The organism is Plantactinospora alkalitolerans (assembly GCF_015690345.1).
GTDB lineage: Bacteria > Actinomycetota > Actinomycetes > Mycobacteriales > Micromonosporaceae > Plantactinospora > Plantactinospora alkalitolerans.
The window spans coordinates 1-43,187 of record NZ_JADPUN010000111.1 but is presented as its reverse complement, the minus strand read 5'-3'; the positions used below and the strand labels follow the sequence as shown (position 1 = coordinate 43,187).

Genomic DNA, 43,187 nt, shown 5'->3' with positions numbered 1-43,187 from the left:
GCACCGGAGGGCGGCCGGCGGGACGCGGCGGGCTGGCCCAGCGCGGCGGGGTCTCGGCCGGTGGTGCCGGCGGCAGCCGAGGCGGTGGCACCTGCGGCGCGGACGTGGTCGAGGGCTGTGCGGCGGACCAGGGCGGCGCTGGTGCGGGCGGATACCGCAGCGGCGGCAGGTCCTCCAGGGGTGGCAGGTCGGCGTCCGGCGGATGCTCCGTCTCCAGTGGATACCCGCCCGACGGCCGCGCCGAGCCGGGCTGGTACGGCGACGCCGTGGATCCGTGCGGCGTTGCCGGGGGGCCGTACGGCGCCGCCGTGGGATCGTACGGCGACGATGACGGGGCGGGCGAGGTCGGCCGGTCCGGCTCGGTCGCGGAACTGGTCGGCGGATCGGTCTGCGGGGGTGCGCCGGTCCGGGCGGGTGGCACCTGCGGAACACTCCGGGTCCCCGGGGCGGCGTCGGCGCAGACGTGGTCGGGACTGGCCGCCGCCCGGGCGAGCGCCCCGACCTGGGCGGCCAGCGGATGGTCGGCCGGCAGGTGTTCGCGGCAGAGTTCGCGGGCCAGGGCCAGATGCTCGTGCGCCGAGGTGTGCAGTCCACAGTCGCGCTGCATCGAACCCAGCCGGGCGAGCATCCGGATGCCGGCGACGTGACCGTCACCGTAGACCTCGCGATGCAGTTCCCAGGCGTCTTCGAGCCGGTTCCGGGCGAGCGTGCACTCACCCTGGGCGTACTCGACCGTGGCCAGGTCGGCGTGGGCGGCGAGCACCCGCAGCGACTCCGGTCCGTCGGTCGCGGTGAGTTCGATGATGACGTCCCGGTACAGCCGGGCGGCCCGCGCGTGGCTGCCGACCCGGTGCAGCACGGCGGCGAGCGTGGCCGCGGTTCCCACGGTCCGCTGGTCGGCCGGGCCGTACAGCCGGGTGGCCGCCGAGTACGCGAACGCCGCCCAGCCCCGGGCCGAGTGTGCGTCGCCGAGGGCGACCAGGACCCGGGCTTGCAGGCCGGCGGCCTCGGCCAACTCGGGTGAGGCGTTGCCCGGGCTCGGGTCGGCCCCGCGCAGCGGCGGGCCCAGCAACTCGCGCGCCCCGGTCAGGTCGCCGGCCGCCACGAGTGCCTGCGCATGGGAGGTGAGTTCAGCGAAGCCGGAAGCCACGCCCCATCGTGCTCGCCCGGCGACGTTCAGTACAAGAGGGCCGGTGGGGACAGTTTGGTCATCCTGTCGGATGATCCGGTTCGAGATGAGCGACCAACGCCTCGCTGATCCGCCGCAACTGGTCGATCTGCGCGGGGCTGAGTGGGTCGAACAGATGCTGTCGTACCCCGTCGACATGTCCGGGCGCGGCGCCGGAGAGCACCTCGAAACCCTGATCGGTGAGCACGGCAACCTGACCGCGACGATCGGTGGGGCAGTCCTCCCGGCGGACCCAGCCGGACTCGGCCAGCCGGGCCACCGCGTGGGACAACCGGCTGCGGGAGCCGCCGGTCGCGTCGGCGAGGTCGGACATCCGCAACTGCCGGCCGGGCGCCTCGGAGAGCCGGACCAGGATCTCGTAGTACGCGTGCGGCATGCCGGCGTCGCGTTGCAACTCCCGGTCGAGCGTCGCCATCAGGGCTCGGGACGCGGTCAGGAACGCGCGCCAGGTCCGCTGCTCATCGGGATCGAGCCATCGGGTCATGACGACGATCATACCTCATATAGTTGAACGCTCAACTAAATGTCGCTATGGTGGAGGCATGACAATCCACCGGCTCAACCACGCGGTCCTCTACGTTCGCGAACTCGCCCGCAGCGTCGCCTTCTACCGTGACGTGCTCGGCTTCCGCCCGGTCGCGATGACCCCGGCCGGGTTCGACGGCGCCGCCTTCCTCCAGGCACCCGGATCCACCAACGACCACGACCTCGGGCTGTTCGAGGTCGGCGCGGCCGCGGGCCCGTCCGGCGCCGGACGGACGACGGTCGGCCTCTACCACCTCGCCTGGGAGGTGGACACCCTCGACGAACTCGACGCGACCGCCGCGCGGCTGTCCGAGGCGGGAGCGCTGGTCGGCACCTCCGACCACGGCAGCACCAAGAGTCTCTACGCCAAGGACCCGGACGGGCTGGAGTTCGAGGTGGTCTGGCTGGTCCCCGCCGACCGCCTCGACGCGCAGACCCTGGCGGCACGCAAGCAGATCACCCGGCTCGACCTCGCCAGGGAGAAGCAGCGGTACGGCGGACAGACCCGGGGCGGGGTCGGCATCTCCGTCCCGTCCTGATCGAACCGCTGTCGGTCGGCTACCGGTCGAACCCCACTACCCGGCCGGGCGGCGCAACGACGTGACACAACGGGACCGGGCGGGGTAGACACGCAGCATGCCCGCTGACCCGATCGGTGCCGTCAAACGCGAACTGCTGGTACGCCAGCTCGACTCCTGGACCCCGGCGGCGCTGCACCGGTCCCGGCGGGCGACCTTCGCACAGGCGTACGCCGGTCCCGACGGCGGTGCCGCCGACGCCGCGCTGCGCGTCTTCACCGAGTTCGCGGACCTGCTTCGGGGACGCCGGATGACCGTGCTGACGATCGCCGACCGGACCGAGGAACTGGCCGCACGCCACACGGCGACGCAGCCGGAGTTGCCGGCCGAGGTGACCGCGCACCTGATGCCGGGCGATCTGTCACGGCTGCCCGTGGCGTTAAAGGCCGCCGGTGCGGCCGGTGCTCCGGTACTTGCCTACCTGGACGCGACGGGCGGCCCGGAGCCGGACCGGGACACCCTCGCCGCGCTGACCGTGGGACGCCCGGCCGAACTGCTGCTGGCGCTCGATCCACCGAGCCCGTCCGGCCCGGACCTGCGGCGGACGCTCACCGAAGCCGGATTTCCCCTCGTGACCGAGGTCGAGCTGGTGGCCGACGCGCCCGCCGAACCCGAGAGGATCGTCTTCGCCACCGCTTCCGGCAAGCGGCTCGACGCCTTCAAGGACGCGCTGTGGGCGGTGGACGAGTACGCGGGCGTGCGGTACCGGGATCCCGGTGATCCCGAGGGACATCTGCTGGACATCTCGCTGACGCCGCATCCCGGACCACTGCGCCGTGAACTCCTGGCCCGACTGGCGACCGCCGGCCGGGCGTCGGTGACGGAACTGCGCCAGTTCACCGCCGAACGGACGGTCTACCGCGCGGCCGACACCAACCGGGTCCTCGGCGCGCTGCTGGCCGCCGGCCTGGTCGGTCGGGACCCGGCGGCGGGTCGCCTCGGCGGAGACGTGACCATCACCGCGACCTGACCGGTTCTCCGGAGACGTGACCATCACCGCGACCTGACCGGCCCGACCGCGCGAAAACACCGCTGAAAACGCGGCGGGGATGCCGACGGCTCCGTCGGCATCCCACCCCGCGCGCATGTCCCTACCGGCGTGACTTGTCCTGCTTCCAGGACAGCGGGCCGGGCAGGTCGACCCGGTGCGCCCGGGCCTTGGAGTTCCACGACCAGCGGCCGATCTTGATACTCCACGACGAGAAACCGTTCTCGGTGAAGTTGAGAATCAGCGGACCGAACTTCTTGCGCTTACGGAACATCAGACCCACGGCCATGCTCCCTTCAAGACAAAAGCTTGTTGCTTCCGGCGGGGTGGCCACGAAGTTCCCCGTACGCGTGTTCGGTAAACCTTCCGGGCTCCTCACCGGACAGTCCGCGCGGGACGTCCGGGTCATTCCGCCGCTGCGCCAGGAAAGCGTCGGTCAGCGTGGCGTGGCGGCGACGGCGTCCGTCAGCGCGGTTGCCAGGCGTCGGGCCGGGTCGTCAGCTTGCGAACGTGCGCCGGCATCCGACCGCTGACCAGCTCCGCGAGGCTCACCTCGTCGACGACATCGCGAACCGCCGCGCGAACGGCGACCCAGAGCCGGGGGAGGTTCTCGGCCGCGCCGTCGTACCGGGTCTCCTCGGGACGCAGCCCGCGTACCCCGGCGAGTGGACCGTCCACGGCCCGCAGGATCATCCCGACGGAAACCTCCCGGGGGGCGGTGGCCAGGGTGTAGCCACCCTCCGCGCCCCGCTGGGCCCGGACGATCCCGGCCCGCCGGAGGTCCGCCAGGACGGCTTCGAGGAACTTGCGGGGCAGGTCCTGCTCCGCGGCCAGCGCCTGGGCGGACATCAGCGACGGGTACGCCGCCGCCAGGCTCAGCCCGGCCCGTACCGCATAGTCACCTCGCGCGGAGATCTGCACGCCCCCATCATGCACGCCCCCGGCGGCCGGCCCGGAAGGCGCCCGGACTGCGCCCGACCTCCCGTTGGAAGAACCGGCCGAAGTTCGTCGGTTCGGGAAAGCCGAGTCGACGTCCGACCTCGGCGACCGGAAGGTCGGTCGCGGCGAGCAGCCGTCGGGCCTCCAACGCCACCCGGTCGTCGATGACCTGCTTGGCGCTGCGTCCGGTGGCGGCCAGACAGGCCCGGGTGAGGGTACGCACCGAGCACTCCAGCCGACCGGCATAGTCCTCGACCCGTCGGGTCTGCCCGTACGAGCGCTCGACCTCGGTCCGCAACCGCCAGAAGTTGCCGACGTCGTCCCGTGGTGCGGGGCGACCCGGCGTGCCGTCGATTGCCGCCGGGGCATCCGGAGCCGGGCTGGCCGGTAGCAGCGCCAGGCGGAGCAACAGGACGGCGAGCTGGTGTCGCAACAGGTCGGCGGCGAGAGTGTCGCCACGGTGCCGCTGACAGTCCACCACCAGTTGGCTGACCTCGTTGATCACCGCGTCCTCGTCCTCGCCGGCGAGCTGCCAGTAGCCGGCGTCGTACGGCGGTGCGACGGCTCCGACCCCGAGCCCGCCCATGGCCTCCGGTGCCCAGCAGACCATGATCGCGTCGAGCCCGGCCTGCCCGCCGTGCTGGAGGACCTGACCGGGCTGGACCCAGATCAGGGAGCCGGGCCGGCACGGATAGGCCCGGAAGTCGACCTCCTGCGCCCCGTGTCCGACCGTGACCAGAATGAGCAGATGCCGGTCGAGCAGCAGCGGACGCTGCGACGCGGGTTCGGCCGAGAAGTCGCGCAAGGTGAGGGTACGAATACCGGCCCATCCGGCCGGGGACGGCGACTCACCCGGGGCGCTGGGAAACTGACCGAATCGGACCATCCCCTGCGACGTTAGCCGTCGAGGACTTCCGGCGCACCCCTCCGCGCCGCCGACCCCGGGCTCAGCCGGTCGGGGCGGCCGTCGGACCCTGTCGGACATCGACGACCGGCGTTGACCGTAGCTGCCGAAGATCGGTAGCCTGACCTCGGTCCGGGCTGGCCACGACGCGCGGGAACGCAGGTAGACCACGCATGACCCCATCCCGTCATGCCCGTCCGATCCGCCTCGGACGCGCCGAGGAATCCAGGAGATTCGCTCATGCGCCGCAGACCCGTCCTGCCGCTGTTCGTCAGCGCATCGCTGTTCGTCAGCGCATCGCTCGTCGGCACCGGAGGAGCACTCGTCCTCGCGCCCACGCCGGCCCTCGCCGAGCCCGGGCCGACCCTCGAGGTCGACCTCGCCGCCGACCGGCACCCGATCAGCCCACACATCTACGGCATGAACTTCACCGACGAGGCGCTGGCCGAGGAACTGGCCCTGCCGGTACGGCGCTGGGGCGGCAACGCCACCACCCGCTACCACTACCGGTACGACACCACCAACCGCGCCTCGGACTGGTTCTTCGAGAACATCGCCGAGGCCAACGACAACCCCGAGGCGCTGCCGGACGGCTCGTCCACGGACCGCTTCGTCGAGCAGGACCGGCGTACCGGAACCGACACCGTGCTCACCGTTCCGCTGATCGGCTGGGCGCCGAAGGCCCGGGACGGCTCGTGCGGCTTCTCGGTGGCCAAGTACGGCCCGCAGCAGAGCACCGACGAGTGGCGCCCCGACTGCGGCAACGGGGTACGGCCGGACGGTACCCGGATCACCGGCAACGACCCGCTGGACACCAGCGTGCCGGTCGGCCCGGAGTACGTCCGGGAGTGGCTCGGCCATCTCACCGCCAAGTACGGGACAGCCGCCGAGGGCGGGGTCAAGTTCTACAACCTGGACAACGAGCCCGACATCTGGCACTCCACCCACCGGGACGTACATCCGACCGGGGCCAGTTCGGCGGAGCTGCGCGACCAGGCGTACGCGATCGGCGCGGCGATCAAGGCAGCCGACCCGACGGCGTCGACGCTCGGCCCGGTCGGTTGGGGCTGGACCTCCTGGGACCACTCCGGACTCGACCAGGAGGTCTGCTCGCGCACCGGATGCTGGGCGAACCCACCGGACCGGCCGGCCCGGGACGGGCTGCCGTTCACCACCTGGTACCTGCAACAGATGAAGAAGTACGACGACGAGCACGGGCAGCGGGTACTGGACTACTTCGACATGCACTTCTACCCGCAGGCGTCCGGAGTGGCGTTCGGCAACGGCAACGACCCGGCCACCAACGCGCTGCGGCTGCGCTCGACCCGGGCGCTGTGGGACCCGTCGTACACCGACGAGAGCTGGATCAACACCCAGGTGCGGCTGGTGCCCCGGATGAAGGAGCTGGTGGCCGCGAACTATCCCGGCACGAAGACGGCGATCACCGAATACAACTGGGGCGCGCTGGACCACATCAACGGCGCGCTGACCCAGGCCGACGTACTCGGGATCTTCGGTCGGGAGGGGTTGGACCTGGCGACGCTCTGGTCGCCGCCGAGCGCGACCCAGCCGGGCGCGTACGCCTTCCGGATGTACCGCAACTACGACGGCGCGGGCGGCCGGTTCGGCGATGTCGGCGTCCGGGCGACAAGTGCGGACCAGGAGAAGCTCTCCGTCTACGCGGGTGAGCGCACCGAGGACGGGGCGCTCACCGTCATGGTGGTGAACAAGAGCGGCACCGAGCAGACCAGCCAGTTGTCGCTGCGCGGTCGGGGTGCCTCGACTGCCAAGGTGTACCGGTACGGCGCCGCCGACCTCACCTCGATCGTCCGCGCACCCGATCAGCAGATCGTGGCGCCGTCGCCCGGCGCCGGAACGCCCAGCGGCTCCCTGACCCACACCTATCCGGCCGACTCGGTGACCCTGTTCGTGGTGGACCGGCCGGCCCCGCCGGCGCCGTCGATGACCGTCGGGTACCGGAACCTGGACCGGTCGCCGACGGACGCCGAGATCAGGCCGGCGATCCGGCTGCAGAACTCCGGCGCGGTGCCGGTCGACCTCTCCCGGGTCACCGTCCGCTACTGGTTCACCCGGGACTCCGGCCGGAGCCCGGTGCAGGCATGGTGCGACCGGGCCTCGCTCGGCTGTGCCAAGGTCACCCGCCGGGTGGTGGCGCTGCCGACACCCCGGCCGGGTGCGGACGGCTATCTGGAGGTCGGGTTCACCTCGGGGGCCGGGATGGTGCCGACAGCCGGGCAGGTCGGTCCGCTCGAACTACGGCTCCGCAAGGCGGACCGGTCCCGGTTCTCCGAGCTTGACGATCACAGCTGGCGGGCCGCGAGGCCTGACTTCGAGGCCAGCACCCGGATCACCGTCTACCTGGACGGGGTACGGATCGCCGGAGTGGAGCCGTAGCCCTGGCCCCAGCCTCGCCGGACTCGATCCGTAGCATCACGTGGTCCGCCCGCCGGGCTTGTCGCGGCGGGCGGCCACGATTGCGTTACCGGACGGTAAGTAAGGTGAACTCAGGTCGGCATCGTCGTCGGGAAGACGGCGGCCCATCGTCGGGAGGGTGCGCATGCCAGGTCTGTTCTCGGTCGAGGACAAGGCGGTGCTGGTCACCGGCGGCACCCGGGGGATCGGTCTGATGATCGCCCAGGGCTTCGTCGAGGCCGGAGCGAAGGTGATCATTTCGTCCCGCAAGGCGGAGGTCTGCGCCGCGGCCGCCGAACGGCTCTCCGCGTACGGCAACTGCGTCGCGATCCCGGCGGACATCTCGACGACGGCCGGGGCGAGCCGGCTCGCCGAGGAGGTGCTGGCACAGGTTCCGGCGCTCGACGTACTGGTCAACAACGCCGGCGCGACCTGGGGAGCGCCGCTGGAGGCGTACCCGGAGAGCGCCTTCGACAAGCTCTGGGCGGTCAACGTCAAGGCGGTCTTCCAGCTGACCACGGCGCTGCTGCCCGCGCTCCGGGCCTCGGCGAGCGCCGACGATCCGGCCAGGGTGATCAACATTGGCTCGATCGACGGGATCCGGGTGCCGTGGATGGAGGTGTACGCGTACTCGGCCACCAAGGCCGCCGTGCACATGCTGACCCGGAGCCTGGCCCACCAGCTCGCTCCCGAGCACATCACCGTGAACGCGATCGCCCCGGGGCCGTTCGAGAGCAAGATGATGGCGTTCGCGCTCGACGATCCGGCCACCCGCGCCACGATCGAACACCAGGTCCCGCTCGGCCGGATCGGCCGTCCCGACGACATGGCCGGAGCCGCGATCTACCTCGCCTCACGAGCCGGCGCATATCTCACCGGAGCCGTCATCCCGGTCGACGGCGGCATAACCACGCACGGCTGAGGTGTAAGGAAGGGCCCCTTCTTATCGCTTTTTGTAGAAGAGGGGACCCTTTTTAACACACAATCGGCGCCGCGCGGACTCGGCAGGTCCGCGCGGCGTGGTGATCTTTCCCGGCCGACGCTCGACGAGAGGCCGGCGGGTTGTCGGTCTAGCGACCGGCGAGGAGCCGGTTGACGGCCGTGTCGACGTCGAGGTGGTCGCCTTCCCGGCCTCGGGGCACTACCACGTACGTCCGGCGCAGGAATCTGACCAGAACGCTACGTGGCACCTCGAACAGTGCGTTGCCGTCCGGTGACGAGAGCGCGAGCGCGACAAAATCGCCGCGGGGCGTGGCCCACGGCCAGACCCGGACGTCGCCGATCCCGGCCGGCTCGTCGAGGCCGGTGACGAGCAGTTCCCGCGCGAAGGACCAGCTGACCGCTTCGCCTCCGGCGGATTCCGCATGAAACAGGACATGGACCGCATACGGGTCGGCTGGGTCGTAGCGCAGACTGGCGCGCACGGGCAGAGCCGTCGCGTCAGGTGCAACGAGCCTTAACGACGTCTCGACCTCGACCGTGGTCGGTCGGATGACACTCATGGACGTTCTCCCCCCGGCACCGCTGCGGGACGTACGTGTCCCGCTTTTCCCATCCTCAGGTGCTACTTCGTGGTTACGCTCCGCCATACGCTGATATCACCCAGTAGTGGGAAGAGGTTTCCTAGCTCCCGATCGAAATCGAATCTTTATGTAGGATGTCCAGTTCTGCCCAGGTACTCGAGTCCACCCGACGCCAGGTGGTTCAGCCTTCGACTCACTCCGGTAACGTCCAGTCGTCCTGTTGAGTGACGGGCCGGGCCACACTGGGGGTTGAAATGGCTACGAAACCATCCTCAATGGAGAAAGCGGCTTCAACGGGGGCGTCGAGGGTGAACGGGGCCGGCACAGGGGCTCGCTCCGGTGCCACGGGGGCGGTCGACGAGCGGAGGTACGACGTGCCGGAGGACGAGCGCGTCAGGCGGGAGGTGTCGCCGACGCCCGCGGCCAACTCAGACGTGGACGAGGGAGGTGCTCTCCGCACCGATCCAGGCGTACCGGAGGGTCGGCGGTACCGCTTCCGTACCACGCTGGAGATCATCCGAGCCAACCCCACCGGCCGGATTGCATTGAAGGTCTTCGTGGCGGTCGCGGGTGCGATCGTCGTCACCCTCGGCCTGGCGCTCATTCCGTTGCCGGGGCCGGGCTGGCTGATCGTCATCGGCGGCCTGGGTATCTGGGCGGTGGAGTTCCACTGGGCCAAACGGCTGCTCAATTTCACCCGTAGGCACGTACAGAGCTGGGCTCGTTGGGTACGCGATCAGTCACTGTTCGTGCGGATCGTTCTCGGCTCGGTCGGTCTGGTGTTCGTCGCCGCCGTGGTCTGGCTGTCGGTGCGGGCCAGTCTGGGGATCGATCTCATCGCCCAGGCGATGCACTACCTCGCGACGCACTGACCCCGAAGATGCGCGACGGCGCGCCGATCAGGTACAGTCGTCCGCGCTGAGGGCGATTAGCTCAGCGGGAGAGCGCTTCGTTCACACCGAAGAGGTCACTGGTTCGATCCCAGTATCGCCCACCAGGTCAGGGGGCATGTCCATCGATGGACATGCCCCCTTCTTGACGCCTGAGTCACTAACTGAGTGACTACGCCTCAGGGAGCGTCGGCTTCGTCGGTGCCGGATCGTCGGGAGTGGCGTTGAAGATCCGGTCCATGGCCGCAGCTCCGTTCAGCAGCACGGGCCGTAGCTGGTGGCGGTAGACCTTCTCTGTCACGGTCGTTCCGGCATGCCCGCACAGGTCGGCAATCGCCTCGATGCTCACGCCACTGTCGGAGAGCAGGGACACGAAGTTGTGCCGCAGTTCACGGGGCGTCCAGTCGCGCGGGTTGAGTCCGGCCTTCCTGGCGACTGCTCGGAATGCGCGGCGGACGTTGGCAGCGTCCAGCGCCGTACCGACCGAGGTAGCGAAGACGATCCCGGTGTTCTGCCACTTCGGCCCGGCCTGCTCCCGGTCGCGCTCCTGGAACTGGCGGTGGTGTCGAGTGGCACCGACACAGCGAACGGGTAGCGCCAGCGTCCGACGCGACTTCCTGGTCTTCGTGTCACCACCGACCCGCACTGAATGCCAGACCTGAATGGACGGGGGTACCGGTGGGTCATTATCCGGTCGGCCGTCCAAATCGACATGATCCCAGGTGGGTGCGCGAAGCTCCTCGGTACGGGCGCCGGTCAACAGCGATAGGACGATGTACGCGTGTAGGCGGCTTTCCTGAGCAGCGTCGAGTACTACCTTCGCCTGGTCGAGCGTGAGCGACTTCGACGGTCGTCCAGGCTGTCCCTTCGGTATGGAGCACAGGGCAACAACGTTCCGCTTGACCTTGTCCCTGGCCATCGCGCGATTGATCGAGCGATTCAGGCATGAGTACAGCTCTTGTAGCGTCCGCGTACTCAGTGTCTTCGCCTTCTCTGGTAACCACTTGTCGACGTTGTCGGCGGTGAGATCGCGAAGCTTGCGAGCGCCGAGCGCGGATATGAGTGGACAAATGAAAAATGATTCGTTTTTAGCGACGGTGGACGTACCCTGCCCGGTCAGTCCGTAGGTCAGCCAGTCGGTTACGGCGTCCGCGACCGTGACGCCGTGCGGCGCGATGGTGAGTCCGTCTTCGTGGTCGCGTAGGACTTCCTTGAGCTTGTTTGGCTTCGGTCTTGGTCTTGCCGCTGCCCCGCCGAACGATGCGCTTGCCGGCGGGGAGTGCAGCCGGCGGTGACAGAGGCAATCCAGCGTTGCCGAGCTTCCCTATCGACCGGGTGAGCGCCGAGCCATTCGGTCAGCCGCTCGGCGAGTTCGGCGATCTTCGCCTCGTCGCGCGGCACCGCCCGATGCGCCGGGACCTGTGTGGCCGTACCCGATGCGGTGCAGCAGATAGGACACCCAGCGCAGGGTATAGGACACGTGGAACTTCGTCGACACCCGCAATCGGGCTGCGACCAGTGTGGCCGGGCCATCGGCGGCGAACATCCGCGCGACCCGCATCCGTACCTGTTCACGCTTGGCCCGCCTGGCAGCGGACAGACCACCACTATCGGCGTACCTCATGCGTACGGCATAGACCGGCTGTCATCATTGTTCACGCCGACACGCCGTGTGTGATCAGTTAGACCCGAACCGACCAGAGACTCCAGCTATTCAACCGCTCTAGTAGAGGCGACGGGGATAGGCGAAGTCCTCGCCGGGGAAGTGATACCAGTCGCCCGGTCGTACGATCGCGACTCGTGTCCCGGCATGCCCGTGCGCTGCCGCCTCTCCAAGTGCATCGTCGTAGTTGCCGTGCGACGACCCCACCCAGACCCCGTTCGCTCTCGCTCCAGCCCCGCTAGGGTCGTGATAATAATCCAGGCAGACGGCCACGTAGACGTCTTCTGGCCGAGGTGGAGGCTCCTCCTCAGGGACATTGGTTCTGACATCCACCCCCTGCTCCTCGCGATCCAGATCGCCTACGGTCCAGAGGACCGCTGAGGTTTGCAGCGGATCGCTCTCGTTGATTTTGTCCGACTCGTCCTCTGGGCTCCCGACCACGACTTCCACCTCCCCATTGCTGCTGGCTACGCGAGCCTTGCTCGGAGTTGCGGGACGCCAGACAATTCCCGATTCATGTCCGGCTAACCAGGCAGTCCGATGGAAGCACTGCCGGCATCTGACCCAATTCTGTTCAGATAAGACGTTTGTGCTGGGGTTTAGAGGGTTCCTGCGTGGAGCGGACGCGGACGTACGACTCGGACCTGGCCGATGGCCAGTGGGGTCTCGTCGAGCCGTTGTTGCCGTTGATCAACGAGCCTGGTCAGGCGCCAAAGCATCCACGTCGGGACATGGTTGACGCCTTTTTGTACGTGGTGCGGGTCGGGGGGTTCGTGGCGGCAGTTGCCGGTGGACTTCCCGCCGTGGCAGACGGTGTACTCGCAGTTCAAGGAGTGGGAGAAACGGCAGGTCACTGCGCGGCTTCTTGACCTGTTGCGAGAGGAGGTCCGCCTGGCCGAGGGCCGTGACCCGCAGCCGTCGGCGGGGATCATCGACTCTCAGTCGGTGAAGGCCGCTAACCCTGTCGGCCGGGACACTCGCGGCTACGACGCTGGGAAGAGGGTCAACGGCCGGAAGCGGCTCATCGTGATAGACACCCTCGGCCTGCCGACCAGGGCTTCGCCGGACGTCTGGGCGGCTGGTGCCGAGATGTTCCCCACACTTATCTTGAGAACGTGCGGAAGCCGGCCGACCAGGAAGGCTTCGTGGTCCATCCGAGGCGGTGGGTGGCCGAGCGGACCCTGGCCTGGATCACCAGCTACAGCGGTTGAATAGCTGGGGGTCTGTGGTCGGCTCGCCGCATCTCGGGTGCAGCGCAGGCCGGGTCCGTCGCCGCATTCATCGTCGTGCCAAACCCGTGCCAGACGCGTCGGTCTGCATTGGAGAGCGGCGGGGACTTGTGGGCAGAGTGAGGTGATGTAGGACTCACGACGCTGGCCGAGAGTATCGCTGCCCCTGAGAGCGCCACTGGCAGTGTGGAGGTCACGTTCAGGTCTCGCGTGCGTGCGGGTCGAGTGCCGAACTGAGTGACAACGGATCCGAACGCCAGCGAACGATGAGGGGCGATATTCGCTGCTCATGCCATACATGCTGGCATGTGCCAGCACCCCTGATCATTCTCACACCGAAGAGGTCACTGGTTCGATCCCAGTATCGCCCACCGAGGAAAAGTCCAGATCACATCGATGATCTGGGCTTTCTGCTGTCGGCTGACCGCGAAGGCGGCGGCCCTGGGCGTGGGCGGTGCCAGCTCGGACATCGACGTCCGGCGGGTCCCACCAGGATGGCCGGAAGCGCGGCGGGGCCGGCGGGGGCCGGCGGGCGGAGGCATCGTCCGCGAGCGCGGCCGTACCGGATCGCCGGATCGGCGCGGACCTGTTTTACTGGTGCGCCGTTGCCTCCGACCCCTGGTGTGCCGGCGGCCTGAGATCCCCTCCGCGTGCCCCGTCACAACGCACGCCAAGTACGGATGCGAGGTGTCATGCGCGCGGACCCGGAAGCCGACGTGGAGCCCGGCGTGCGGGAGTCCGGCGTGCGGGAGCCCGACGTGCGCGAGTCCGACGTGCGGGAGTCCGACGTGCGGGAGCCCGGCGTGCGTACGCACCGCCGCCAGGACGCGGTGGTCTACCTCGCCTACCTCGCGCTCTCCGGCTGGGTGACCGGGCGGCTGTGGCTCGGCCTCGGTGACCGCATGACCGACGGCGGAAAGGGCGGAAACGAGGATATCCGCCTCTTTGAATGGTATTTCGCGTACGTGGCGCGCGCGGTCCGGCAGCTCGAAAACCCGTTCGTCACCCACCTGCAGAACATGCCGGACGGCGTCAACCTGATGAGCAATACGGGGATGGTGGGTCTCGGGGTGCCACTCGCCCCGGTGACCTGGCTGGCGGGCCCGACCGTGACCGCCAACCTCGTCGTCTGCCTCGCGCTGTTCGCCACCGCCTCCGCGTGGTATTTCGTGCTCTCCCGCTATCTGGTGGCGTCGCCGCTCGCGGCCGCCCTGGGCGGCGCGCTCTGTGGCTTCAGCCCCGGCATGGTGGCGCACACCAGGGGACACCTGAACTTCATCGCCCAGTTCCTGATTCCCCTGATCATCGCGCTGGCCCTCCGCATGCGTGAGCCGGGCCGACATGTGCGCCGTGGCATCTGGCTCGGGGCACTGGTCGCCTGGCAGGTGCTGATCGGCGAGGAGGCGCTCTTCCTCTACTTCGTCGCGTCGGGGGTGTTCGTGGCCGGGTACGCGTTGCTGCGGCCGCGCGAGGTGCGCGACCTGGTGCCGCGCTTCCTGACCGGCCTCGCGGTGGCGGCCGGCACGGCTCTGGTGCTGCTCGGGTATCCGCTGTGGCTCCAGTTCTTCGGGCCGCAGTCCTATCACACCGTGCCGTTCGTCTCCGGCCACGGCGCGGACCTCGCCTCCTACCTGGCCACCCCGCAGCTCGCGCTCACCGGCAGCCAGTCCGCCAACGTCGACCTGGCACTCAACGCGGCCGAGGAGAACACGTTCTACACCATCCCGTACGTCGTGCTCGCGGGTGTCGTCGCGATCTGGCTCTGGCGGTCGACGATGGTCCGGGCGCTGGTCGTGACCGCAGGGGTCCTCGTCCTGCTGTCGCTGGGCAAGACGCTGGAGGTGGCCGGCCACCACACGGGCGTACCGCTGCCGTGGCGGGTGCTCGCCGAGCTGCCGTTGCTGGATTCCGTGCTGCCAGCCCGGTTCGGGTTGGTCGTGGGCACGATTTTGGCGATTCTGACCGCCCTCGGGGTCGACGCCGCGATGGCCGGGCTGCGGGCGAGCGAGGTCGGCGGCAGCCGTGTACCCCGGTTCGTCGCGGGTGGACTGCTTCTCGCGGTGCTCCTGCCGCTGGTGCCCCGGCCGGTACCGACGATCCCGGTGGGCTTTCCGGTGCCCGACTTCGTCACCTCGGGACAGTGGCGGCCGTACGTCCGGGATGGTCGTTCTCTCGTGCCGATCCCGTTCCCGGACGTGAAGGACGCGAGCGGTCTGCGCTGGGCAGCGGTCACCGGAGTGCCCTTCGCGGTCCCCGGTGGCTATTTCATCGGCCCGGACGCGGAGGGGCGTGGGCGGTTCGGTCCGCCGCCGCGCCCCACGTTCGAGTTGTTGAGCGCCGTCGCGGCGACCGGGAAGCGGGCCGAGGTGTCCGATGCCGACCGGGAGACCGCGCGAGCCGACCTCGCGCACTGGCGGGCGGATGTGGTCGTGCTGGGCCGGCACCGGCACGTGGACGCGCTGCGGCAGACGCTGGACGCACTGCTGGGGCCGTCGCGACGGGTATCGGACGTCTGGCTGTGGGACCTGTAGCCCCGGCGGCCGGTGCGGCCGGGTCGGATGGTCCGCGCCGGAGACGGTGGGGACTGTGGCTGGCCGCCCTGCTGGTCGTCTCGGCGGCGGGCGCCGGGCTGTACGGGTACGCGCGCGGCGGCGGCACGGCCGGCTACTCGTGCGTGGTGGTCCACTCGTCGGGCGACGACGCCGGACGGCAGCGCGCCCTGGAACTGTGCCATCGCCAGCAGCGGGACCGGGCCCGGCGGGCGCCGATATCGTCGCCCGGCCCGATCGGTTACGAGGGCACCGCGGAGATCATGCACGGTGCCGTCTCCCGCAGTTCCTGGTGTCCGGCGCCCGGCGATCCGCGCTGCTACGAGGACCGGTCGGGTCGAGCCGCCACCGCCGTCGACGTGGCGGCGGCCGAGCGCGCCCTGAGCGAGGCGGGTCTTGCCGGCAGTGTGGTACGGGTGGCACGACCCGACGATCCCGCTCCCGACGGTGCCCTGGTCTTCGCGCTGCAGATGGGCGACGGCTGTGTGGTCGGCTACCTCGACGTCGGGAGCGGCGACGGCGACCATCTGGTCGGTGGCCTGCTGCCCAACGGGGAGTGCCTCGAGTCGTAGGACGAGCCGGCCGTCGGGTGCCTCCGTCGAGGTGCGGAAGGCTGTCACGGGTGGCGTCATGGTGGACATCTCTTCCCTGAGGACGACGGAAGAAGAGGCGACGATGACGATCTTGGACAGTGACCGGACGGACGATCTCGTACGCGGCGCGGCGCCGCCCGCACGGTTGGATCCGAACAGCGAACTCGAAAGCGTCCTGCGGTAGCTGGCCGTCGACGGAGCCCGGATCCGTCGGCCGGGATTATCGACTCCCAGTCCGTCAAGGGGGCCGACACGGTGGGCCGGGACAGTCGCGGCTACGACGCCGGCAAGAAGATCAATGGCCGCAAGCGATTCATCGTCACCGAAACTCTTTGTCTGCGGCCGACTCCTGCCAGGCTCAGGTCGACATCGTCGTGCACGACAGCGGCCCGCCCGACGACGAACCGGCGCCGGCGGCCAACCGGCCTGAGCGCCGTTCTTAACAGTCGTCTCAGGTTCGCTCGGTAGGAAGTAGGCATCGCCGGGCGACGCCGGTCTCGGCCTCGCCGGCATGGCCGATCGCGCCGCGCTCTATCGCGGCACGGTCAGCGCCAGCCCCGCACCGGACGGCGGCTGGACCGTACACGCGACCCTGAAAGGCAGCCATTCATGATCTCTGTGCTCGTGGCGGACTCCCTGCCGCTGCAGCGCTTCGGGTTCCGCATGTTGCTGGAGAGCACCCCCGACACCGAGATCGTCGGCGAGGCCGAGAACGGCGCCGAGGCCGTTCGGCGGACCACCGAGCTGCATCCCGACGTGGTGCTGATGGACATCCGCATGCCGGGCGTCGACGGGATCGAGGCCACCCGGCGCATCGTCGCCGCCGGTGGACGTTCACGGATCCTGGTGCTGACGACGTTCGACGTGGACCGGTACGCGCTCGCCGCGCTGCGGGCCGGGGCGAGCGGTTTCCTGCTCAAGGACACCCGCCCGGAGGAGCTGCTCGCCGGCATCCGGGCCGTCGCCGCCGGGGACGCGGTGATCGCGCCGCCGCTGACTCGGCGGCTGCTCGACGCGTTCGTCGACCAGCTCGACGATGACCTCTGCGGGCCGGTGTGGGAGGACCCCCGGCTGGACTCCCTGACCGACCGCGAGCGCGAGATCCTCGTCGCCATCGGCCATGGCCTGACCAACGGCGAGATCGCGCAACGGTTCACGCTGTCGGAGTCGACAGTGAAGACCCACGTCGGGCGGGTCCTCGCCAAGATCGGCGCACGGGACCGGATCCAGGCCGTCATCCTCGCCTACGACCTGAGACTCACCAGGCCGATCTAGCGCTTCATCTCGCGCGTCTGTCAGGGCGCGACCGTAGTTCTCAGCCGCACCGCTCCGCACCGCTCCGCACCGCTCCGCACCGCTCCGCACCGCACCGCTCCGCTCTGCGTGATCTACCGCTCCGCTGCCGGGGCCGCGTGCAGCCGCCCACGTCACCGCCCGTCCGACCGCCACGACGCCCGCACGCGTGTGAGCTCAGTGCGGGACGTGTGTGAGCTCAGAGCTGTTTTTCAGCTCTGTTGACCTCGGTGAGCTCACACACGTTCCACGCTCCGTCAGGACTTGCGAGGGGAGACCGTCATGATGCCAATGCACATCTCGTCGCTGGTGCCGTCGCCCCACACCACGTAGCGCGGTGGCAGCTTGCTCAGCTGCGGCAGCCGCTTGCGCAGCCCCGCGTCGTGCGTACACGTCACCCGCAGCGTGTCGTCCGGACCGATCTCCACCGGCGACGGCAGCGTCACCAGCCGCTGGTTGTCGAAGTCGAACTGCGGCACGTCCAGCACGACCTTGGCGTTTGGCGTGCCCGGGTTGAGTTCTACCTTTATGGCCCGCCCGAGCAGGTGCATGTGGCCGAAACCGGCGAAGAGCGTCATCGGCGCCGGAACCCTGTGGTCGCAGGTCTGGGTGTCACCAGGCTTCGGCGCGCTCTGGCCGCACTCCTCCAGCTGCTCGTCCGCCATGTCGCCGACCTCCGGCCCGAACCGCTTCGTCACGTCCGCGATCGAGGCCGCCCGGTCACAGAGCGGCCCCGACTCGTCGGCGGCGCAGGGCAGGTCGGTCGGCGCGTCGAGCGGCCACGTGACGAGTTCCCGGGTCTGTGGCGTGCCGTCCGTCAGCCGCAGCCGCACCGCCGAGCGGTCCGACCCGGCCGGCTTGCCATCGGTCGCGAGCAGGTTGTAGTGGATCTGGAGGACGAGCAGGCTGCCCGGCTCCATCTTGTAGCCGGCGTCCTGGGTGAGCAGCGTCTCCGTGGCACCCGGCGCCCAGGTGTTCACCCACACTGCGTCCCCATCTTCTACCTCGGCGCCGTCCACGCCGGTCCCGCCGAAACACTGCCAGCCGAGGCCGGGGGTCTTCGCGTCCTGCTCGCGCACCGCGGCAGCGCCGCCCGGCGGCACCGCGTACACGATGGCGTGGTGCGCGATGGCGACGTTCTCCGGCATGAATTGAGTTCCGGTCAGGTACTGCGCCCTGGTCAGGCCCGGATCGATCACCTGACACCGGTACTCGTCCGTGCCGCCGCCCTCCGGCGGCGCGGGCGTGTAGGCCTCGGCCATCTTCAGGTCGACGAACCGCTCGCCGGCGCGCAGCGGCTGTGGTGGAGCCGACGACCCGCCCGCGTGCGCGCTGTGCGAGCCGGCCGCAGCGGGCGCCGCACTGTTGTCGGCGTCCGACCCGCAGGCGGCGACAGCGAACGCCGTCGCCAGCGCCATGGTGGCCGCCCCGAACCTCCACGGTGGGCTGTCAGGTTTCGTCATGGCCTGAACGCTAGGCCCGATTCCGTCCTGTTTCGTCGTACTGCAGTCGTCATCCTCGGGAGGGAGGTGGCACCACGGTACTGCTCTCCGGAGCGCCGTTCGACACCCGCACGAGAATCAAGGCCCGTCGCGACTGGCCCGAATTCACGCCCACGAAAGTCCATCGGCGATGGACGGGAGCCAAACTCCCAGCTTAGAACCGACTGCTACGCCTGCCTGACCGCGCGGGTCGACGCGCTGAACAACAAGCGCTGGATCGAGGTCGAACGGCTCTGTGGCGCCCTCACAGGGCTGCCGCTACCGCGGTGCGCGGGCGGACGGCTGATCCTGGCCGTGTACGTCAGCGCCCGGCTGCGCCCGGACGCCGCCAGCAGCCCCGACGGGTTGTTCTGCCACCTCTACGGCTGCGGCGAGAACCAGGCCCAGCCAAACCCGGGCTGGCCGTACTCGTTTATCGCCGCCGCTGGAACCGGGCCGGACCTCATGGACCGCGATCCTCGACGCCGTGCGGCTCGGCCCGAGGCGACGACGTCGCCGAAGTGACTGCGGCCCGGGTCCGCGACGTCATGCAACGTTCCATCGCGGCCGGACAGCGGGTGATGGGCGATCCTGACGTGCTGGTCGTGCTCGACGCCCGGCTCTGGGCGCCAGCGCGCTGATGCGTGCGCTGGGCACCTGGGTCGGCCAACCGGCCTGAGCGCCGTTTTAACGGTCGTCTCAGGTTCGCTCGGTACGAAGTCGGCGTCAGACAAGCGATGTAACCCGTATGTAGGAGGCTAGTGATGGCAGTCAACGCAGCGCCGTCCGGGGAAGCGTCTGCCGGTCGGTTGGCAGGGCGCTGGGTGCCGTGGTTGGTGATCGGGTTGTGGGTGGCGCTGGCGGCGGTCATGGTGCCGCTGAGCGGGAAGTTGAGCTCGGTCACCACCGACAGAGCCGTGGACACGCTGCCGGCCAGTGCGGAGTCCACCAAGGTGGCGGTGCTGGAGGACAGTCTGCCCGGCGGTGAGGACAACACGTTCGTTTTCGTGTACCACCGCGCCCGCGGGATGACCGACGCCGACCGCGCGACGGTCGAGCGCCACTACAACACCCTTGCCAAGCGGTACCCGCCGACGGCGACGGCGGCGGCCGGCGAGGACGACGAGGGCTCACCGACGAGACCCTCCACCGACGGCAAGGCGATGATGTTCACCCTCGATGTGAGCACGACCTACGGCGGACCGGAGGCCATCGTCGGCCCGTTGCGTGAGGCCGCGAAGGACCGCCCCGCCGGCCTGGAACTCGACGTGACCGGCCCGGCCGCGGTCGACGGCGACATGGACGCCGTCTTCGACGGCATCGACCTGCAGGTTTTCCTCACCACCGTCGTCGTCGTCACGCTCCTGCTCATTCTCACCTACCGCAGCCCGGTGTTGTGGTTGATCCCGCTGGTGGTCGTGGGCGTGGCCGCACTGACTGCGATGGCGACCGTCTACCTGCTCGTCAAGGGCTTCGGCATCGTGGTCAACGACCAGAACTCGGCGCTGCTGACGATCCTGGTGTTCGGCGTCGGCACGGACTACGCGCTGTTGCTCATCGCCCGGTACCGGGAGGCACTGCACCACCACGAGAACGTCCGGGTTGCGATGGTCCACGCGCTACGCGGCGCGGCGCCGGCCATCGTCGCATCCGCGGCCACCGTGGTCGCCGGCCTGCTCTGCCTGTTCGTCGCCGACCTGAACAGCACCAGCGGGTTGGGCCCGATCGGCGCGGCCGGCATCCTGTGCGCGCTGGTAGCCATGCTGACGCTGTTCCCGGCGGTGCTCGTGGTGCTCGGCAGGCGGATCTTCTGGCCGGCCATCCCGCGGTTCAGCACGGCAGTGGAGGAGAAGCCGGGGCTGTGGGGACGGCTCGGCACCGCCATCAGCCGCCGCCGGTGGGTGGCGACGCTCAGCTCGCTCGGAATTATGGGTGTTCTCGCCATCGGGCTGGCGGGCAACACCGGCGCCCTGCGGGAGCAGGACCAGTTCCTGTCCGCGCCGGAATCGGTCACCGGCTTCACCGTTCTCCGCCAGCACTTCCCGGAACTCGGCGGCCAGCCGATGACGATCTTCACGCGGCCGGCGTACCAGGAGCGGGTGCTCGACATCGTCAAGGGCACCCACGGTGTGGCAGAGGCCATCCCGGGCCAGACCAGCGGTGGCTGGGCCGACATCTCCGTGTTCCCGACGGACGCGCCGGACTCCACCGCGGAGTACGACACGATCAAGCGGGTGCGCAGCGCCGTGCACGCGGTGAGCGGGGCGGCGGCGATCGTCGGCGGGCCGAGCGCGGAGAACCTCGACACCGAGGTCACCACCAGCCGCGACGAGAAGCTGGTGATCCCGCTGGTGCTCACCGTCGTCCTGATCGTCCTCGGGCTGCTGCTGCGCGCGATCGTGGCCCCGCTGGTCCTGATGGCCACCGTGATCGTCTCATTCGCGGCGGCCTTCGGCGGCAGCGTGTTCGTCTTCGACACGATCCTCGGGTTCAAGGGCGTCGACTATTCGGTGCCGCTGCTGGCATTCCTGTTCCTGGTGGCGCTCGGCGTCGACTACAACATCTTCCTGGTCAGCCGGGCCCGGGAGGAGGCCGTGCGTCTCGGCACCAGAGACGGCATGCTCAAGGCCCTCTCCGCCACCGGTGGCGTCATCACCTCGGCAGGCCTGGTCCTGGCGGCCACGTTCGCGGTCCTCGCCACACTTCCGCTGGTGATGCTGATCGAGGTCGGGTTCCTGGTCGCCTTCGGCGTGCTGCTCGACGCCCTGCTGGTGCGGTCGGTCCTGGTGCCCGCCCTCACCCTGCTGATCGGCCGGCGGATCTGGTGGCCGAGCCGGCTGTCCCGACCGGTGGAGCCGCCGGACGGTCAACGGCCGCTCGTGGACGATGAGGAGCTCGCGCTGCAACGGTGAGCGCGGCGGCACGGACGAGATCCGGGACGGGGACCCAGGCCCGTCCCGGATCTTTTCATGGGCCCGACACTCGCCGCCCTCTGGTCCTGCGCCGTGCGGCCGGGGCCGGGGTCGGCGCACCGCGGTGTCCTGCCCCGACGGTGAACCGCGTGGGGCCATGCCCGAGGGCCGCCGTCCCTTGTCCTGCGCCACGCCGCCGGGGCAGGTCAGCGCACCGCGGTGTCCTCCCCGGCGGTGAGCCGCGCGATCGGGGCGGGCGGGGCCGCGGCCGGAAGGTCGACCCGAAGGAGCGCGCCACCGCGTGCGGACCGGGCGACGGTGACCCGGCCGCCGTGGGCGTCGACGACCCGCTGCACGATCGACAGCCCCAGACCGGATCCCGGCAACGCCCGGGCGCTGTCGGCACGGTAGAACCGGTCGAACACCCGCGGCACGTCGGCGGCGTCGATGCCCGACCCGGCGTCGTCGACCTCGAGCACCACCGACGCGCCCTCGGCGACGAGCCGGACCTGGACCGGCTGGTCCGCGGGAGACCACTTGCCGGCATTGTCGATGAGGTTGAGCACCGCCCGCTGGAGCGCAGCGGGACGCCCGCTCACCCACACGGAGGTCACGTCGAGCGCGACCTCGATGTCGGGCGCGCGGGAACGCGCCCGGGTCACGGCGGCCACCACCACGTCGGCGAGGTCGAGCAGTTCGGTGCTCTCGTCGCTGACGTCACCGCGCGCCAGGTCGGTCATCTCGGCGGCAAGGGTGCTCAACTCGGCCACCTGGGCGCCGAGATCGTTGAGCAGCCGGGTCCGGCTCTCCGCCGGCAGTGCGCTGTCCAGGGTGCCGCGCCGATCGAGCCGGATCAGCAGCTCGACGTTGAGGCGCAGGCTGGTGAGCGGGGTCTTGAGCTCGTGGGCGGCGTCCTCGGCGAGCAGCCGCTGGGCCCGCCGGGAGTCCCGGAGCGCGGCGAGCATGTCGTTGATCGACTGGATCAGCCGCCGGATCTCCCCACCGCCCTCATCCGGGATGTCGGCGTCGAGATCCCGGCTGTGCGCGACACGTACCGCGGCGGCGGTCAGCCGGTCGATCGGTGCCAGCCCGGCCCGCGCCACGGTCCGCCCGACAAGGGCGCCCCCGGCCACGCAGAGCAGCCCGATCAGCAGCATGCCAAACCCGAACCGGTTGATCGGGCTGTCGTCGGTGACGCGGGCCGTCTGGACCGCGCCGTCGCCCGCCCGCAGGGTGTAGATGACGTAGCCGTCGTCGTCGCTGTCGTTCGACTCCATCAGGTCGGCCAACGCGCCCTGCGCCACGCGCCCGGCGTCCTCGCTGACCGGAGGCAGCGCGGGTTGGCCGACCGGCGTCCGGGTCGAGCCGTCGGGCAGGATGACCCGCGCCAGCCGACCGGATCCGGGATACGGCGGTAGCTGGACCTGCGCCAGACCGGCGCGCTCCGCGTCCGTCGCCAGGACGCGGGAGTCGGCGCGCAGCTGATCCTCCGCGCTGTCCTGCAGCTCCCAGTCCAGTAGCTCGCTGGCCACCTGGAAGGCCACGAACACGCTGACCGCGATGGCCGTCGCCGCGATCACCGTCAACCTGGTCCGCAGGGACCGCCGGCGCCACCATCGGGTCAGCCGGCGAGGTTCCCAGCCGGCGGGCCTGCTCACGGAGGAGTGTCCCGCAACGTGTACCCCAAGCCGCGCAGCGTGTAGATCAGTCGCGGCTCACCCTCGGCCTCCATCTTGCGGCGCAGGTAGCTCACATACACCTGGAGGTTGTTGGCGGTGGTGCTCATGTCGAAGCCCCAGATCGCCTCGAACAGCGCGTCACGGGTCAACACCCGGGTCGCGTTGCGCATCAGGACCTGCAGCAGGGAGAACTCGGTCCGGGTCAGGTGCAGCGGCCGCCCACCCCGCCACGCCTCGAACCTGTCGGGATCCAGCCGGACGTCGGCGAACGTCAGGAGCTGCGACTCGTCGTCGCCCGGCGCGCGGCGGCGCAGCAGAGCCCGGACCCGGGCCAGCAACTCCTCGCTGGCGAACGGCTTGGGCAGATAGTCGTCGGCGCCCGCGTCCAGCCCCGCGACCCGGTCGGAGACCTGATCCCGGGCGGTCAGCATGAGCACCGGCAGATCCCGACCCGCCGCCCGCAACCGCCGGCAGGTCTCCAACCCGCCGAGGCGGGGCATCATCACGTCGAGGATCAGCAGATCCGGCGCGTCACCACCGACCCCGTCGAGCACGGCGAGACCGTTGGCGACGGTGCTGGTGTCGTAACCCTCGACCTGGAGCACCCGCTCCAGCGACTCACGGATGGCCGCCTCGTCATCCGCGATCATGATTCGCACGTCGGCCCGTCCCTCTCCAGTCGATGCTTTTCCGCTCATCCTGCCCGATCAACCTGAGGCCAGGATTCAGACCGCCGCCACCGTCCCGGTGACGGCGGCCAGCGCCTCGGCGGCGTCGCCCACCGCCGAAGGCTTGGCGTACAGCCGGTCGGCGATGACCACCACGTCCAGGCCAGACGAGGTGAACGTGTGGAACGCCTCGGCGCCGGCCCGTGCGGTCGGCCTGCCCTTGATGTTGAGCGAGGTGTTCATCAGCACGGGTACGCCGCACAGCCGTTCGAACTCGTCGAGGATCCGCCAGAACCGGGGGTTCTCCGCCTCGTACACGGTCTGCACCCGGGCGGTGCCGTCGTCGTGCACGACGGCGGGGATGGTGGACCGCGCGTGTGGACGTACCGCGACCGCGACTGTCATGTGTCGGAGATTGGTTCCGGCCGGTACGACGAAGAAGCGGTCCGCGCACTCGGCCTTCACCGCCGGAGCCAGCGGCCGGAACTCCTCCCGGAACTTGACCGCGGCGTTCACCCGGTCCCGTGCCTCCCGGTCCCGCGGGTCGGCCAGGATGCTGCGGTTGCCCAGCGCCCGGGGACCGAACTCCAGTCGGCCCTGTGCCCAGCCGATGATGTACCCCTTGGTGAGCAGCCGTGCCACCACCCGCTCGGCGACACCCGGTGCGACCTGGACGGACCAGTACGGATGTCCGGCCGGCGGGCCGTCCTCGGTCACGTCGGGCCCCAGGTAGGTCATCACCGGATAGCGCGCCGCCTTCGCGACGGCGGTGGGGCCGGCGACCGCGAGCGCGGCGCCCACGGCGGTGCCCTCGTCCCCGGCGCACGGCTGTACGTAGATCGCGTCGACCAGCCCGGAGTACGCAAGCTTGCCGATCGCGGCGCAGTTGAGCGCCACACCGCCGGCCAGCGCGACCCGGCGTAGCCCGGTCTGCCGGACCCAGTGCCCGATGAGGTGTGCCATGGCCTGCTCAAGCCGTTCCTGCGCGGCGGTGGCCAGGTCGATGTGGGCCTGGGTCAGTGGCTGGCCCGGCCCGCGCTCGGGGCCGACCCGTTCGCGGAGCCAGTCCCGGGATCCGGCGAAGGTCTCCCGGCTGCGGGGGTCGCGGTTGTGCCGCAGGACCGGTACGTCCAGCCGTCCGTTCGGGCCGAGCGTGACGGCCTCGGCCATGCTCGCCCGGTAGCGTTGCGGATCGCCGAGCGCCGCCAGCGCCATGACCTTGTACTCGTCGCTGTTCGGCCAGTATCCGGTGAACATCGTGACCAGGGCGTAGAACAACCCGAGACTGCTGCGGTAGTCAAGCGCGGCCAGCCGGTCCAGGGTGCCGTTCCGCCAGGCGTAGACGCTGACCGCGTGCAGCTCTCCCATCCCGTCCACGACCACCACGAGCGCCTCGTCGAAGCCGGAGGGGATCGCGGCGGTCAGTGCGTGCGCGCGGTGGTGCGGTACGGGCACCGGTTCCGCTCCGGACAGCGCCGGCACGAACCGGTGCAGCAGATCGGCCTGTCGCTGTGGCGCGAGTATCTCGGTGTAGCGGCGCCGCGCGTACGGCTCGCCCTGGGCGAGCACCTGGACCCGCGAGTGGTCGAAGTTGTGCGCGACCGCGTCGACCTGGGAGACGTCCAGATCGGCCAGGCGCAGGCAGGACCGGATGGCGTCGATCGGGAACGCGTGGTCGAACTTGATGCCGGAGTACCGCTCCTGTTGTACCGCCGCCACCAGTTCGCCGTCGACCACCAGCGCCGCCGCCGAGTCCAGCCCCTGGAACAGCCGGGCCTCGCGTTCGTCGAGTCCGGGGAAGCAGGACGCCTTCAGCTCGGCGGAGCCGTGCAGCCCGCTGTAGCCGAGCACCACTGTGGGAGGTTTCGCAGCCGTCATCGGTCTGTCTCCTTCAGTCGTCGGTCCGGGCGCGCCAGCGGAAGGTGCGTACGGCGACCAGGAAGGCGAGCACGCACCAGGCGGCGAGGACCAGCGCGACCCGGTCGAGTTCCCAGCTTCCGGCCGGCTCCTGGGCCTGGTATCCGTCGGGGAGGAACACCGACCGCATGCCCTGGGCGATCCACTTGAGCGGGAAGATGGCCGCCACCGTCTGCATCCAGTTCGGCAGGGTGGCGAAGACGAAGTACACGCCGGAGATGAACTGGAGCACGATTGCGATCGGCGACATGATGGCCGGGGCGGTCCGGCCGTTGCGGACGAACCCGCTCGCGGCGATGCCCAGCATGGTGCACGAGGCGATGCCCAGCACGATGACCCAGAGGTAGGTGATCCACCGTCCGACGGTGTCCGGCAGGTCCAGGCCGAAGAAGGCCGAACCGATGCCGAGCAGCAGCACGTTCTGGGCCAGCGCGACGAACGCGACCATCAGCATCTTGCCGAGGAAGTACGCGGATCTCGGCATCGGCGTACCGGCCAACCGCTTCAGCGTGCCGATGTCCCGTTCGATCGGGATCGCGATGGCGACGTTCTGGAAGCTGACGCCGAACAGTCCGGCGCCGATCATGCCGGCCACGAAGTACTGGGCGAGGTCGACGTCGCCCGGCAGCCGCTGACCATGGAAGATCGATCCGAGGATGATCAGCAGCAGGACCGGGAAGATGAAGGTGAAGACCACCGAGATCCATTCCCGGATGAACACCAGGAACTCCACCCTGGCCCGGGCCCGGGTGACCGCCAGGAGCGCGGGCGCCCGTACGAGCGTCGCGGCGGCGTTCACGCCGGTGCTCCGATCATCCGCAGGTAGACCTCTTCGAGGCTGGGCCGCTCGACGGCCAGGCCCGGAACGTCCTGGCCGAACCGGGCGGCCAGATCGGTGACCAGCGCGGCGGGCGTACACGTCTGTACGCTGCGCGGTCCGTCGGGGCTGAGCCAGCGGACCGTGGCGGCGGCGGTGGCCCGGCCACCGAGGGTCTGCGGCGGGCCGACCTCCATGATCCGGCCGTCGACGATCACCGCGACCCGGTCGGCGAGGTGCTCGGCCTCCTCCAGGTAGTGGGTGGTGAGCAGGATGGTGGTACCGGAGCGCGCGAGGTCGGCGATCAGGTCCCAGAACCGGCGTCGTGCCTCGGGGTCGAACCCGGTCGTCGGCTCGTCCAGGAACAGCAGCTCCGGTCGGCCGATGATGCCGAGCGCGACATCGAGCCGGCGGCGCTGCCCCCCGGACAGGTGCGCCGCGCGGGCGTTGCGCCGGTCGGCCAGGCCGACCAGTTCGATCACCTCGTCCGGATCCCGGGAGTTCGGAAAGCACGCCGCCATCGCGCGGGCCCAGTCGCGGACCGTCAGCGCACCGGCCTGGGTCAGGTCGTCGGAACGCTGCAACACGATGCCGATCCGGGCCTTCCAGGCCGCCCGGCCGAGCGCCGGGTCGACGCCGAGCACGCGTACGTCGCCCGAGTCCCGGCGTCGATGACCTTCGAGGATCTCCACGGTGGTGGTCTTGCCGGCACCGTTCGGCCCGAGCAGGGAGAAGACCTCACCGCGCGGAATCACCAGGTCGATCCCGGCCACTGCGGGCCGCCCCCGGTACGACTTGCGCAGGTCGGACACGACGATCGCGGAATCGCCGGCCGGGCCGCCACTCATCGGCCGTCGCCAGCGGTCAGTACGGGTTGGTGCGCCCACGCCTGCGGGTCGGACGGGTCGGCGGGCGGGTCGGCGCAGATCACGTACCGGTGCGGCGTCATTGCGGTACGGCGGCCCGGCATCGCGGCCACGCAGGCCGCGTGGGCCTGTTCCGGTGTCCGGACCGAGCCGCCGACCAGGTACGCCACCAGCCGGAACCCGTTGTCCTCCGGCACCGCGAACACCCGCTTCACCGACGCGTCGAGCGTCTCGTCGAGCAGTCGCTGGGCCTCGGCCAGCTCGACCCAACTGGAGTCGACCAGCCGCCATCCGTCGCCCCGGTCCATCGGCTCGATGCCGGTCAACTCGCCGACCCGGGACAGCGCGAAGTTCCCCTCGGCCGCGGCGACCAGCACCTGCTCGATCCCGCGTAGCAGGGACTCGATCTCCGCCGGAGGTATCCGGTTCCGGTCGTGGCCGATGGCACCGAGCACCAGCTCGCCCCGTTTCTGCATGAGACGGAACGCGAGCAGCGGTGAGATGGGTGGCCAGTCCTGCCACCACACCCGGCTCTCGGGAAGCGCCCGCCGGACCTCGGCCGGGTCGGTCGAGGATGCCGGTTCTCCGGCGGCCGGATCCGGAGAACCGGACGACGTCCCCACGTTGCCGTCGAGCGTGCTGGCGTTGCCGAGCGTCTCCGCGTTGCCGTCGAGCGTGCTGGCGTCGTTGAACGTGTTGCCGTCGGGCGTGTTGGCGTCGTTGAACGTGCTGGCGTCGTTGAACGTGGTGTCCCGGCCGAACCAGCTACCGCGCTCGTGGTGGATCCGATCGATGAGCCGGGCCCGCTTGGCATCGTCGACCATTGCCTGCCGGCCAGCCCGCAGCACCGCGGTGCCCACCCGCCGCACCTGCTCGTCGTAGGTATCGGCGCTGGCGTCGATCGGCACCAGGCTGTCCGCGGCCAGCGGACCGATGTAGCCCCGGAGCCGGCGCTCGGTCCGGTTGCTGGCCAGCGTCGGCAACGGGAAGCGCGGCAGACCGGTGCGCCGGGCCAGCACCGCGCAGATCGCCGCGAGCACGGCCATCGACTCGCTGGCTCCGATCCGGGCCGTGATGTGCGGCAGGGCCAGGGCGCCGGCACGGGACCACAGCCAGCCGGAGGTGGCGCCGGCGGCCGGCTGCGCCGATCGCGGCGTCGCCCAGGTGCACTGCGGCAGCTGTCGCAGGTGGCGCCCCCAGTACTCGACGGCGGTGTCGAGCCGGCGCTGCCCGGCGGGCGACCGCTCGTACGTGGCCTGGTCCAGGGGCTGGTGCAGGGGTGGGCCGACGTTCCGGCGGGCGGGATCGGCGGCGAGTTCGGTGAACTGGCGGCCGAGCAGTTCCGCGCTCATCAGGTCGACGACGACGTGCGAGTACACCACGGCGCCCGTGGTGAGCACACCGTCGTGGACGGCCACCGCGGCCCGCAACGGCAGCTCCTCGGCCAGGTCGAACTCCCCGTCCCGCAGTCGGTGGAACAGCTCCTCGATCAGTGCGGCGGGGTCCGCACCGTCGTGCTCGTACACGTCCAGGGGCAACTCGCAGGTCTGCAGTACCCGCTGGACGGGCACCCCTCCGCCGGTGAACTGGGTACGCAGACCCTCGTGCCGGGCGACGAGGACGCCGAGCGCCGCCACGACGTCGTCGACGCCTGCGCCGTCGGGCAGTTCCAGTGGCGCGGCCGCCCAGCGGCCGTACGGCTTCTCCTCGCGGATCCACTTGAGCATGGCGAGGTGCCCGACGGTCAGTGGTCCCTCGCCGCCCCGGACGCCGGTGACCTTCACGTACCGCCTGTCCACCCGGCGCAGCTCGACGGTCGACGTTCGCTGTCCGACGACAGGTGGCGGGAAAAGGTCAATAGGTCGTATTCCCATTGCTGTCTCCTCAGGGAACCGGGAGTCGCCGCGTCGATCGGACCTGGGGTACGTCGACTGGCCAGGCGGCTGTCGGCGACGCTAGGCGAATTCTGAGGCTCCCACAATCGGGTAAGCCCGATGCTTTATGTATTGACGAACATCATAGAACGTAGGGGAATCCCCAGTTCCGCCGAGGGGATCTCACGCATAATCTGGCATCGCCGCACGCCGAGCGTCGTGGCCGACCAGAGTCCCAACGCCGACCAGCGCCCAAATGGCGGGACCGCCAACTTGGAGGAATCAGTGGCCGACCACGTCACGACCCTGCTGCGCGTCGAGGCGTTCGCGCCGGAGCGGTCGTGGACCGTGGAGGAGATAGCCGAGGCGAACGGGCTGAACCGGAATCAGGCGCGGATGTTCCGACGGATCCGCGGACTGGACCGGATACATCTGGATCCCGACCTGGATCTGTTCGACCTGCTCGCCGCCCCGGCCGAGATGATCCTTCGCTCGGTGCCCGATCCGGGACGGATCAGGTATCTGATCTACGCGCACACGTTTCCGGACCTGACCCCGTCGTACGTCTTCGCGGCCGACCGGCTGCGGGAGCGGCTGGGCCTGTCCGAGGCGGACGCGTTCGCGGTGACCCACCAGATGTGCGCGAGCAACCTGGCCGCGCTGGACGTGGCCGGTGAGCTGCTGCGCGCCGACGGCGACAGCACCGCGCAGGCGTTGGTGATCACCGGGGAGAAGCCGTTCACCGGCCTCGTCCGGTACATGCTCAACGTGTCGGTCACCGGGGAGGGGTCCGCGGCGTGCCTGCTCGGCATCGACGGACCGGGCAGCCGGATCCTCTCCTACGCGGCCCGGACCGCCGGGGAGTTCGCGGACGGGTTCCGGATGACCGTCGAGCGGCAGCGCGAATTCGACGACACGTACAACGTGTATCTGTGGGAAATGATCGAGGAGGCGTTGCGCCGAGCCGACCTGGATATCTCCGACATCGCGATGGTGGTCCCGCACAACGTCAACCGGACGCTCTGGCTGCGGTTGTGCGCGAAGGTCGGTCTCGATCGGAACAAAGTGTTTCTCGACAACATCTCCCGCTACAGCCACACCTACTGTTCCGATCCGTTCCTGAATCTGGCGACGATGCGGGACCGCAATCTGCTCGTCCCGGGTGAGCGCTACCTCCTGACCTCGGTCGGGGTTGGCGCGACCTATGCCGCGATGGTTCTCGAGTACTGACGAGGGGACGGACGATGGACACGAGCTATCTGCGTACGCTCAAGAGCAAGTTGCTCGGAACACCGGCCGGACGCCTGGTCTTCGTCTGCAACTTCGAGGCCGAGAACTGGTGGGCCGAGGGGTACGTCGGACTGCCCGCGCCGCGCTTCTCCGCGCCGACCTCGGTGGTGGGCCGGATGGAGGAACTGGGTGTCCTGCTGGCCGGTGCGGACGACGTACTGATCCTCAAGCATCCCCTCGACCCGGGGTACCGGGAGTACCTGTCCGGGCTGGGCCTGCCGGTGCCCAGCGTGCTCGTCCCGGAGAACGTCCGCCCCGACCGGTCGACCACGGAGGACGTGCTCGACTCGCCGGAACTGCTCCGGCAACTGTCCGCCCTGGGCGCCGAGGGTGCGCACCTGCTGCCGATGGGTACGACGGTGCTGGAACAGAAGCTCACCGACCGCTGCGGCCTGCCGCTCGCGGTGCCCGACGCGGCCACCTTCGCCCGGGTCAACAGCAAGATCTACGGTCGGCGGCTGACGGCGGCGGTAGGGCTGCGCGGCATCCCCGGGGACTGCTGTGAGAGTCGCGACGAACTCGCGGCGGTGCTGCGGCGCCGTCGGCCGGCGCTCACCGGCGGCACCCGGATGGTGGTGAAGGACGCCTACGGGGTGTCCGGCAAGGGCCTGCTGCTGCTGGACCGCCCGGAGACGGCGGACCGGTTGCTCCGGATGGTCGACCGCCGGGCCGAGCGCACCGGCGACGACCGGCTGCACGTGGTCGTGGAGGAGTGGCAGGACAAGAGCCACGACCTCAACTACCAGCTCACGGTGGCCGGCGACGGCGGGATCACACTCGACTTCGTCAAGCGGGCGATCACCGAGAACGGCGTACACAAGGGACACCTGATGCCGGTGGCGCTGACCGCCGGGCAGCGCGCCGAACTGGAACACGCCGCCGAACTCGTCGGCGGGCGGCTGTACGACGACGGCTACACCGGCATCGTCGGCGTGGACGCGATCCTCACCACCGCCGACGTGCTGTACCCCGTACTCGAGATCAACGCCCGGCTGAACATGTCGAGCTACCAGGGCAGCGTGACCGAGCACTGCCAGCCTCCGGGTCTCGTGGCGTTCGCCCGGCACTATCCGCTGCGGCTTCCCGCACCGGTCGGCTTCGACGAACTCGCCGGAGCGCTCGCCCCGGTCCTGCACCGCGACGGCCCCGAACGCTTCATCATCACCTGCTTCGGCACGGTCAACGCCGACGCCGACCGGCCACCGCCCTTCGACGGCCGGCTGTACGCCCTGCTCGTCGCCGAGGACCAGGCCGGTCTGACGGCGCTGGACGACGCCGCACGCGCCGCACTCGCACACCTCGCACCCCGGGAGCACTGATGACCGAACGCTATGCCGAGGTGGCCGACAGGTTCGGCACCCCGGTCTACGTCTACGACGGTGACCTGCTCCGCCAGCGGTACGAGTCGCTGCGGAGCCGGCTGCATCCCGACGTCGACGTCTTCTACTCCGTCAAGGCGAACCCGAACATCAGCATCTGCGGACTGTTCGGCGCCCTCGGCGCGGGCATCGAGGTCTCCTCGATGGCCGAACTGGTCACGGCCGAACGGGCCGGTGTCGACCCGGCCGACGTCATCTTCCTCGGCCCCGGCAAGTCGGCCGCCGAACTCCGGGCCTGTTGCGAACGCGGCATCCACGCCGTGGTCTGCGAATCGCTCGACGAGGTACTGGCGCTCGACGCCATGGAGATCGCCGACGGCATGCGGGTCGTGCTGCGGATCAACCCCGACTTCGACACCCACGGCTCCCGGCTGTCGATGGGCGGCAAGCCGCGCCAGTTCGGCATCGACGAGGAGATCCTGCGCGACCGCCCGGCCGCGCTCACGGGCCTGCGCCGGGTACGCGTCGTCGGGATCCACGCCTACCTCGGCACCCGCATCCTCGACGCGTCCACGGTGCTGCACAACACCCGGGGCATTCTCGGCACGGCCGAGGCGATCGCCGGGATCCTCGACATACCGCTGGAGGTCGTCGACATCGGCGGCGGATGGGGCGTGCCGTACTTCGACAACGAGACCGACCTCGACGGCGACGAGGCCGTCGACGGCGTCAACCAGGCGGTCTCGGCGTTCCTCGAACGCCATCCGGGCACCCGGATCATCACCGAGCTGGGGCGTTACCTGGTGGGCTGGTGCGGCACCTACGTGGTGCGGGCCCGCTACGTGAAGCGGTCCAAGGGCGAGTGGTTCGTGGTGGCCGACGGCGGCACCAACCACCACATGGCCGCCGTCGGTATCGGCAGCTTCGTCAAGCGCAACTTCCCGATCCGGTCGCTCAGCCGGCCCGACGAGCCGGCCGAGGAGACGTACACGGTCACCGGCCCGCTCTGCACCCCCAACGACGTGGTCGGCAAGCGGGTCCGACTGCCCGAGGTCCGGCCCGGCGACCTGCTCGGAGTGGCCCGATCCGGCGCGTACGGCCCCAGCGCCTCACCGGTGCTGTTCCTCAGCCACGGTCACCCGGCCGAGGTGCTCCTGCTCGACGGCGAGGCACACCTGATCCGGCACCGCGACACCGTCGACGACCTGCTCCGGTCGCAACGTCTGATACCACTCCCCGTCCCGGCGACCAGCGCCGCTCCAGGAAGGACCAGTCATGGATCAAGGTAAGATCATCGCGGGCATCGAGCAGGCGCTGAGCGACGTACTCCAGCGACCGGTGTCGGACCTGCCCAGCCAGACCCGGCTCTTCGAGGACCTGCACCTGGACTCCACGTCGATCCTGGAACTGTTGATGGCGCTCGAGGACACGGTCGGGATCGAGGTCGACCCGGAGAACCTGGAGATGTCCGACTTCACGTCGCTGGAGACGCTCGCCACCTACGTGTCGGCCAACCTGAACGACGACGCCTGATTCCCATGCCGCTGTCACTGTCCTCCGCGGCGCTGGTCCTGGAGCCGGACCCCGTCCCGTACCGGCCGGATGCCGACTGCGCGATCTTCGAACGCGACCTGCTCGTCCGGTTCGGCATCGGACGCGACGAGGGGCGGCTTCGACAGGGCGCGAACATCGGGTTCACCGAACTCGCCGACAGCCTGATCCGGGCGCTGCCGATCCCGCTGACCAGCCCCGATCTGCTCATCTTCGCGTTCGGCCTGCCGGACATGATCGCGCTCAAGCACGTGGCCCAGCGGGTCAACTACATGCTGGGCGGCCGGAGCCACTGTTTCGCCGTCTCCGAGCAGGGGCTCCGGGCGCCGTTCACCGCCCTGAAGGTGGCCGACGCCTTCGCCCGGTCGGGCCGGTGCGACACCCTGGCCCTGTTCGTGTGCGAACAGAACACGTACGCCTATCCGGATCCGTTCATCGAAGACAACAAGGTGCCGAACTCCGGCGCACTGCTCTACTTCGACGGCGCCGGCCGGTACGAGTTCCACGGCACCCGGATGGCGCCCCGTGGCACCCCACTTCGCACCCTGCTCACCTCGATGACGGCGGGTCTGGAGCCCGGCCCGACCCTGCTCGTCGCCGGGCCGTGGGCCGACGGCGGCGAACTCACCGGCACCGGACTGCCGATCCACCGGACCGCACCGGGCCCGTTCTGCACCGGCGTCTGGCTCGACCTCGCCCGTCACCACGAGGACTGGAGCGCCACGTACCGGTCGGTGGTGTTGTGCGACACCGATCCGCGTACCGGGCAGAGCCAGGTGGCCGTCCTGCGGCTGCGGCCCACCCACCAGATCCACAGGAGGTCGTCGTGACCAGCGCGTTGATCGACCAGCTCCACGCCACCGGATATCCGGTCACGCTGGATGCCCTGCACCGGCGCGTCTGGTCCGGCGAGTTCGTGCCCGCCCCGGCCGGGTACGTCGCCGCCTCGGTGACGGCGTTGCCGACCGCGGAGCCGACGCCGTTCGCCCGGTTCGGTCTCGCGGTGGCGCCGTGGCCCGGTCGGGCCGTACCGACCGACGTCGCCGCGAGGTTCGCGTCCGGGCTGCTCGACCTGCACCGGGCGGTGCTGCGCCGCGCGCTCGACCAGGCCGTACGGCACCTGGGGGAGCGCAACTCGGAGGGCACCTCGCTGCTGGCCAAGCAGCTCGTCCAGGCACAACTGGCCGACGTCGCGATGGGGCTGCGCGAGGACGAGGTGATGCCGCCCGAACGGCGCTCCGGCGACCGCGCCGCGCGCTGGCGTACGCACCAGCGCCTGGTCCGGCTCGGCCGTGCGGTGCTGTACCTGTTCGGAGCCTCCGGGTTCCTGGTCGACGGCCCGGCGGGCGAGCTCTACCTCGCGGAGGTCACCGGCAACATCTACCTGCATCCGGGAACGGAGGAGTCCGATGCCTGAGCTGCTCGACGACACGTTGCAGGCGCTCGACGGGTTCTGTCGCGACGTGTCGGGCGATTTCCGCGAGTTGGGCCGGCTGCTCGACCGGGATCCGGACGTGATCGGCGAGTACCTGGACCGGCCCGGGGTACGGCTGTCCCGGTTCGTCGCCATCCCGCCCCGGTACTGGACCGGGCCGGAGGCCCCGGCGAACCTGGTGGGTGTGCTGCGTACCGTGCTGGGGCAGAGCGTGGCCTGGGAGCGGCTCGCGTACGGCGATCCCAACGTGTGGCTGGCCAGCCCCGGTCCCGCGCTCTCCGGCGGGGTCATCGACGTGCTGGCCACTCCGGCCCAGGCAGACCGGTACTACCAGCGGCTGGTCGCCGAGCCGTTGCACACCTTCTTCGGGCTCACCGAACCGGCCAAGGGTTCCGCCGCCACCGAACTGGAGACCACCCTCACGCCCGCCGACGACGGCGACGGCTGGATCCTCGACGGGGAGAAGTGCTACATCGGCAACGGCGCGCGGGCGCAGTTCGGTGTGGTGTTCTGCCGGCGGGCACCCGGGCTGCTGGGGATCGAGGCCGTCCTGCTGGACTGCGCCACGCCCGGGTTCAGCGGCGAACTGCTGTCCACCGTGGGGCTGCGCGGGGCCCGGATCAGCCGGATGCGGTTCGACCGGGTACGCATTCCCGCCGAGAACCTGCTCGGCGCGCACCTGCCCGCGACCCGTCGTGGCCTGTACGGGGTCACCCAGGTGCTGTACCGGGCCCGGCCGACCATCGCGGCCATGGCGCTCGGCTGTGCCCAGGCGGTGTGCGACTACGTCCGGTCGCAGCGACGCACCCTCGCCGGGTACGACCGGCTGCACCTCGAGGACGTCGTGGACCGGATCGCCGCGGTGCGTCTGCTCATCCACCGCAGCGCCGCGGACGTCGATCGTGGCGTGGTGAACAGCCACCGGCTCGGCGCGGCCAAGGCGCGGGCCGCCCGGCTCTCGGAGGAGGCCACGCTGCTCGCCGCGCGGTTGCTCGGCCCGGCGGCACTGGTGGAGCATCCCTGGCTGGAGAAGATCTACCGTGACGTGCGGGCCTTCGAGATCATGGAAGGGACCACGAACCTGCACCGGATGTCGGTGTTCCGCGGCGTACTGAAGAACACCTTCCTGACCGCGTCGGAGCCGCCCGGGAACGGTCATGCGACTGGGCATTGACCTGTTGGCGGTGAACGAACTCGACCGGCTCGCCCAGCGGTCCTGGTTCACCCGGTACGTCTTCGCCGACGTCGAACTGGCCCACGCCGAGCGGTTGTCGGGCCAGCGGCGGCGGGAGTTCCTGGCCGGTCGGTTCGCCGCCAAGGAGGCCGTACTCAAGGTGCTCGGCATGGGCCTGTTCGAGGGTGTGGCGCCCCGCGACGTCGCCGTGGCAGCCCGGCCGGGCGGGGCTCCGCAGGTCAGCCTGCACGGTGCGGCGACCGAGGCCGCCAGGAGGGTGGACATCGAACAGGTCACGGTCTCCATCACCCACAAGGGCGGTCTCGTCGCCGCCGTCGCGATGGGTTGGTGAGAGCAGGTGGGTTGGTGAGAGCGCGGTGGGCAGGTGGAAAAGGGCGGGCGCCCGACGTGGCCGAGGTGTCGGTCAGTCGGCGCCGGCCGCCGCGCTCAGTCGTCGTGCCATGCCGACGCGGTTGCGTACGTCGAGCTTGGCGAACACGTGGGTGAGGTGCATCTCGACGGTCTTCTCGGTGACGAACAACGCGGCCGCGATCTCGCGGTTGGTGAGTCCCTCGCCGGCCAGATCGGCAACCTGCCGTTCGCGTCGGGTCAGGACGGCCAGCCGGGCCCGGCCGGTCCGGCGTTGGGCCCGGGGTTCGCCGGCCGTGCCGGCGACGAGTGGTACGTCGTCCGGGTCGGCGGCGTCCGGATCCGCGGCGTCCGGGTCGGCGTCGCTCGGGTCGGCGGCGCTCGGGGCGCCGTCATCCGCGTAGGGGTGGCCCTGGTCGGCATCGTCCGGGTGGTCGACGTCCACGGCGGCGGTCCCCGCGCCAGCGAGGGCTCGGGCGCGTGCGGCGTCCCACCACAGACCGGCATAGCCGAGCGCCTTCGCCGCGTCGGCGGCCACCTCGGCGCCGCCGCCGGGTTCGCGGGCGGCCAGGACCTGGGCCCTCGCCAGCATCGCGAGGCCGGTGAGTCCAGGCAGGGGCACGTCGTCGGCGACCGACTGGCCCCGACGCGCCCACTCGGCCGCGAGCGCGGTGCGCCCGGCCCGCAACGCGGCTCGGGTGAGTATCTCGGCGTGGACCACCCGGATCCGTGGATCGGCGGCCGGAACGGTCTCGTCGTCGGGGCAGAACCCCGCCATCGACCCGCCCCCGGCGTCGAGGACCAACCGGTTCTCCGTGGCCAGCACCCGTCCCAGCGTGGCGAACCAGCCGCCGGTGGCGATGCCGGTGTCCGGCGGCGAACAGTCTGTGGCCCGCGCCGGCCAGCCGGCGCGGGCCGCCACCCAGGTACGCAGGACGGCAACCGTGTTCCGCAGGTCCGTGCCGCCGAACTCCTCGGCGACGTCGACCGCCCGATCGGCGCTGTCGCCCGCTGCACGCAGCCGCCCGGCCACACCAAGCCCGAGGGTCCGCACGATGAGGACGTGGCAGAGCGTGATGCCGTGCCCGTCGGGCGGTTGGTCGGTCAGCACGGTCACCGCGCGGTCGAGATGATGCAGCGCGTCCCGCTGGCGCTCGGCCCAGAGTTCGGCCCAGCCGAGCCACAGGGCGGCCTCCGGTCGAGCCGCGAGTTCGTCGTCGGTCAGCCCGTCGAGGGTCCGCGCCGCCTCGACCAGCAGGGACTGCACCTGACTGACCGCGCCCTCGAAGCAGCTCACCGCGGCCAACAGAGCCAGTGCGCCGGCCCGATCGGATGGTGGCCGGCGGTTCGGGGCGGACTTGACGGCCCACTCGGCCAACGGTCGTGCCTGGTCCGGCGCTCCGCAGGCCAGTTCGAGGTGGGCCAGCAACAGGGTCAGCGACACCCGGTGCGGACCGGCCGGATCGGCCAGCGCTCCCAGTTGGGACCGGATCAGCGTCCGTCCCTGCGCGATCCGCCCGAGCGCGTGGCTCAGCCGGCCGTACAGCGCCGCGACCTCGGTCCGCTCCGCGTCACCGATGGGCACCGGCTGGCGCAGCGCCTCGCGCAGTGCGGCGCAGCCGTCCGCCGGCCGTCCAGCCCTGCCGTACGCCCGGCCCAATCCGACCAGGATCGCGAACCTCGTGGCGGCCTGCCGCTCGTCCGTGCAGATCCGCAGCGCCGCCCGCAGCCAGTGTGCCGCCAGCTCCGGTGCGGTCGTCTGCACGGCGGCCGCGGCGGTGACCAGGTTGCTGATCGCGTCCGCGTCGTCGACCGCGGCGACCACCGCGAGATGCGGCGCGAGTGCGACCGCGTCGGACCCGGCGCTGAGTATCCGGGCGGCGCGGGCGTGCGCGTCGAGGCGCCACCCGGGACGGCTGCTCTGGTAGATGGTGCGACGTACGAACGGATGCCGGAAGGTGAAGTCGCCGGTCTCCGGCAGGTACCGGACCAGGTCCCGCTCGACCAGTTCGTCGATCGCGTGCAGCAGGTCGACGTTGGAGAGCTGGGCCACCTGCGCCACGATCGGCAGGTGGAGCCGGTCACCGATGACCGAGGCCGCCGACGCGGTCTGCCGCGCGTTGGGTGACAACCCGTCGAACTCGGCGACGGTCACGGCGTCGACGGCTGCCGGGCCCACCGCGGTCAGCGCCTCCAGATAGCGGGGGTTCCCGCCGCTCCGCCGGTACAGTTCCCGGGCTCCGAGTGGATGTGGCCGGCCGGCGAGCAGGACACCGACCTGGCGTCGTGACAGGGGGCCGAGACGCAGGCGGGTGAGTTCGGGTGCGGTGCCGACCGCCGCCCGAAGCTGGGCCGGCGTCTGTCGCTCCCGGTGCGCGAACGCCACCAGCAGCGCGGCCCGGGGCGGAGAGTGCAGCAGGTAGCGGAGGGCGTCGATCGTCTGGTCGTCGGCCCGATGGAGATCGTCGAGGACGATCACCAGTGGGCCGCCGGTGGACGGGTACGACTCCACCAGTGCGTGAATGGCGCGGACCAGTGCGTACCGCTGCGGTAGGCGGGCGGGCCGGGGTCCGCCGTCGGACGGTCCGGGGAACATCGGAAAGATCGACGCCAACGCCTCCTGGTCGTCCGGCGAGAGCCCGGCAAGCTGTACGGGGCTGGCACCGACGAGATGTCGGTCGATGGCGTCGACGAACCCGCCGAACGGGAACTCCCAGCCCGGTTGTGGCGCCGCACCGGACCAGACCGGGATCTTCCGTGCCCTCGCGAGGTTCGCGACCTCGGTGAGCAACCTGGTCTTGCCGATCCCGGGATCGCCGGTCACCTCGACGAAGCGCGCACCGCCCTCGATGTCATCGAGGATCCGTTCGATCTGCCGCGTCTCCCCGCCCCGGGTGAGTGCCAGGTCCGGACCGGACCGGCCGGTACGGGTGGGGCACCGTGGATCGGCGCGGCGTCGGCGGGAGTCGTGCGGGACGGAGGCGTTGTCCGCGCCGTCTGCCGCCGGTTCGCTGAGGTCGTACAAGTCGTGCCTTTCCTGTCGCCGATGCGGGTAGGCGGAGCCTATGCAGCGCGACTGGATGGCGAATGGACGGCGGCTGGACCGAATCAATACGATGCACATCGATGTCCGGGTCGCGCTCGGGCGCCCTGGGTCCGAGCGTCACACCTCGCACCTCCGGGCGGCGAAGCGGCACCGCTCCGCCACCCGGAAGTGCCCGGGGCTCACCTACCCACCAGATGACGCTCCGCCGTTCCGGGTCGGCCCGCACCGCGGCCCGGCGGGGGCCACCTCCGGTCGACTAGACGGCGACGGCGGCCCGATCGGCGATCGGCATGGTCAGAGTCCGGCCCATCAGTGGCGACAGCAGGCTGACGATGTCGGCGATTCCCTTCAGGTCCGTGTCCATCAGGGCCTGGTCGCCGTCGCAGAGCGCGACCTTCGGCTGCGGATGCACGTCGATGATCAGACCGTCGGCGCCCACCGCGATCGCCGCCCGGGTCAGTGGCAGGACGAGGTCGCGGCGACCGCCGGAGTGTGAGGGGTCCACGATCACCGGTAGGTGCGACAGTCGCTGTGCGACGGGGACCGCGCTGATGTCGAGGGTGTTGCGGGTCGCTGTCTCGAACGTGCGGATGCCGCGCTCGCACAGGACGATGTCCAGGTTTCCGCGCTGGGCGATGTACTCGGCCGCGCTCAGCCACTCCTCGATCGTCGCGCTGAATCCGCGCTTGAGCAGCACCGGCTTGCCCGCCGAGCCGACCGCCTGGAGAAGCGCGAAGTTCTGCATGTTGCGCGCGCCGACCTGCAGCATGTCGGCGTAGGACGCGACCATCTCGACGCTGCCGGGATCGATGACCTCGGTGACCACCGGCAGCCCGGTCTCGGCTCGGACGTCGGCGAGGATCCGCAGCCCGGCCTCGCCGAGTCCCTGGTACGAGTAGGGCGAGGTGCGCGGCTTGAAGGCGCCGCCACGCAGCAGCGAGGCCCCTGCCGCCTTGGCCATCAGCGCCGCCTCGAGGGTCTGCTCCGGAGTCTCCACCGCGCAGGGACCGGCGATCATGCTCATCGTGTCGGGCCCGATCGGCACCCCGCCGACCCGGACGACCGACCGGGCCGGATGGTTCTCCCGGCTGACCAGTTTGAACGGCACGGAGACCCGCATCACCTGCAGGACGCCCGCGAGGCTGCCCAGGTTCAGCGCCTCGAAGTCTCCGACGTCGCCGACCAGGCCGACGATCGTCCGGGACACTCCGCGGCTGACGAAGGCCTGCCCTCCGGCCGCGTGCACGGAGTCGACCACGGCCGCGATGTTCTCCGCCGTGGCCTCCGGGGCCATCACCACCACCATGACGCTCTCCTCCTGTGGGAAATTTCCGATTTCGGTTGCTGGGGATCAGGTCGTTCCGCAGTCGTTTTGGATGTCGCCGAATTGACTCTCCCGGGGTCTGCGAAAATTTCCTCGGCAAGGAGGTTTTCGGCTAGTCGATCCTTATGCGGCCACTGCCACATGTCAATTCTGATTCGTCCAACCGTACGTTGTCCGCGACACCCGGATGGTCACTGCCCGGCTCTGTCGGTAGGGTGTTGTATCGTCACTTCCGGATAGTCGTTTTGTCGTAATCAATACGAGTGGTCGAAGATGCTGTCTGAAAGGCTGAGTACCCCTGGGTCGGGACGTCAGCCGTGTATCCCACGTAATGGTGCTCTCTGTCGTGTTTCTTGCCGGATCGCTGGTCAGGGCCGATGCGGACGTGCCCCGGTTGCCGCCACAAGGCTTCGGCCAGCACGAACCTGCAGCTGGAGCGCCTGAGAACATCGACCCCGATGTCTATTCGCGAATCGGGCACTATCGCCTTTATCAAGCCACTTATCGGCAAAGAAGTCGATTCTGGCTAGGGGTGGTCTAGGGGTTGGCCAGGGGGTGCAGGTTTCTCAGGGGTTTCGTCGCCAAAATTGACGGTGATAATTTCGGGCGACTGCTCGGATCGCGAACTATGCGATCGAGCGTGGTTCTCATACGACTGAGGGGAGTCGAGAGCCGTGGTAAAAGGCGGAATCTCACATTCTGGCACGACGCTCCGCGACGAATTCACCAAAGATGATCGCCTCGGCAGGGGTGTCGCGCAGCGTGCTGCACGTTCCAGGGCCGCGGCGGCGTCCGAGGATGAGGGAATCAACCAGCAACCTGTCGTCCAGGTCGAGGTCGGCGCGCTGACGATCGCCGACTCACCCCGCCTCTCCGGCGAGAATGCCGAGCATCTGGAGGCGCTCGCGGCGGCGCGGAGCCCGTTGCCGCCGATCATCGTGCACCGGCCCTCGATGAGGGTCCTCGACGGCGTGCACCGGCTGAAGGTGGCCATCCGGCGTGGCGAGGAGACGATCGCCGTCCGGTTCTTCGACGGCGACGAGGCCGACGCGTTCGTGCTCGCCGTTCGCATGAACGTCACCCACGGCCTGCCGCTGGCGCTCGCCGACCGGAAACGTGCCGCGAGGCGCATCATCAGCTCCAACCCCGTGTGGTCCGACCGGAAGGTGGCCTCGGTCACCGGTATCTCGCCGGGAACGGTGGCGGAGGTGCGCAAGCGGGTCAACGGTGGAGCACCGGGGGCCGGGGCCGGCATCCGGATCGGGCAGGACGGCCGGGTCCGGCCGCTCGACGGAAGCGCCGGCCGTCGGTTGGCGGGACAGTTGATGAGCGAGAACCCGCACCTGTCGCTCCGTCAGGTGGCCCGGGCCGCGGCCATCTCCCCGGAGACCGCGCGCGACGTGCGCAACCGGCTGCGGAACGGTGAAGACCCGATTCCCACGCAGCGGCGGAAGTCACCAACGACCGCCAACGAGCCCGTCGCCGAACGGCGTCGGGACCTCGACTCACTGGCGATCCTCCGGCCACCCACGCGCCCACAGCGGGAGCCGGTGCTCGACCGCACCGCGACACTCAACCGGCTCAAGGCGGACCCGGCGCTGCGGTACAGCGATACCGGGCGGAACCTGCTGCGGCTGCTGACCCTGCACACGCTCTGGACCGAGGAATGGGAGGCGATCATCAACAACCTTCCGCCGCACTGCACCGGCGTCGTCGCCGGCCTGGCCGGGCAGTTCGCCGACCTCTGGACCGAATTCGCCACCCGGGCGACCGGGACAGTCGCGAAGGTCGGATGAGGCTCCCACCTCTGCCGGTGTCCAGGCGGTACCACAAGCGGTTGGCTGCTGTGTGGGGCCTTCGGATCCACCGCCGCGCCGCCGGTGGTTCTCGAGCGCTGTCCGAGTGCGGAAAACGCTCGGTTGGACGGACGAGGATGCCGCAACGCCCCACGCCTCGACCGGGAACACGGGATGGCATGCGGTTCGGACCTGGGCTGGTGCGGCGGCGTCGTCGACGGCCAGCCGGTCCGACCGGCGAGAGCCCGTCCGGCTGGTGCGCAACTCGCCGGCCGCCGCGACGCTGTCGCATCCAGATGAACCCAGCGTGTCCCGGAACTCGGCGGCCAGGAGGTCGAGGACCGGCGGACGCCGTTAAGGGGCCGCCCGCGGC

At 70.2% G+C, this 43,187-nt stretch carries 35 protein-coding genes, 1 tRNA gene and 2 pseudogenes; 22 read left to right on the top strand and 16 right to left on the bottom strand.

Translation table 11 applies throughout. The features are described from left to right. Both I0C86_RS09890 and I0C86_RS09885 read right to left on the bottom strand, forming a co-directional pair. On the bottom strand, window positions 1-1,150 hold a 1,150-nt coding region (locus I0C86_RS09890), incomplete at its 3' end, for a tetratricopeptide repeat protein (protein WP_196200919.1). Between the two features lie 58 nt (window positions 1,151-1,208). Further along, entirely contained in the window at window positions 1,209-1,685 is a 477-nt protein-coding gene (locus tag I0C86_RS09885) for a MarR family winged helix-turn-helix transcriptional regulator (protein ID WP_196200918.1), read from the bottom strand. Between the two features lie 46 nt (window positions 1,686-1,731). Here I0C86_RS09885 and I0C86_RS09880 point away from each other — a divergent pair, with 46 nt between their 5' ends. Both I0C86_RS09880 and I0C86_RS09875 read left to right on the top strand, forming a co-directional pair. Continuing rightward, on the top strand, window positions 1,732-2,253 hold the full coding sequence (locus I0C86_RS09880) for a VOC family protein (protein ID WP_196200917.1): 522 nt from the start codon (window positions 1,732-1,734) through the stop codon (window positions 2,251-2,253). A 97-nt stretch (window positions 2,254-2,350) separates the two neighbouring features. Beyond that, the gene (locus I0C86_RS09875) at window positions 2,351-3,262 is read left to right on the top strand and encodes a hypothetical protein (RefSeq protein WP_196200916.1); all 912 of its coding nucleotides are present in this window, start codon (window positions 2,351-2,353) and stop codon (window positions 3,260-3,262) included. A 121-nt stretch (window positions 3,263-3,383) separates the two neighbouring features. Here I0C86_RS09875 and I0C86_RS09870 read toward each other — a convergent pair whose 3' ends face one another. The 3 genes from I0C86_RS09870 to I0C86_RS09860 form a co-directional block, all read right to left on the bottom strand. After that, the gene (locus tag I0C86_RS09870; protein ID WP_196200915.1) at window positions 3,384-3,563 is read right to left on the bottom strand and encodes a DUF4236 domain-containing protein; all 180 of its coding nucleotides are present in this window, start codon (window positions 3,561-3,563) and stop codon (window positions 3,384-3,386) included. A gap of 182 nt (window positions 3,564-3,745) precedes the next feature. Continuing rightward, window positions 3,746-4,201: an RrF2 family transcriptional regulator gene (locus tag I0C86_RS09865; RefSeq protein WP_196200914.1), complete on the bottom strand. Its 456-nt coding sequence runs from the start codon at window positions 4,199-4,201 to the stop codon at window positions 3,746-3,748. 7 nt (window positions 4,202-4,208) lie between these two features. Continuing rightward, entirely contained in the window at window positions 4,209-5,105 is an 897-nt protein-coding gene (locus I0C86_RS09860) for a helix-turn-helix transcriptional regulator (RefSeq protein ID WP_196200913.1), read from the bottom strand. 258 nt (window positions 5,106-5,363) lie between these two features. On the opposite strand from I0C86_RS09860, the gene I0C86_RS09855 reads away from it, so the two are divergent. After that, the gene (locus tag I0C86_RS09855; RefSeq protein WP_196200912.1) at window positions 5,364-7,538 is read left to right on the top strand and encodes a glycoside hydrolase family 44 protein; all 2,175 of its coding nucleotides are present in this window, start codon (window positions 5,364-5,366) and stop codon (window positions 7,536-7,538) included. Window positions 7,539-7,701: 163 nt separating this feature from the next. After that, window positions 7,702-8,478 carry an SDR family oxidoreductase gene (locus I0C86_RS09850; RefSeq protein WP_196200911.1) on the top strand — a complete coding sequence of 259 codons (777 nt, stop codon included), beginning with the start codon at window positions 7,702-7,704 and terminating at the stop codon, window positions 8,476-8,478. Window positions 8,479-8,626: 148 nt separating this feature from the next. Here I0C86_RS09850 and I0C86_RS09845 read toward each other — a convergent pair whose 3' ends face one another. Next, window positions 8,627-9,058 carry an SsgA family sporulation/cell division regulator gene (locus I0C86_RS09845; protein ID WP_101365276.1) on the bottom strand — a complete coding sequence of 144 codons (432 nt, stop codon included), beginning with the start codon at window positions 9,056-9,058 and terminating at the stop codon, window positions 8,627-8,629. A 395-nt stretch (window positions 9,059-9,453) separates the two neighbouring features. Between I0C86_RS09845 and I0C86_RS44960 the strand changes: the two genes are divergently transcribed. Further along, complete coding sequence (locus I0C86_RS44960) at window positions 9,454-9,951, top strand: TIGR02611 family protein (RefSeq protein ID WP_407676289.1); 498 nt, start codon at window positions 9,454-9,456, stop codon at window positions 9,949-9,951. Between the two features lie 50 nt (window positions 9,952-10,001). Beyond that, window positions 10,002-10,076: transfer RNA gene (locus I0C86_RS09835), tRNA-Val, on the top strand. 65 nt (window positions 10,077-10,141) lie between these two features. Here I0C86_RS09835 and I0C86_RS09830 read toward each other — a convergent pair. Then, on the bottom strand, window positions 10,142-11,041 hold the full coding sequence (locus tag I0C86_RS09830; RefSeq protein WP_407676290.1) for a site-specific integrase: 900 nt from the start codon (window positions 11,039-11,041) through the stop codon (window positions 10,142-10,144). Window positions 11,042-12,367: 1,326 nt separating this feature from the next. Here I0C86_RS09830 and I0C86_RS44955 point away from each other — a divergent pair. From I0C86_RS44955 to I0C86_RS09805, 5 genes and pseudogenes are all read left to right on the top strand, one after another. Next, window positions 12,368-12,676: pseudogene (locus I0C86_RS44955) on the top strand (transposase); the annotation flags it as partial. Window positions 12,677-13,553: 877 nt separating this feature from the next. Further along, window positions 13,554-15,392, top strand: a complete 1,839-nt coding sequence (locus tag I0C86_RS09820) for a glycosyltransferase family protein (protein ID WP_196200908.1) — start codon at window positions 13,554-13,556, stop codon at window positions 15,390-15,392. Then, complete coding sequence (locus I0C86_RS09815) at window positions 15,380-15,982, top strand: hypothetical protein (protein WP_196200907.1); 603 nt, start codon at window positions 15,380-15,382, stop codon at window positions 15,980-15,982. Before I0C86_RS09820 ends, I0C86_RS09815 begins: the two co-directional genes overlap by 13 nt. Before the next feature lie 216 nt (window positions 15,983-16,198). After that, window positions 16,199-16,336, top strand: a pseudogene (locus I0C86_RS09810) (transposase); the annotation flags it as partial. Window positions 16,337-16,612: 276 nt separating this feature from the next. Next, window positions 16,613-17,278: a response regulator gene (locus tag I0C86_RS09805; RefSeq protein WP_196200906.1), complete on the top strand. Its 666-nt coding sequence runs from the start codon at window positions 16,613-16,615 to the stop codon at window positions 17,276-17,278. Between the two features lie 275 nt (window positions 17,279-17,553). Here the strand turns inward: I0C86_RS09805 and I0C86_RS09800 are convergent, their stop codons facing one another. Continuing rightward, the gene (locus I0C86_RS09800; RefSeq protein WP_230393886.1) at window positions 17,554-18,759 is read right to left on the bottom strand and encodes a monooxygenase; all 1,206 of its coding nucleotides are present in this window, start codon (window positions 18,757-18,759) and stop codon (window positions 17,554-17,556) included. 333 nt (window positions 18,760-19,092) lie between these two features. Between I0C86_RS09800 and I0C86_RS09795 the strand changes: the two genes are divergently transcribed. Further along, window positions 19,093-19,302, top strand: a complete 210-nt coding sequence (locus tag I0C86_RS09795; RefSeq protein WP_196200905.1) for a hypothetical protein — start codon at window positions 19,093-19,095, stop codon at window positions 19,300-19,302. 239 nt (window positions 19,303-19,541) lie between these two features. Beyond that, window positions 19,542-21,689 (top strand): MMPL family transporter, encoded by a 2,148-nt coding sequence (locus tag I0C86_RS09790; protein WP_196200904.1) that lies wholly within the window; start codon window positions 19,542-19,544, stop codon window positions 21,687-21,689. Between the two features lie 206 nt (window positions 21,690-21,895). Here I0C86_RS09790 and I0C86_RS09785 read toward each other — a convergent pair whose 3' ends face one another. The 6 genes from I0C86_RS09785 to I0C86_RS09760 form a co-directional block, all read right to left on the bottom strand. Then, window positions 21,896-23,347 carry a sensor histidine kinase gene (locus I0C86_RS09785; RefSeq protein ID WP_196200903.1) on the bottom strand — a complete coding sequence of 484 codons (1,452 nt, stop codon included), beginning with the start codon at window positions 23,345-23,347 and terminating at the stop codon, window positions 21,896-21,898. Beyond that, on the bottom strand, window positions 23,344-24,018 hold the full coding sequence (locus I0C86_RS09780; RefSeq protein WP_323373561.1) for a response regulator transcription factor: 675 nt from the start codon (window positions 24,016-24,018) through the stop codon (window positions 23,344-23,346). Before I0C86_RS09780 ends, I0C86_RS09785 begins: the two co-directional genes overlap by 4 nt. A 75-nt stretch (window positions 24,019-24,093) precedes the next feature. Continuing rightward, window positions 24,094-25,914: a carbamoyltransferase family protein gene (locus tag I0C86_RS09775; protein WP_196200901.1), complete on the bottom strand. Its 1,821-nt coding sequence runs from the start codon at window positions 25,912-25,914 to the stop codon at window positions 24,094-24,096. 13 nt (window positions 25,915-25,927) lie between these two features. After that, entirely contained in the window at window positions 25,928-26,752 is an 825-nt protein-coding gene (locus tag I0C86_RS09770; RefSeq protein WP_323373560.1) for an ABC transporter permease, read from the bottom strand. Further along, window positions 26,749-27,618, bottom strand: a complete 870-nt coding sequence (locus I0C86_RS09765) for an ABC transporter ATP-binding protein (protein WP_196200900.1) — start codon at window positions 27,616-27,618, stop codon at window positions 26,749-26,751. Before I0C86_RS09765 ends, I0C86_RS09770 begins: the two co-directional genes overlap by 4 nt. Next, complete coding sequence (locus I0C86_RS09760; RefSeq protein WP_196200899.1) at window positions 27,615-29,510, bottom strand: condensation domain-containing protein; 1,896 nt, start codon at window positions 29,508-29,510, stop codon at window positions 27,615-27,617. Before I0C86_RS09760 ends, I0C86_RS09765 begins: the two co-directional genes overlap by 4 nt. Before the next feature lie 285 nt (window positions 29,511-29,795). Here I0C86_RS09760 and I0C86_RS44950 point away from each other — a divergent pair, with 285 nt between their 5' ends. From I0C86_RS44950 to acpS, 8 genes are read left to right on the top strand one after another with little or no spacing between them, the layout of a single operon-like run. Continuing rightward, window positions 29,796-30,740: a 3-oxoacyl-ACP synthase III family protein gene (locus tag I0C86_RS44950; RefSeq protein WP_323373559.1), complete on the top strand. Its 945-nt coding sequence runs from the start codon at window positions 29,796-29,798 to the stop codon at window positions 30,738-30,740. 14 nt (window positions 30,741-30,754) lie between these two features. Next, complete coding sequence (locus I0C86_RS09750) at window positions 30,755-32,119, top strand: preATP grasp domain-containing protein (protein ID WP_196200897.1); 1,365 nt, start codon at window positions 30,755-30,757, stop codon at window positions 32,117-32,119. Next, a complete protein-coding gene (locus I0C86_RS09745) occupies window positions 32,119-33,408 on the top strand; it encodes a type III PLP-dependent enzyme (RefSeq protein ID WP_196200896.1) in 1,290 nt (429 codons plus the stop codon). The genes I0C86_RS09750 and I0C86_RS09745 overlap by 1 nt, the downstream gene beginning before the upstream one ends. Beyond that, window positions 33,395-33,652, top strand: coding sequence for an acyl carrier protein (locus tag I0C86_RS09740; RefSeq protein ID WP_196200895.1), 258 nt, complete (start codon window positions 33,395-33,397; stop codon window positions 33,650-33,652). The genes I0C86_RS09745 and I0C86_RS09740 overlap by 14 nt, the downstream gene beginning before the upstream one ends. 5 nt (window positions 33,653-33,657) lie before the next feature. Next, window positions 33,658-34,500, top strand: coding sequence for a hypothetical protein (locus I0C86_RS09735; protein ID WP_196200894.1), 843 nt, complete (start codon window positions 33,658-33,660; stop codon window positions 34,498-34,500). Beyond that, complete coding sequence (locus I0C86_RS09730) at window positions 34,497-35,087, top strand: acyl-CoA dehydrogenase family protein (protein WP_196200893.1); 591 nt, start codon at window positions 34,497-34,499, stop codon at window positions 35,085-35,087. The genes I0C86_RS09735 and I0C86_RS09730 overlap by 4 nt, the downstream gene beginning before the upstream one ends. Further along, entirely contained in the window at window positions 35,080-36,279 is a 1,200-nt protein-coding gene (locus I0C86_RS09725) for an acyl-CoA dehydrogenase family protein (RefSeq protein WP_196200892.1), read from the top strand. The genes I0C86_RS09730 and I0C86_RS09725 overlap by 8 nt, the downstream gene beginning before the upstream one ends. Beyond that, the gene (gene acpS / locus I0C86_RS09720) at window positions 36,263-36,631 is read left to right on the top strand and encodes a holo-ACP synthase (protein WP_196200891.1); all 369 of its coding nucleotides are present in this window, start codon (window positions 36,263-36,265) and stop codon (window positions 36,629-36,631) included. Before I0C86_RS09725 ends, acpS begins: the two co-directional genes overlap by 17 nt. A gap of 72 nt (window positions 36,632-36,703) precedes the next feature. Here the strand turns inward: acpS and I0C86_RS09715 are convergent, their stop codons facing one another. Both I0C86_RS09715 and aroF read right to left on the bottom strand, forming a co-directional pair. Further along, complete coding sequence (locus tag I0C86_RS09715; protein ID WP_196200890.1) at window positions 36,704-39,673, bottom strand: helix-turn-helix transcriptional regulator; 2,970 nt, start codon at window positions 39,671-39,673, stop codon at window positions 36,704-36,706. 277 nt (window positions 39,674-39,950) lie between these two features. Next, window positions 39,951-41,000, bottom strand: a complete 1,050-nt coding sequence (aroF, locus tag I0C86_RS09710; RefSeq protein WP_196200889.1) for a 3-deoxy-7-phosphoheptulonate synthase — start codon at window positions 40,998-41,000, stop codon at window positions 39,951-39,953. A 692-nt stretch (window positions 41,001-41,692) separates the two neighbouring features. Between aroF and I0C86_RS09705 the strand changes: the two genes are divergently transcribed. Then, window positions 41,693-42,814, top strand: a complete 1,122-nt coding sequence (locus tag I0C86_RS09705; RefSeq protein ID WP_230393885.1) for a ParB/RepB/Spo0J family partition protein — start codon at window positions 41,693-41,695, stop codon at window positions 42,812-42,814. The last annotated feature ends 373 nt before the right edge of the window (window positions 42,815-43,187 follow it).

Coding starts and splice junctions, on each gene's coding strand:
- I0C86_RS09820 (WP_196200908.1), top strand. CDS start 13,554: ATGCGCGCGGACCCGGAAGCCGACGTGGAGCCCGGCGTGCGGGAGTCC.
- aroF (WP_196200889.1), bottom strand. CDS start 41,000: ATGGTGGTGGTGATGGCCCCGGAGGCCACGGCGGAGAACATCGCGGCC.
- I0C86_RS09805 (WP_196200906.1), top strand. CDS start 16,613: ATGATCTCTGTGCTCGTGGCGGACTCCCTGCCGCTGCAGCGCTTCGGG.
- I0C86_RS09850 (WP_196200911.1), top strand. CDS start 7,702: ATGCCAGGTCTGTTCTCGGTCGAGGACAAGGCGGTGCTGGTCACCGGC.
- I0C86_RS09780 (WP_323373561.1), bottom strand. CDS start 24,018: ATGATCGCGGATGACGAGGCGGCCATCCGTGAGTCGCTGGAGCGGGTG.
- I0C86_RS09875 (WP_196200916.1), top strand. CDS start 2,351: ATGCCCGCTGACCCGATCGGTGCCGTCAAACGCGAACTGCTGGTACGC.
- I0C86_RS09775 (WP_196200901.1), bottom strand. CDS start 25,914: ATGACGGCTGCGAAACCTCCCACAGTGGTGCTCGGCTACAGCGGGCTG.
- I0C86_RS09880 (WP_196200917.1), top strand. CDS start 1,732: ATGACAATCCACCGGCTCAACCACGCGGTCCTCTACGTTCGCGAACTC.
- I0C86_RS09735 (WP_196200894.1), top strand. CDS start 33,658: ATGCCGCTGTCACTGTCCTCCGCGGCGCTGGTCCTGGAGCCGGACCCC.
- I0C86_RS09885 (WP_196200918.1), bottom strand. CDS start 1,685: ATGATCGTCGTCATGACCCGATGGCTCGATCCCGATGAGCAGCGGACC.
- I0C86_RS09745 (WP_196200896.1), top strand. CDS start 32,119: ATGACCGAACGCTATGCCGAGGTGGCCGACAGGTTCGGCACCCCGGTC.
- I0C86_RS09760 (WP_196200899.1), bottom strand. CDS start 29,510: ATGGGAATACGACCTATTGACCTTTTCCCGCCACCTGTCGTCGGACAG.
- I0C86_RS09740 (WP_196200895.1), top strand. CDS start 33,395: ATGGATCAAGGTAAGATCATCGCGGGCATCGAGCAGGCGCTGAGCGAC.
- I0C86_RS09765 (WP_196200900.1), bottom strand. CDS start 27,618: ATGAGTGGCGGCCCGGCCGGCGATTCCGCGATCGTCGTGTCCGACCTG.
- I0C86_RS09860 (WP_196200913.1), bottom strand. CDS start 5,105: ATGGTCCGATTCGGTCAGTTTCCCAGCGCCCCGGGTGAGTCGCCGTCC.
- I0C86_RS09790 (WP_196200904.1), top strand. CDS start 19,542: ATGGCAGTCAACGCAGCGCCGTCCGGGGAAGCGTCTGCCGGTCGGTTG.
- acpS (WP_196200891.1), top strand. CDS start 36,263: ATGCGACTGGGCATTGACCTGTTGGCGGTGAACGAACTCGACCGGCTC.
- I0C86_RS09800 (WP_230393886.1), bottom strand. CDS start 18,759: ATGACGAAACCTGACAGCCCACCGTGGAGGTTCGGGGCGGCCACCATG.
- I0C86_RS09845 (WP_101365276.1), bottom strand. CDS start 9,058: ATGAGTGTCATCCGACCGACCACGGTCGAGGTCGAGACGTCGTTAAGG.
- I0C86_RS09855 (WP_196200912.1), top strand. CDS start 5,364: ATGCGCCGCAGACCCGTCCTGCCGCTGTTCGTCAGCGCATCGCTGTTC.
- I0C86_RS09750 (WP_196200897.1), top strand. CDS start 30,755: ATGGACACGAGCTATCTGCGTACGCTCAAGAGCAAGTTGCTCGGAACA.
- I0C86_RS09725 (WP_196200892.1), top strand. CDS start 35,080: ATGCCTGAGCTGCTCGACGACACGTTGCAGGCGCTCGACGGGTTCTGT.